Raw genomic sequence first — 56014 nt, forward strand, 5'->3', positions numbered from 1 at the left:
AAAACTCGAAAAGCCTATCGAGTACTTCCTTGAGTAGAAGTATATCAAAGAGGGTGTCCAATAAAACGGACTTCCGGGAGGTGAGATGTGAATTGAAGCGGACTTATTCAGAGATTATGAATGATGTTCAAAAAGCAGAATACGGAAAAGAGAGCCGGAAACTTCATAAAGAGCTCAAGAAATACTATCATGATGGGCTTCCGCTCTTTATGAGATATCCGTTTTTGCCTACAGTGCTTAGTGCTATTTCTATTGCTATATCAGTATTTACACTAATATTGCTGCCGCAGATATTATGAGCGCAAGGATGGAAATGATAACAGGTACCCACCATTTATAGAAAGTAGAGCGAAAAGCATAGAGCTGTGCTTTGCCGGTTTGGGTAAGCTCGATATCTGGAGGCAATGATCTTTGGACATGGATTCCGCCTTTAAAGTCTGGATGTGCAAATGTTCTGGCTTTAATACATTCGTGATCTACAAGATACTCACAAATTTCCAATTCTTCAGTAGACAAAGAAGATGATTGCAGTGTTGTAGCCTTGTTGATTTTTGAAAGCATTTTATATTGTTCTCTGCTTATATCAAGCATGTATATCATTCCTTTCATCATTTGATAGGGAGATTATACCAGATACTGGCAACACGGACAATTCGTAACGCATAAGATCCCCCCCCCCCCCCCAAGGGCAGAGGAGAAAGGAGGCAACCGGTATGAATACGGAAGAAGCTTTACAAGAATTACAGCGGATTCAGCAGATCCTTCCGGAATTGGTTGTAGTTCTGTCCCAAAGCAAAGAAGAAGATAGGAAAATCAGGAGATACGAGAAGGCCGGGTATTACAGGGAACTATACGGGATCAGCAGAACGACTTATCAAGATCGCAGGGATGGAATCCGGGAACAGATTAAAAAAGGGAGGTATCCGAAGACCGCAATTCAAGAGCGGCTTGTTGATAAGGCTGTCTTTTGGGACTACAACCGATATGGCTATTATCTGCGGAATTATCCCAGGCGGGCGCCGGCCTACGATGATCGTGCGTGTCTGGAAGCAGCGATCAGCATGGAAGGGTGAAAGGAGGGACAAGCGTGAAAAAGATGAAAGATGCACTGATCGGCACCGCGATCGTCTGGCTGCCGATCATGCTGATGGTGATCGCCGGCGGCCTGATGCAGGCGCTAGGGCTATAAAAGGAGGTGAGAAGGTGAAAGTAGCAAAGGTTATCCCGGAAAATGAGTTCCAGGAATTCCTGGGGCAGTTGTCTGAAGAAGTGGCCATGATGCGTACAGATGGTATGGGATATGTGTCCATCACCTGTCAGCTGGCAAAGAAACTGACAGTATCTGCAGATACAGACAGTGAGCTGTCATTTACAGCCAGCCAGATCAAGCGGATCCTGAATCTGGCCAAATAAATAGAGCGCCCACATGAGCCGGCAAGCTCGGGCACTCTGTAAATTATCCAATTACATAATAACAGAAAGAGGTAAGAAATGGAAGAGAAAAAGATTATTACGACCGAAAACGAACTTCGCATGCTGATCGGGCTGGCCGCAGAGCAGGTCTGTAACAGTCATGAAAAAGATAAGGAAGGTTTGATTCTGGATGTCGCAGCGGAGATCTGCATCAAAGTAAACGGCCATCTGACCGGGAGAAAGGAATTCGACTCAGATGATATAGAGCTGTATAAAGCTTTAATGTTGGGTGTGTTTGATTCCGCTAAAAAAATCGCCGGGGCGGTGATCATACGATGAAAAGCGCAGCATATGAGATCAAAGAAACGATCCTTGTTCTTCCAAAGGAAAAGGAGACGGATGTGTATCACAAAGAGCTGAACCTGGTCAGCTGGTATGGAAAACCGGAAAAGTATGATATCCGGGGATGGTCGGATGACCACGAAAAAATGACAAAGGGAATCATCTTATCAGAAGAGGAATTCATAAAGATTGCCCGGGCAGGGCTTGAAAGCATAGGAGGTAAATAAGTATGGATATTCAGGTAACGATCAAAATCAGTAAAGAAGCACTGGGTGAGGCGTGCAGCGTGCTACGGGAATCTCTGGCTCAGGCGCCGGAAGCAGGGGTCTCCTCTAAGCAGCCGGAGACCGCCGTGCCTTACGGGCAGCAGATCGCGGAGCATTTTCCACAGGCGAACACGGCAGATCTTGCAGCACAGGCTCCGGTCAGCCAGCCGGCTCCACAGCCGGCATCTGTCACGCCAAACGCACAGGCCCCGGCGCCGCAGCCGGCACCAGTTCCGACCGCAGAGCATACATATACGGCGGAAGAACTGCAGGTTGCTGCTGTGGCCTTGGTGGATAAGGGAATGATGGTACAGCTGCAGGGACTACTCCAGCAGTTCGGGGTGAACTCCCTTCCGGAACTTCCGGCAGAAAAATACGGCGCCTTTGCGACAGCATTACGGGGAATGGGGGCACAGATCTGATGGAACATGAAAAGAGAGACCATGCGCTTTTGAGCGCTTCCGGTGCACATCGGTGGCTTGTATGTACTCCTTCCGCAACATTAGAAATGCAGTTCCCGGACACTGCGTCAGAGGCGGCAGAGGAAGGAACGCTTGCACATGAACTGGCCGAGCTGAAAGTCCGGAATTATTTTTACACTACGGATTTTGGTAAAAGGAAACTAAACGCTGCAATTAAAAAACTGCAGAAGGAAGAACTCTGGCAGGATGAGATGATGGGATACACCGATCAGTATCTGGATTACATCAAGGTTGTCGCGATGGCGGACAGGATCCAGGGAAGGGCAGAGATCGAAAAGAGGGTGGACTATGGGAAATGGGCGCCCGGAGGTTTCGGGACTGCGGACTGTCTTCTCCTCAAGGGGAACCAGCTGCATGTATTTGATTTCAAATACGGAAAGGGCGTTCCGGTTTCCGCAGAGGAGAATCCCCAGATGATGCTGTATGCCCTGGGGGCCAGGGACATGTACAGCCTTCTGTATCACTTTGAGGAGTTCCATCTGCACATCATCCAGCCCCGAATCGATAACGTATCCGAGTGGTCATGCACAGAGGAAGAACTGCTCAAGTTCGGGTCATATGTGCAGGAACGCGCTGCCCTTGCCATTGAGGGAAAAGGAGAGTTCTGCCCGGGAGAGAGCCAGTGCCGGTTCTGCAGGGCAAGACAACAGTGCCGCGCCAGGGCAGAGGAGAATGTCCGTCTGGCTTTCAGTCCGGACATGGGGAAACTTCCGCCGCTGATCAGCAGCGAGGATGCAGGCAGATATCTTACTCTGGGAGAAGACGTAAAGAAATGGCTGGAAGACCTGAAGGAATGGGCGCTTGCTGAGTGTCTGGCCGGGAAACCGGTACCTGGATGGAAGGCTGTGGAAGGACGGGGGTCCCGGGATTGGACAAACATGGACGCCGCCTTTGAAAAGCTGACAAAATCAGGGATTGCAGAAGAGGCCATGCTGTATGAGCGAAAGCCTCTCACTCTTGCCCAGGTGGAAAAACTGCTGGGCAAAAAAGACTTCCAGGACGCGGTCGGGAAGTTCGTGGTGAAGAATCCCGGAAAGCCGGCCCTTGTGAAGGAGTCGGATAAGAGAGAAGCAATTACTAACAAAGTAACCGCCGCTGAGGCGTTTAAGGAGGAAAATTAACATGAGTTTTGGAGATATCACAAATGTAACTACTGGCGAGGCAAGGCTGTCTTATGTACATCTGTTTAAGCCTCATGCACAACAGCCGGGAGCAGAGGAGAAATACAGCTGTACAATCCTTGTACCCAAGTCCGATACAGCGACCAAAGCCCGGATCGATGCCGCTATCGAAGCGGCCAAGCAGAAAGGGATCAGCGGGAAATGGAACGGGGTATGCCCTCCGATCGTGCCGCATCCCGTGCATGATGGGGACGGCGTCCGGCCGTCTGACGGGATGCCCTTCGGCCCGGAGTGTAAAGGGCACTGGGTTTTTACAGCCAGCGCAAAGGCGGATTACCCGCCGGAGGTTGTGGATCAGAATGGCAATCCGATGATCAACCAGTCAGAAATGTATAGTGGCGTATACGCTATGGTGAACGTAGAGTTCTACCCGTACATGTTTGGAGGGAAAAAGGGAATCGGCTGCGGTCTTGGCCCGGTGAAAAAAGTCCGGGACGGAGAAGCGCTGGGAGGAAGTGCGCCAACAGCAGCACAGGCCTTCGGTGCGCCTCAACCGGCACCACAGCAGTCGGCGGCGATCAATCCGATCACAGGGCTGCCGATGTAATACAGGACCCCTGTCAGACGATGAGGTTGGAATGGCAGCAAGGAAAGCTCAATGGGGGCTGGAAGGGGATAAATCTGGGAAGCCCTTCCTGACAGACAGGAGAGACGGATGAAACATATCAACATTGACATAGAAACAAAAAGTTCTGCAAATATCGGAGAGACCGGGCTGTACCGGTACGCCCTGGATCCGGATTTTGACGTCCTGCTGTTTGCTTATAAGACAGCTGATACGGACGTTACGGTGGTGGATTTGGCAAACGGGGAAAAGATCCCGGAGAAAATCCTGCGTGTCCTGCAGGACCCTTCCTGGGTTAAGCACGCATATAACGCTGCCTTTGAATGGTTCTGCCTGAACCAGTACGGGATCCAGACTCCGCTCGATCAGTGGAAATGTACCATGATCCATTCCATGTACTGTGGGTATCCGGCCAGTCTGGAAGCTTCCGGGAAAGCCCTGGGGCTTCCACAGGATAAAAGAAAGCTGACAACCGGGAAGGCGCTGATCCGATATTTCTGCGTACCCTGCAAGCCGACAAAGGCTAATGGGGGCCGAAACTGGAATCTCCCAAAACATGACTTAGAAAAATGGAATCTGTTTAAGGAATACAATGGCCAGGATGTGGTGACAGAACAGGAAATCTCAAGACGATTGAACCAGTTCCCGGTGCCGGAAGAGGAATGGAAACAGTGGAGAATGGACGTCATGATGAACGCTTTTGGCGTAAAGGTAGATACGGATCTGGTGCAGGGAGCCCTGACGATCGATGCTGTCAGTACACAGGAGCTGACGGAAGAGGCTGTCCGGGTTACTGGATTGTCCAATCCAAACAGCCCTGTACAACTCCTTGGATGGCTGGAGCAGGAAGGGGTGACGTTGCCCAACCTGCAGAAAGCGACTGTTGCAGAGATGCTGGAAAAGGAAGATATCCCAAACAGGGTGCGGAGGGTACTGGAGATCCGCCAGCAGCTGGGAAAAACGTCTGTAAAGAAATATGCGGCTATGGCCGCCGCAAAGTGCGGGGATGACCGGATCCGGGGGCTGACCCAGTTTTACGGTGCCAACCGGACGGGAAGATGGGCCGGCAGGCTGGTACAGATGCAGAACCTTCCCCGGAACTACCTGAAGACATTGGACATTGCCAGGAATCTGGTGAAGCAGAAGAATTATGCGGCAGTGAAGGCGTTATATGGGAATGTCCCGGATACGCTCTCCCAGCTGATCCGGACAGCGTTTATCCCGTCGGAGGGACAGAAATTCGTAGTGGCAGACTTCTCGGCCATCGAAGCCCGGGTGATCGCCTGGCTGGCCGGGGAACAGTGGGTGAATGAAGTGTTTGCCACTCACGGAAAGATCTATGAAGCGACCGCTTCCCAGATGTTCCATGTGCCGATCGAGAAGATCGTGAAAGGAAATCCGGAGTACGCCCTACGCCAAAAAGGGAAGGTCGCCACGCTTGCGCTCGGGTACCAGGGGGGCACTCAAGCGCTGATTTCGATGGGAGCGCTGAACATGGGGCTTACAGAGGATGAACTTCCGGACATCGTGTCCAGATGGAGAGGGGCGAACCCGAGGATCCGGGATCTGTGGTATGCCGTGGAAGAGGCTGCACTGCAGACGATGCACACGGCGCAGCCCCAGGCGATCCGGGGTCTGATCTTCCGCCTGGAAGGGGATCTGATCTATGGGCAGTCTTTTTTGACCGTGCAGCTGCCAAGCGGCAGGAAGCTTTTTTGTCCCAAGCCCTTCCTGCAGGAAAACCAGTTCGGGAAGATGGCCATCCACTATTATACGGTAGGACAGCAGAGCCATAAGTGGGAAGTGACGTCCACATATGGCGGGAAGATGACAGAGAACATTGTCCAGGCTATTGCCCGGGACTGCCTGGCGGAAACACTATCCCGGATCCATGCCCTGGGGCTGCAGGTGGTATTCCACGTACACGATGAAGTGATCATTGATGCCCCGATGGATGTGACCGTGGATCAGATCTGTGAGCTGATGGCACAGCCTATTTCTTGGGCGCCGGGGCTTATCCTGAAAGGCGCGGGATTTGAGGGAAGTTACTACATGAAAGATTAGGAGGACTACAGATGCAGTACAACCGAAAACTAATGATCAGTACGGCAGGGAGCCGGAAAGCCATCTATTGGCCGAAAAGTGAAATGCTGTGGTCCGAGTTTACGGAAAAATTAAAAGTCCCGGTTCGCAGTACGGAAACATTGGAGGAATACCTGGCGCTGCCAAAGAACCGGCAGGCAGAACTTAAAGATGTAGGCGGCTTCGTAGGGGGCTATTTTGAGAATGACCGGAGAAAGAGCGCATATGTCCAGGGGAGAGATCTTCTGACCCTGGATCTGGATAACATCCCTGCCGGACAGACGGAAGACATTTTAAAACGTGTGTCGGGGCTGGGATGCGCCGCGGCTGTGTACAGCACGCGGAAACATGCCGGCTATGCACCCAGGCTCCGAGTGATCCTTCCGTTAGACCGTACAGCCACGGCAGACGAGTATGAGCCGGCTGCCCGGAAGGCAGCGTCCCTGATCGGGATGGAGTTCTGTGACCCGACTACTTTTGACCCCTGCCGGCTGATGTACTGGCCGAGCTGCTGTAAGGACGGGGAGTTCATATCCGAGGTCTATGACCGCCCTTTCTGCAGCCTGGACGGGCTCCTGGGGATGTACCAGGATTGGAAAGATATCTCCGAGTGGCCGCAGGTTCCGGGGAGCGATGCAATCCAGAAACGGCGGCTGGCCAGGCAGGAAGACCCGACTACGAAAAAGAACCTTGTGGGGGCGTTCTGCCGTACATACAGCATTACCGCGGCAATGGAGCATTTCATCCCAGGGATGTATGAACCGACAGATGTGCCTGGCAGGTACACCTATACCGGTGGATCCACTACAGGCGGAGCCATCGTCTATGACGGCGATCTGTTCCTGTACTCCCACCACGCTACAGACCCATGCTCCGGACAGCTGGTCAACGCCTTTGACCTGGTGCGGCTCCATAAGTTCAGCGACCTGGATCGGGAGGCCAAGGAAGACACGCCGACAAATCGGCTTCCGTCATTTGCAGCCATGTCGAAACTGGCCAAAGAGGATTATGGCGTATCCGGCCTGATGATCAAAGAGAGGTACGAGGAGGCAAAGGAAGTATTTAACACCCAGCAGCCGGCCGGGGATGCGCTTAAAACAGATGAGATCGACCTGGAGTGGATCCGGAACCTTACCAGGGACGGCGGCGGAAAGATTGAGAAGACGATCAGCAACGTGACCATGGTCCTGGAGAACGACCCCCTTTTAAAGGGAAAGATTGTGACGGACGAGTTCGCCAGTTGCGGGATGGTGCTGGGGGCAATGCCCTGGGATCAGCGGACAGAGAAGCGGCGCTGGACAGATGTGGACTATGCCGGGTTCTACCGGTACATGGAGACATTCTACGGCATTACCGGGCGTGAGAAGCTGGACAGTGGCCTTCTGATCGTCAGCAGCCAGAACCGGATCAATGATGTAAAAGAATATCTGACGGGGCTGAAATGGGACGGCGTGAAGCGCCTGGATACCCTTCTTATAGACTATCTGGGCGCGGATAATAACCTATACAGCCGGTCAGTGATCCGGAAGTCCTTGTGTGCCGCAGTAGCCCGTGCGGTAACAGGAGGAGTGAAGTATGATTATATGCCGATCTTTACCGGGCCGCAGGGCATCGGGAAAAGCACCTTCCTTGCCACACTGGGCAGGGACTGGTTTTCAGACTCAATGACGACGTTTGAAGGGAAGGAAGCGGCAGAGTTGATCCAGGGGACCTGGATCAACGAGGTCGGGGAGCTGACGGCCATGACGAAGCAGGAGACCAGTGCCGTAAAGCAGTTTTTAAGCAAGACGCACGACATTTACCGGGCGGCCTATGGGCGCCAGACGAATAAATATCCCCGGCGCTGCGTGTTCTTCGGGACATCCAACGACAGTGAATTTCTGAAGGACTCTACAGGGAACCGGCGGTTCTGGCCGGTAGATGTCGGGGTACATAAGCCTAAAAAGTCTATATGGAATGACCTTCCGGGAGAAGTAGACCAGATCTGGGCAGAGGCATACTGCTACTGGGTGCTGGGGGAGCCGCTGTATCTGTCAAAAGAAGCAGAAGCCCTGGCAGAGGAACAGCAGGAGATCCACAGGGAATCCCACGCAAAGGAAGGGATCATCCGGGAATTCCTGGAAAAAAGGATCCCTTCAGAGTGGGACAGCTATGACCTGATGCGGCGCCGGCAGTTCTGGAGCGGGACGCTGAAACTTCCGGCGGAGGAGGCGCTGGTAGACCGGGAAAAGGTCTGTGCCGTGGAGATATGGCAGGAGTGTTTTAATGGAGATCCCAAATTTATGAAGAGACAAGACAGCACGGAGATCAACAGTATTTTAGGGAACATTAAGGGATGGAAAAGAAACAAAAGTGTGAGGAGGTATGGGTTCTATGGGACACAGAAAGGATTTGAACGGGCGTAAACCAAAGCGTAAACTTACCCGTAAACTTTATAGGAAAAAGGTGTAAACTTGTAAACTTAGGCGAAAAATCGTGCTGGTTTACGTTTACGGGAAAGTTTACATAAAAGTTTACGGAAAAAAGCCCTAAAAATCAACGTTTACAAGTATATGTAAACCATGTAAACCAACTTTATATAGAGTACTAAAAAGTAATAGTTAGGGGTATATATATACGCCCTATACGCCCTAATTAGGAAGTCTATAACGCGCGTTACGCGCGCGAGAAAAGGAGGGCTGAAAAGTGAGAGAAAAAGAGATTGAAAAGCGGCTGGTTGCAGGTGTGAAAAATCTGGGAGGGAAAGCCTATAAGTGGGTAAGCCCGGGAAACAATGGGGTGCCTGACAGGATCGTGATCCTTCCAGGAAGGGCGCCGGTGTTCGTGGAACTGAAGACAGAGTCCGGAAGGCTGACGGCGCTGCAGCAAGTACAGATCAGCAGGCTCAAGGACCTGGGGCAGGATGTCCTGGTGCTGTACGGGTGGGAACAGGTAAAAGATTTTTTAGAGGAGTGTCAGAAAAATGGAGTTTAAACCGCATGCCTATCAGGCACACTGCATCCGGAAGATCGAAGAGATCCCAAAACTTGGATTATTCCTCGATATGGGCCTTGGCAAGACAGTGACGACGCTGACAGCCGTGAAGGACTTGAAGTATAACCGGTTTGAGGTGCGGAAAGTTTTGGTGATCGCCCCGAAGAAGGTGGCCGAGGGTACCTGGACGAAAGAAAAAGATAAATGGGATCATACTCGGATGCTGCGGGTTTCCCAGGTGCTTGGCAGCCAGGCGAAACGGATCCGGGCGCTGAACACGCCGGCGGATCTGTACATCATCAACCGAGAGAATGTGGTGTGGCTGGTGGATTACTATCGGAACGCCTGGCCGTTTGATATGGTGATCGTGGATGAAAGCAGCAGTTTTAAGAGCCATAAGGCAAAGCGCTTCAAGGCGCTGGCTAGTGTAGGCGGGCTGATCAGCCGGATGGTGGAGCTGACGGGTACCCCTTCCCCCAATGGCCTGGAAGATCTCTGGGCGCAGGTGTATCTCCTGGACGGAGGCGAACGCCTGGGGAAACGGTATACCCAGTTCCGGGAACGGTACTTCCAGCCGGACAGGAGAGGGCCTGACGGCATGGTGTACAGCTATGAGGCAAAGCCGGGGACACAGGAGAGCATCTTGCAGAAGATATCCGACATCTGCATCTCCATGAAGGCGGAGGATTACCTGCAGCTGCCGGACATCACTTATCATGAGATCCCGGTGGAACTGGATCCGAAAGCTAAGAAAGCATACCTGGAGCTGGAGAGAAAGATGGTGCTGGAGCTGCCGGAGGATGAGGAGGAGATCAGCGTAGCCAGCGCGGCAGCCTTAAGCAATAAACTCCTGCAGCTGGGCAACGGGGCCATCTATGATGAGGACCGGCAGTACCACGAGATCCACAACTGCAAGATCGAGGCGTTCCTGGAGCTGATCGAATCCCTGCAGGGAAAGCCGGCACTGGTGTTTTACAATTTCCAGCATGACCGGATCCGGATGCTGAAAGCTTTGGAGAAGATGAAACTTAGGGTAAGGGAGCTGAAAACGACACAGGATGAGGATGACTGGAACGCTGGGAAGATTGACGTCCTGTTGACCCATCCGGCCAGCAGTGCTTACGGATTGAACCTGCAGCAGGGCGGAAACCACGTGGTCTGGTTCGGCCTTACCTGGAACTATGAACTGTACACTCAGGCCAACAAACGTCTGCATCGGCAGGGCCAGCAGGAGAAGGTGATCGTCCACCATCTGATCTGCAGCGGCACCCGGGATGAAGATGTGATGGATGCCCTGCAACGGAAGGATGATGTGCAGGGTTGGGTAATGCAGAGCCTAAAGGCAAGGATTAAAGCAATCAAGGAGGGAAAATAAGTGTTAGTTGAGAAGTCGAGAGCGGAAGCAATCAAAGCTTTCCTGAGCGGAAGAAAGGTTAATGTGCTGACTGAATTTGAAGATGGGTCAATGGCAGTGGAATCCATTGAAGCGATCCTGTCAGAGGAGGATACCCGCTATCTAGTGGATGTTCCGGCCGTGGAAGATCCGGAGTTTCGGCAGGCTGTAGAGGATATGGTCCATGGATCTGATCAGGACGCCATGGATGAAAAAGATTCTATGAAGGGTGAACTTTTGCCCCCCCCTCACGAGGCCGGAGACAGAACAACCTCCGGCCGGAAAATCAAAAAAAGGAATTAGCCCTGGAGCTGTTTGATAAAGGGATATCGGTAAAAGAAATCGCAGATCGGATCGGGGCAAAATACAACACAGTGTACTACTGGATCCATGCAAAGACACAGAAAAAACCAGGATGGAATCAGGACCGGCATGCATGCCGGACTTGTGTGTACAGGGCGACCGGCACACTGAAAACGAATGGCGCCGGCTGCGACTATGCAGATATAACGCAGCATATCAGAGACTGCAGTGTGGAAGACTGCGACAAGTATATCAAGGGGGCACCCAAATCGAAAAAGAGGCAGGTAAAGAACAATGGGAAAGAAAATGAGTGAATATATGGCCGGCCGGGATGACGGGCTTCTCCTGGCGCTGAAAATTGTCAAAGAAGACGGAGTGGAAGCGCTGGAGAAGGAGATACATTTCCGGAACCTTACCGGGATACATACGGCGCTGGCGAAGAAAGAACTTGATCAGGCAAGTGTAAAGATTAAGGAAATGACGATCGATACGATCACCGTCTTAAGCGCGGCCACTCTCCGGGATGAGTTCGAGTTCGGAAAGAAACGGATCAGCCGGTTCATAAACCGGTTAAACCTGAAGGCAGAGTGCCTGATGGACGACTATGTAACATGGCAGGAGATCATTGATGACCTCAAAGAGGATATAGGGCTGGAGCTGACGATCAGGAGGAATGATTGATATGAGATACACAGAATATCATGCCGGGGTAGCGGTGATTAAGGATAAGTCGCTGCTTCCCGGAGCGATGGAGAAGTTGGCCAAGATCGAGGACATGGATGACATCCCACAGATCTGTTGTGATGAGTATTGCAAGTATCCCGGACGGTGCAGGTCGCAGACAGAAACAGATCAAATCTGTGATGAGTGTAAGCTGGCAGAGCTGTTTGACCTGCTGTTGAGTAGTGGTGAAGAAAATTAGGATTTAGTGGAGGGAGGATGCAAATGAAAGTATACGAGGATGAGAAAACGGATAGATACGGAAGCTACCCAATATGGATAAGCGGGAAAGACGCAAATCCACAAAAAATACAAGACGAATTATTCCGCCGATATGGAGGCGAGGGATACAAGTTTGCAATCGTATTTGATTGCTCCGGGGACGAATGGGAAGAGCCGGATAAAAAAACACCAGTGTATTTCCTGGACGACATATTTGAAGAAATGATCAATTACATTGGGATAGAAAAAGCAAGAGAATTGCTTGACAAGTATGCAGAAAGTTAAACTGACATTTACAGGAGGACGGAGATATGAGTAGCGCAATGAGAAGAATAAAAAGAGGATTAAAACGGCATCACAGATATAACACAGTGGAATATAACACTGAAATATTAGTACACGGGAGAATGGTGTATGGATGTGAACGGTGCGACAGAAGATGGAGTATGTATTTAGAAAAAGGGATTGAAGAGCCTGGAGAAAATCATAAACCATCACCATTTGTCATACAGTGCCCATTTTGCGGAGGTATGGCAAGAGACATATCTGGAATAATCGGTTTTGCTGGAGGGGGATATTATCCTCTGCCAGATGGGGCAAGTTATTTCGCAAACAGAAAGGATTCTGATTGTGGAGTACCGATTTTGAACTGACAGGTAGGGGGAAGATCAGAAATGAAAACGACTGAAGTAACTGAAATGTGTCCGCATTGTCAGAATGAGGTGACAGTGCAGTGGGATGTGGAAAATGATGGATATGAACTATATTGTCCGTATTGCGGATTCCCGATTATGTTATGCAGTATGTGTGATGCACGTGATGGAAAAGTATGCGACTGGGAGGAGATAAAGGGCTGTAAGCATAGTGACGAAAGATACAGAGATTATTTCTATAAGAACTTATCTTGTGAAAATGCTGCGGAAATCGCGAGATCATCACGAGATAATGACATCTGGATTCCGGTGGATGAGCGGCTGCCGGAAGAACTTGCGCCAGTATTGGTGACGGCCTGTGTGCCGGTAAGAAAACCAGGATGGGACAAAAGAAAAGAGTGTTGTGTTGTCGTTGACACAGATGTATATGACCCAGAAATAAAACATGGATGGGAATATTTTAAAGATAAAGTGACAGCTTGGATGCCGTTGCCGGAGCCGTATCAGAGAGAGGAGGCAATCAATGAAAAAGAATAACATGCACAAAGCATTTGCCGGCCTTCTGGCTATGATCGTGATCGTATGTGCCGTCATAATCGGATGGGCAGCTGCAGAGCCAGAACAAACAAAGCCAGCCGAGCCAGAGCCCCTGGTGATCAACACAGTGCAGAGACAGGATGACATGCTGCTGACCGTGATCCAGGAAGATGAAACGGTCTTTCAGTACGCCGGTGACATCGAATTGTGGAAATGTGCAGACGGTAAAGCATACGGCATCATATATCTTGACGAGGAGGTGCTGCAGTGAAGGAACGCAGAGACAGGAAGGAAATGAGAGCAGATCAGCAGAGACACTATGAAGGGCTGGAGGAACTGCCGGTCAGCAAGAAGGCAAAGGAGCGCTTCCGGCGGCCGGCATACCAGGCCAGGGGAATGATCCGGGAACAGGGACAGCAGATGGAGGGGCGGTCATGACAGTCCGGGATCTGATCGACAGGCTGATATCCGGGATCCAGTCCGGTGAGTTGCGCGGATCGGATCCGGTGCCGGCGGACATCCTGGAAGATGACAATAAATCCGTGCTGGAATACCTGGTCGGGAAATACGGAATAGGGGAGGATGATACCAATGGAATCAATGAAAACCGAGAATGAAAAGAAAAAAGAATATCTCCGGAGCTATCTGGTCCATGTGCGGCGCATCCGCCGGATTAACGCCGAGATAGAGGAGCTTCGCACGATGAAGATGAACCCATCGGCGAAGGATAATGACGGGATGCCGCACGGAAGTGGCGGGCAGGGGGACCTGTCTGAATACGCGGCAGACCTGGATCAGATGATTCAGGAGCTTATTGATGAACGATACCTGCGAATTAAGACCTATCAGCAGATTGCCGGGCAAATTAAAAAGCTTCGCAGTGAAAATGAGAAGGACGTGCTGTTCTACCGGTACATAAAAGGCCTTGACTGGTGGGAGATTGCGGAGAAGATGAAATATTCACAGAGACATATTACAAGGTTGCATGGCAAGGCCTTGGCTCATTTTGAGCTTCCAAAAGATGTCCTAGAATGTCCTATTGACGTGTGATAATATGGTATCATCGAAAAGAAAGACAAGAGGAGCACTTCACCAGACGGAGAGGTGCTCCTCTTTTGCAGATAACATACCAGAATGAAGGTGGTGACGATTGAATGATCAGAACTTAAAACCGGTGCGAACCAAGAGCGAAGCAAGAGAGCGCGGAAGAGCTGGAGGAAAAGCCAGCGGGGCAGCCAGGCGTCGGAAAGCGGACTTCCGGAAGACGCTGAACATGCTTCTGACGGTGGAAATAGACAGCCCGGAATGGAAGCCGATGCTGGAGACTCTGGGTGTTGACTGCACCCTTGAGTCTGCCATGCTCATGGCCCAGATCAAACAAGCTATGCTTGGCAGTACGAAAGCAGCCACTTTTGTAGCAAAGTATTCTGGCCAGTCTCCGGAACCGGAAGAGAACAGAAGGAACCGAGAGGCAGACACCGAACTGAAGAAAGCCAGGAAGCAGGCCGTCACAGGAGAAAATGAAACGGAAGAAGCCTTGGATAAACTGGACAGCATATTGAAGGAGATGCGTGATAGTGCAATTAAGCAGCAAGCAGAATGAGTATATCCTAAATGCAACGCATAGATGGAATATCAAGTCCGGGGCTGTCCGATCGGGGAAGTCGTTTGTAGATACAGCATATATGATTCCATTTCGGATCAGAGAGCGGGCTGGCAAGCCGGGGCTAAATGTTATCCTTGGCGTGTCAAAAGAATCCATTGAGAGAAATGTCCTGCAGCCAATGCGAGAGATCTATACGGATAAGCTGATCGGGACGATCAATAACCGGAATGTGGCGCGCATCTGTGGCGAAGATGTATACTGCCTTGGTGCTGAAAAGGTCAGCCAGGTGGCAAAGATTCAGGGATCATCGATCAAATACTGTTACGGTGATGAGATTGCGAAATGGAACAAGGAAGTATTCCAGATGCTTAAGTCTCGTATGGATAAGCCATACAGTTGTTTCGATGGATCCTGCAATCCAGAACACCCGACACATTGGCTGAAAGAGTTCCTGGATAATCCGGACCTGGATATTTATCTGCAGACATACACAATTTTTGATAACCCATATCTTGATCCGGAATTTGTAGAAAACCTTTGTAAAGAGTATGAGGGTACAATCTATTATGATCGCCTGATACTTGGACTATGGAAACGGGCCGAAGGAGCAATCTATAAGAGATTTGCAGATAATCCAGAGGGATTCCGGTGTGAGATTTTGGATAAGCTGGATCTTGCTGCAGAACGAAAACAGTTCCGGAAAGAGGATATCGTATCGATTGAGTTTTCAATCGACTTTGGAGGGAACAAGTCAGGTCATGCTTTCTGTGCCAGAGGATATACGGATGATTATAGGGATGTGATCGCACTGGCATCCAAGCGTATCATGGCAAAGGACGAGACAGAGGACATTGACAGCAACATGCTGGACAAGCTGTTTTGCGATTTTGTCCAGGAAGTTATCGATAAATATGGTGTGATAGTAAAACATGGGAGCTATGTGGAATATTGCAATGCCGAGTCGACGTTTTGGGATAATGCCGAGACGGTTCTTGGAAATTCCATTCGGAATGCTGTGGAGAAAAGGTTTCCCTGGATGTCTGTGAAACCGGCCAGGAAAAAGCCTATTAACGATCGGATACACTGTACGATCCGGCTTATGGGCGCTGGCCGTTTTTGGATGACAGAAGATTGCGGATCCCTGCAGGCAGCCTTTACAGATGCTGTTTGGAATCAAGAAAAAGACAAAGATGAGCGTCTGGACGATGGCAGCACTGACATCGATAGTCTGGACGCTTTTGAATATACCATCGAGCGTGACATGAAGTATCTGATCCAGGAGGTGGATGATGTTTGATGGATTTAGAAAAATATGGAGAGGGTTGATGCGGATGTTTGGATATACAACTCTGAAAAATATTGTAGGAAAAGATGTTACTCTATCAGAACAGATGATAGGAGCAATCAATGAATGGAAAGCAATGATGACCGGACAAGCGGACTGGATTACTGATTATGTCCGATCGTTGAAGATAGAGGATGGAATCTGCAGGGAATTTGCAGATGCTGTGCTGATCGAGATGGAGTCTAATGTCAGCATTGAGAAGCTGGACAAGATTTATCAAAAGTCCATAGCAGATCTGAATGAAAACCTTCAGGATGGTCTGGGCCTGGGATCCCTTGTGATAAAGCCGATCGGCGAAAACAAAGCAGAGTATATCACAGCCGATAAGTTTATCCCGATCACATTTGGAGACGATGGAAAACCAACAGATATCGGCTTTCTGACAATAAAAAGGATGGGGCAGAATGATTATTACACTCGGTTCGAGAGACATTATTTTGTGAATGGCAATCTGACAATCGAAAACAAATGCTATCATTCTCAGGACCCGTCTGATATCGGGCAGCAGTGCAGTTTGGAAAGCGTGGAAGAATGGGCAGATATCAATCCCGGCCCGGTTACTTATCCGGGAATGAACCAGATGGACTTTGGCTATTATAGAAACCCGATCAAGAACAAAGTTGATGGATCTGCATGCGGGGTATCTATTTTTGAATCCGCAAAAGAGTTGATCAAGAAAGCGGACATTCAGGGAGCCAGGCTCGACTGGGAATATGAATCCGGGGAGCGGGCGATCCATGTTGATGACAGGGCTCTGAAGGCTGACAAGAAGACGGGAAGGCTTGGTGTGGCGAAACTGAATCGCAGGTTGTACCGTGGCCTTAATTTGGAAGATGGAAAGGACAGGGAACTGTTTAAAGAATACTCTCCGTCAATGCGAGACGATGCATACAAGCGTGGTCTCGAGGAATATAAGAGGGAGATAGAGTTCAATGTCGGCCTTGCATATGGGGACCTGTCTGACGTGCAGGAAGTTGCGAAAACAGCCACAGAAGTCAAGACATCGAAGACCCGGAAGTTTAACCGGGTGACCTCAATTCAGAACAATCTTAAAGATTGCCTGACAGATTTGGTTGCTGGCCTTGCCTTTTACAATGGATTGTATAATTCCGGGTACGAGTTCAGCTGTGACTTTAAGGATTCTATTCTTGTCGATGAGGAGACGGAACGCCAGCAGGATCGAGCGGATGTGGCCGCTGGATTTATGCAGCCGTGGGAGTACCGTGCAAAATGGTACAACGAAGACGAGGCAACAGCCAAGAAGATGGTTGCACAGCAGGCAGATGTCATAGAGTAGGTGATATGAAATGATGACACAGGGCGATATCGAAAAGCTTACCATCACGATGGAAAAGGCTGCGGCAAAGCTGGAACAGGATATCATGCTTGATATCGTCCGCCGGATCAAGGCAAATGAAGGCATGACATCTACCGCAGAATACCAGATCCAAAGGCTTCGGCAGCTGGGGCTTGCCGATCAGTATATTCGGGAAGAGATACAGACCTATTTAAAGGCATCGGCAGAAGAGATGGATCGGATCTTTCGGGATGTTCCAGAAAGTGAGTATAACAAGTTTGGTTCATTGTATCAGCAGATGGGAATGGAGCAGACACCGTTTGGAAATCACACGGCAATTCAGGCAGTCATTGCAGCAACAATGACGCAGACAGACAGTACCTTCAAAAACATATCGCAGAGCTTGGGATTTACGGTTCAGAAAGGCGGAAAGACAGAGTTCCTACCCATAGCAGAATACTATCAGCAGACATTAGACAATGCAATCCTGGGCATTGCTACAGGTGCATTTGATTATACATCGGCATTGAACCGGGCTGTAAAAGAGATGACCAGGAGCGGCCTGCGGACAGTAGACTATGCATCTGGCAGATCATACCGGATAGAGTCGGCAACCAGAACAGCGCTTATGACCGGGTTTTCCCAAATCACCCGGTACATGAATGAACAGACTGCAGCAGAATTGGGGACTGATGATTATGAGGTCTCTTATCACATGGGCGCCAGGCCTACCCATCAATGGTGGCAGGGCAGGATATACAGTTACCAGGAACTGCTTTTTATATGTGGCTTGGGGACTGTGACGGGGCTGTGTGGTATTCACTGTTATCATTGGTATGAGCCATTTATCCGTGGCATATCCGTCCGGAACTATACGGATGAGCAGCTGGATGCAATGATTCAAGAAGAAAATATGCCGAGAAGTTATCGCGGAAAGGAATATACTGCGTATACTGCGCTGCAGAAGCAACGGAAGATGGAACTGACAATGCGGAAACAAAGGCAGGACATTGTGCTCTTGAAAGAGGGCGGCGGTAACTCCCTTGATATTCTGGCTGCACAGACAAGGTATCGCACCACCATGAATGAATATGTATCATTCTCAAAGGCGATGAATATGCCGCAACAGATAGACCGGGTGTATATGGATGGACTGGGAAAGGTCACGGGGAAATCCATTGAAAAAAGAGCCAGATCTGGAATAATGAATTTATCGGGTACGAAAGAGAATATCGAAGTGCATTCAGTGGGCAAAATAAACCGTGATATTTACAAATGTATCACGGAGGATATCGTAACGGATGAGGTTATCATTACGGATGAGAGGATAGAACATATTAAAGAAAGACATCCGAATGACTATGAGAGGTTTTATAGTTACATTCCAGATATTATCAATGATCCGGATTTTATTATTGAGGCTAATAAGCCCAATACTGCCGTTGTTTTGAAAGGAATCGAAGAGCGGGGAGAAAAGTTTAAACTGGTTCTTCGCATCAAAGTACAAGGCGATCCGGAAGAGTATAAAAATTCCATTATGACATTTTGGCGCATCGGGGATACAACATGGAGAAAGACTTTGAAAAATAAGACGGTTCTTTACAAAAAGGAATGATTTTGTTATAATTTGAGTACAATAAAAAGAGGTCTTCGAGGTGAAAAGTGCGTCGTCATGCGCCACATGCTTAATGCAATGGGCAAAAGAGATGCTGGGAGTGACGCTCCAGCCGGAGACTTCTTTTTTACTGAATAATATGAATTGTCAATACCACCAGCCAGGAAGGCCGGTGGTATTTTTATACTCATTTTTAGGAGATGATAGTTAATGCTTGAAAAAGAGTATCACGGAAAAGATGCGGAAATCATTATGACGAAAGCAGAATTGGAGTGTATGATCGCCGAATCGGAAGAACGTGGATATCAAAGAGGTGCAAAACAAAACGAAAAGCTAAAGGAGGTTTTAAGAGCTGTGGTTGATTTGATTAAAATTGTAAGTGATGAATAGAGAGGCGGTGATCCAGGTATCTCCCTTGAGGCGCAGGGTTATGCGTCTTATTTTTATGCCAGCAGATTAGGCGTAAAACAGTCTGGACTTACTTGAAATCAGAGGTGCGACCTCGTAAAAAGCGTAGATGAAAGGAAGGAATTGTAACATGAAAAGAAAAGATTTGGAAGACCTTGGGCTGGAAAAAGAAACCGTTGATAAGATTATGGACTGGAACGGTGCGGATATTGAGGCGGCTAATGCAAAGGTGAAGAAGGCAGAAGGCGAGAGGGACAATTACAAGGCCCAGCTTGACACGGCGACGGCGGAGCTGGACAAGTTTAAAGATGTTAAGCCGGAGGAAATGCAGGCTACAATCGAACAGCTTCGGAATGATCTGAAGGCAAAGGATGATGAGTATGCTGCAAAGGAAGCAGAGCGTCTTTTCAACGATACTCTCGATAAGGCAATCGTGGCTGCTGGCGGCCGTAACGCGAAGGCTATCCGTGGGCTGCTGGACATTGATGCATTAAAAGGGTCTAAGGACCAGACAGAGGATATCAAGAAGGCACTGGACGCGGCTAAAGAGTCTGACGCTTATCTGTTTGGTGCTGATGAACCATTCAGGAACCCGGTTGGTCCCACAAACAATCCGGAAGGGGACAAGGGCCTTGACGTGAGCACAGCAACGCTTCGCGCAGCAATGGGACTTCCCGCAGAAAAGAAAGGAGACTAATAAACAATGGCAAACAGTATTGCATTAAGAAAACAGTATTCTACACTGCTGGATGAGGTGTATAAATTATCATCTTTATCTTCCGTTCTGGACGGACCGAATGAACTTGTCCGGGAGGGAGCAAACGCTAATGAGATCCTGATTCCGAAGATGGATATGCAGGGACTTGCGGATTACAATAAGCAGACCGGATATGTGGCCGGCGATGTAACCCTGGAGTACGAGACCAAGAAATGCGGATATGACCGCGGCCGTATGTTCACGATTGACGCAATGGACAACATCGAATCTGCAGGCGTCGCTTTTGGACGGTTATCTGGGGAGTTTCTTCGGACAAAAGTTGTTCCTGAGATTGATGCGTGGAGATTTGCGACCTATGCACAGATTTCCGGCATTACAACTGCAAGTGCAAATCTGTCTGATGGAAAAGCAGCCCTGTCAGCTCTCCGGGCAGCGAGAGGACAGATCGAGAATGCAGAAGCCAACCTGGCAACGTGTTATCTGTTCATCAATCCGACAGTACTTGGTATGATCGAAGATCTGGATACTACGGCATCTAAAAAGGCTATGGAAGGATTTGCTGGCATTGTAAAGGTACCGAAGGGACGGTTTTTCAACAAAATCACACTGACAGGAAGCGGTGCTGGTGGATTTGCGAAGGCATCCGGAGGCCTTGATCTTAACTTCCTGATCGTAGATAAGCAGGCGGCTATTCAGTATCAGAAGCATACAGTATCCAAGATCATTACTCCTGATCAGAACCAGGATGCAGATGCCTGGAAGTTCGGCTATCGTACGGTCGGTATTACCGAGTGCTATGATAACAAGAAAGACGGTATCTATGCTCATACAGTAGCGGGGGAATAGAACCCGCTGACGATTTAGCCTTGATTGGCAGCGGGCAAATCGGCAAGGCGAAAATAGGGAAGGAGCAATAAAGAATGAGTTATGAACCGACAACTTGGAGCGACGGAGATGTTATTACTGCAGATAAGATGAACAAATTGGAGCAGGGTGTCAAAAATGAGCAGACAGGACCGGCAGGAGATCCCGGTGCTGCTGCTGGCTTTGGAACTCCGACGGCAACAGTAGATGCAAATACAGGAACGCCGGAAGTAACAGTTGAAGCGACTGGACCGGATACGGCAAAAGTCTTTTCCTTTGCATTTAAAAACCTAAAAGGCGAGCCAGGTGCAAAGGGAGATCCGGGCGAGAAGGGAGATCCGGGCGAGAAGGGAGATCCTGGAGCTGGACTTACAGGCAGCGCTTCAGCGCTTGCTGCTCTTGAGTCTCCGGAGTCAGCAGACGCCCCGTCCATTGCAGCAAAGGTAAATGAAGTGATCGCCCAGCTAAAGGCAAGAGGAGTTGTTTCTTAAATGGAACCATATGCAGATATTACATTTTACAAGGGAGATTTCCTAAACGGCAGAGATCCCAAAATACCAGATAAAGAATTTCCTTACTGGTCCATGATGGCAACCGGAACAATACGGGAACATACTTTTTCACGGACTGATACAATGGAAGAGCTTCCAGATGATGTGAAAATGTGTTGCTGTGAAATTGCAGAAAAGCTGTACCAGTGTAACCTTATAAAGGGTGATACTGGTATGGCGCTGCAAAGCTATAGCAATGACGGAGACAGTGGAACTTATAATACTGCTGATATGAGCCAGGAGGCCATAAATAACAGTATTACAGAAATGTTGAATCGGTGGCTCCTTCCTACCGGACTTTTATACTGTGGGGTGTGCGTATGAATCCAAATTATATCCATACCATCACGGTATATAACTGCTTGCGGGCAGAGGATAATTCGAGCAGTATGAAAGACATCTGGCAGAAAACAGTCCTGCATGACTGCTATTACAAGAATGTGATCGGGCGTGTGGACAGTGATAAGACGGCAAGGATGCAGAATGTCTACACTGCCCGCATCCCGCAGTCAGATAATTATATTCCGTACCGTGAATGGGCGCAGAAGCCGGATGCTGCAAGATCATCCTATTTTACATTCAGCCTGGGTGACATTGTTGTGAAGGGTGAGTGTGACGATTTGATCACAGGTGAGTCCCCAAATACAGCTACAGAGTTGCTGCAGAGATATAAGCCTGACGCATTCAAAGTGACAGCCTTTTCCGACAACACCTCTCACAAAATGTCAAAGCACTATAGGGTAGGTGGTTAAATGAGCACAGAAATGCACTGGAACAAACCGATCCCACAGATCGTCCGGGAAGCTACTGGAAATAAGCGGACATTACTTTTTATGGCCCAGGAGGCTAAGAGGCTGATGGATCCCTATGTTCCGGCACGGAACATGGTGCTTTCCCGGAACGTGCGAACCTACGTGGAAGATGACCACGGTGTGGTACATTATCTTTCTCCCTATGCAAGGTTTCAGCACGAAGGCTATCTGATGGTGTCCCGGATCACCGGAAGCCCCTGGGCGGAAAAAGGAGAGAGCAAGGTTGTCACCGGGACAAGGCTAAACTACAGCACTGCGCGTCATCCGCTTGCTACTTCCGAGTGGGAGAAGGCTATGAAGGCAGCCAGGATGGATGATTATGTGCAGGCTGTACAAAACTTTGTTGGAGGGCGATAATATGACGAAGCACGATGCAATGGTGGCTTATATGTCGCCGAAAGTAGAAGAGCTGGCTGGAAGGCTTCTGAATTTCAATGTGTCTCCAGGGAGCGCAGGAAATATTTCTTTCCTGACAAATTACTCCGGGAAGACCAGAAAGAAATATATCCGTGTCGGAGCAGAAAAGGAATATGCTTTTACAATCGTGATAAGCAAAAAGTTTTCAGATGACACGGATGACCTGAACCTGGAGGCAATGAACTTTTCCCAGGGATTTATGGACTGGGTAGATGAACAGGACAGAAAGAAAATCTATCCTGATTTTGGCGGCAAATGCCAGGTAAAGAAACTTGAAAACTTACAGAACATGCCAAACCTTGCCACAGTGGACTGGGAGAACATGATCGCCCAGTATATGCTGCAGTGCAGGGCTATTTATTTTGAAAAGGAGAGATAAGAATATGAAATTAAGTGAACTGATGGCGGGATATACGCCGGAGGCCGACTACGAAGGTTGGGTAACAAATGACGATTATGTGTTTGCTATCGATACGACACCTACAGCGGATTCTCCAACACAGGAAGCAGATTTTGAGGTTGTGGAGATGGGAATCGCCGGATTGGATGCCCAGTTAAATCCAGTTACACAGGATAAGCAGTATATCCGCGCTGGACAGAGCACAACCAAGACCGGTACACAGAGATCATTTGCAGTAACCGGTGACCGTTATGTTGGAGATCCGGCACAGGATTACTGCCTGTCCCATGCAATGAAGTATGGCACAGGAAATGCAGTGGTCACAAACTATGTATATTTCTGTCTGCTGACGGGAAAAGGTGAGAAGGGGCAGTGCTCCATTATCATCAATTCTGATGGTTCCGGTAACGCTGGAGAATCTTCTGCTGTGGATATTGAGTTCCGGAAGATCGGATCCAATCCGGCAGAGTATACTTACGCGGCGGGGGAATAGAACCCGCTGACGATTTAGCCTTAATTGGCAGCGGGCAAATCGGCAAGGCGAAAATAGGGAAGGAGCAATGATGTTATATGAAAATGATAACTGTAAAACTCCAGGGGGCGGAAGTGCAGGCTGCACTTCTTTCCCCTGCTGTCATGAAGAAAGTAGAAGAGGGATTTCTGAATGCTACACTGCAGATCGAAGCGATTGGCAGGAAAGATGAGCTGATGGGATCGGAAGGCATCCGGGCGCAGTGCCAGGTTGTCATCGATTATGTAAGAGACATTTTCGGCGCAGATGCTGCAAGAAAAGTGTTCGGCGAAGAGACGGATTATCTGACCTGTCTGGATGTCCTGGAAGAGATGCAGACCATGTATCCGGATCAGGTAGGCCCGATCATCCGGGAAAGAAACAAACGGATCCGGGAAAATGCAAAGAAAGCAAAAGGTGAGAAATAATGAATTTTGACCTGCTGACAGAAGATCTTCCTAAATCGGTACGGATTCATGGAAAGGAATATCCGATTCAGTGTGACTTCCGGATCGGGATTAAACTGGACGGGATTCTCCGATCAGAACTGGAAGACCAGGAGAAGATCAAGAGGATGCTGGTCCTTTATTTTAAGGACAACATTCCTCCAGATATTCCTGCGGCAATTGATAAGATCATCTGGTTTTACCGGTGCGGGGAGCTCCTGGATAATGAAGATGAAGAAAAGAAAAAGCGCCGATACATCCGGAGAAAGTCAAAGGATCCGGCCTGCGTGCTGACGCAGGATGCACCGTACGTGTATGCGGCGTTTATGGACCAGTACGGGATCGATCTGACCAGTGTTACGTTTATGCATTGGTGGAAATTTATGGCTCTGTTTGAATCTTTGGGCGATGAAACGAAGATGAGCAAGATCATGTATTATCGCCAGGCAAGCACGTCCGGGATGTCAAAAGAGCGCCGTGCTTTCATCAATGAGATGAAGAAGATCTACAAGATTAAAGGCACTAAGAAGATGACCCTCCAGCAGCGGAATCAGCGCTGGAAGGATTATGTAAAAGAAAGGTTTGAAAATAGAGGGTAAGGAATGACAGGGTAAAGCTCCTGTCACCCTCAAAATATGCAATTGAGACACAGTGAAAGGCTGTGTCTTTTTTGCGTCATGTTAGGAGCGTGACGTATGGCAAGTGATGGAACAATTAAGATAACAACAGAACTGGATAATTCGAAAGCCGAGCAGGCCATGTCGAAGCTGGGGAAGATCTTCAAGGCCGGTATTGCGACATTAGGTATTGCAAAGATTGGTTCGGAGATTATGCAGCTTGGCGGCTATGTCTTGCAGACGGGTATCCAGTTCGAGTCTGCATTTGCGGGTGTTGAAAAGACAGTAGACGCTACGGATGCAGAGATACAGCAGTTCCGGAGCGGGATCCGGGATATGGCAAAAGAGATTCCACAGACCGCGGCGGAAATATCTTCCGTGGCGGAGGCTGCCGGCCAGCTGGGGATCCAGAATGAATATATCCTTGGGTTCTCCCGGACGATGTCGGACCTTGGCGTTGCAACAAACATGTCAGCCACAGAGGCAGCAACATCCCTGGCAAGGTTGGCCAATATCACGCAGATGCCGCAGGAAAACTTTGACCGTCTTGGGTCTACGATCGTTGCCCTGGGCAACAACCTGGCCACGACGGAAGCAGAGATTACGGAAATGGCTCTTCGGCTTGCCGGTGCCGGCAACCAGGTGGGTATGACGGAAGCCGAGATCATGGGACTTGCGGGAGCAATCTCATCGGTCGGCATTGAAGCGGATGCCGGTGGATCGGCCGTATCTACAGTCATGACAAAGATGCAGCTTGCCGTTGAGCAGGGTGGAGAGTCGCTGGAACAGTTCGCAAACGTGGCCGGTATGTCGGCAACAGAATTTCAGCAGGCGTTCCGGGAAAATGCAGCGCAGGCGCTTGTTGCATTCGTGGAAGGTCTTGGGAACATGGAATCCCGCGGACAGAGTGCGATCGCTACGCTGGCAGACATGGAGATTACAGAGATCCGGCAGAGGGATGCTCTTCTGCGTCTGGCCGGAGCCGGTGATGTGTTGTCTGAATCTCTTGGTATCGCTACACAGGCATGGGATGAGAACAATGCGCTGACAAACGAGGCAGAGAAGAGATATCAGACGCTGGAAAGCCAGATACAGATCCTGAAGAATAACGTGGATGATTTTGCAATCAGTCTTTATGACGGGATTCGAGATCCCATGGCAGAGGTCGTGTCTGATTCTATCGGATATGTCCAGCGCCTGCAGTCTGCGTTTGAGACAGGTGGCATCAGCGCCACAGCTGCGGAACTGGGAGAAGTATTAGATGATGTGACGGACGACATTGCCGGAACAAGCAAGGCTGCAGCGGGATTAGTAACACCGCTGAAAAACGTGGCTACCACAGGGGCGAATCTTGCCGGCGGAATCCTGCCTGTCATCGGGGCGGGGGCAAAGCTTCTGGCCGAAAATTTTGATGCAGCCCTTCCGGTTGTTGTAGGCGTGACGGCCGGAATGAAAGCATATTCCGCGATCAGCAAAGCAACGGCAACGGCTACGAAAGCAAACGCAGCAGCTACGGCGGCCCTTACAACGATGGAAAAAGCCAATGCACTGCAGTTGGTGGCCACGAATGGCGGCCTGACATTGCGGCAGACGCTTCTGGCCGTATATAATGGTCAGATTACTGCGACAACGGCATTGACGGGACTGTGGACAAAGGCACAGACAGCCTTAAACACGGCGATGAACGCAAACCCGATCGGCGTCGCAGTGGCAGGAACAGCGGCTCTCCTGGCTGTTGGTACAGCTTTGAAAGCTGTGAAAAATCGGGAGACGGAGGCGGAGCGGGAACACTCGCAGGCTCTTCGGGATAACGTCGAGGCGGCAAAGGAAAACCTGGAAGCAGCGCAGGAACGCAAGAGATCCTATGAAGAATTTGTTCAGACGCAGAATGAGCAGGCTGCAGGTGATGTAGCCCAGATGGACAGGCTGCGTCAGCTGAACAATGAACTGAATACCATCGTGGATGCCAATGGCCGGGTGAAGGCTGGAGAAGAAGACCGGGCTGCGTTTATCACATCGCAGTTATCCAGCGCTCTGGGCCTGGAAATATCTATGACTGATGGTGTGATTGGGAATTATCAGGAACTGCAGGGGCAGATCCAAAATCTAATCGAACAGAAGCGGATCGAAGCAGTTATGACTGCCCAGCAGGCCAAGTATGAAGAGGCAGTTGCGAATCAGATGCAGGCGGCATCCGAGGCGTCAGCGGCTTATACGGCTATGAAGCAGGCCGAGAACGATGTCAAACGGGAAAGCGCCGAATTGGATTCACTGGAAAAAGAGCATCAGCAGGCGGTGATTGATGGGAACAAGGCGCTGGTAAGTACTCTTGAGGAAAAGATCAAGAGGCGGCAGGAAGACCTGGATTCCGCGCAGGAAGATTATGAGACACAAAAGGCCGCCTATGAGGAGAACACAGCACTCCTGGCGCAGTATGCAAATGACATTGACATGTACACTGCACTGGCAGAAGCAGCTGCATCCGGGAATGCGGAAGCAATAGAACAGGCAATCAGCCAGATTACAGCAGGTATCAAAACGGCCAGTTCTGCAACAGCGGAAGAACTGCAGCAGCAGGTAGTGGACGTGGCAAACATGGAGAACCTGATCCGCCAGGAGGTGGAAAAAGGTACTCCCGGATTTACCCAAGCCATGTTGACGCAGGCCCAGAGTGCTACAACATCCGCCCTGGAAGAGTTTGCAAAGGTGGCGCCACAGACGGCCGCTGAACTGGCGAAAGTACCGCCGGAAGCGGTGGCTGCGCTGGTGGCCGGAAATATGCGGGGACAGTTATCTGCAGAGGCAAGCGGGGCTGTCCAGGGAATGCTGGAGCAGTTTGACAGCCTGGATGATGAAACCAAGGAAGCATTTGCGATGGCAATCTATGGAGCGTTAGAAGGGCTGGAAGGGTTCGATCAGCTGGCCGATCCGGCAAAAGAAGGTGCAGATGCGTTTCTGGATTCTCTTCGTGAAGCCTTGCAGGAACACTCTCCGTCACGCGCGACAGAAGAAATATTCCGGCTGGCGATGGAGGGCGCTAAAAACGGTATCACAAATAACCAGGAAGGTGTATTGTCTGCAGCTGGAACATTCATTGCAAGTTTCCTGGCGAAATTCCAGGAATCTGGTCTCGGCGAAACGCTGATGGGGATCGGATCAACGGTTATGAGCTTTTTTGGTCTGGGTGTTAGTTCCCAGAGTGAGAACTCAAGGGCAGCTGGCCAGGCGAATGCTAACGCAGCAGATTCCGGCGCGGGAAGCGTGAACCCGTTCGGAACAGGTGGGATCTTCGGCGCACTGTTTGGATCCGGTGTGTCAGGTCAGTCTGGGACTGCGAGAGGGGCAGGATCCACTCTTGCAAGCAGCGCGGACTCCGGCGCGGGAAGTAAGGACCCATCTGGGACAGGCGGAAAGTTCGGTTCGCAGTATGCGTCCGGAGTTGGAAGCAAATCCGGTGAAGCTCGAAACCAAGGAGTTCTTTTAGGGGACAGCGCCGAAGGTGGTGCAAGTACAGCGGACGGAACCTCGTCTGGTTCTAATTTTGGAGCGGGTTTTGTAAGTGGGATTGGTAAATGGCTTGGTAGAGCAGCTTCGGCAGCTGCAGAGTTAGCTATGAGTGCTTATAACGCTTTGAGAAATGCACTGTCCGAGAAATCCCCATCTCGAAAAACAAAAAATTCTGGTAAGAACTTTGACTTAGGTCTTGGCATTGGAATTGATGAAAATGCGGATGTCCCTGTAAAAGCTGTGGAAGATATGGCTGCTCGAACGCTGGATGCGCTTGACCCAGATGCATTGCAGGCTAAGCTGCAGGAACTTGACATCCCGGAAACTATGTCAAAGGTATATTTTGCTGTGGATGATAAGAAATCGAGAGTGGCAGAGAATATGATAGCTACAGTGAAAGCACAAGAAGATCTGGCATGGAAGGAACGGGAGAGGAATCAAACTGTGCAGCTTGCTGATGCAGATATTGAAAAACTGGAAAAAGTACTGGAAAAGGCGACTAAGCGGCCGTTTGTTGTGCAGTCGCTTATCAATGGCAGACAGGCGGCAATTGCAATGGTGGATCCGATGCAGGATCAACTGAATCGTAAGAATAAGCTAAATAAAATGGTATGGAAGGGGGAGAAGTCATGACATATTCCGTGAAATTTAATGGCGTAGAATTGGGAGAGATTATAGATGTCCTGCAAGATTTCACGCCTTCGATAGGAGTTGACTGGTCCCCAGAACTTTTGGGGACTAGCGGAACACGAAAAGGGAGCGAGTTTGCTTATACTACTTATAAAAGCAAGGCGATCCCTATGCCATTTACCATGACAGATGATTTAGAGGAAAAGTATGATAAACTCATGGGAATTCTAAATGTCAGTGAGCCGAAACCGCTGGTTTTCGAAAGCATCCCTGACAGAGTGTTTTATGCTATTCCAAGCGGAGACCTCGACTTTTCGGAAGAAGGCCCATTAGGAGAAGGAACCATCACTTGGATCATCCCTGATGGCGTTGCACACGCTACGGTAGAGAAAAGCTTCCAGGCCGAGACTAATGATAACGGGGAACTGGAAGTTACGGTCGTGAATAATGGGACAGAGGCAGTCCCAGTCAGCTATGAGATAGTACACAACAATCATGATAATGGGTATGTTGGCATTGTATCAGAGTACGGAGCAATACAGATCGGCAAGATTGACGAAGTAGATGGGGAGACTTATAAGCAAAATGAGGTATTGGCAACATTTGAGGATCTGCTTGATCAGCAGGATGATCACGGGACAAACTATATGAACCCTGCCCACAACATGGCTGGCACGCTTGGCGCATCCGTAGAGGAAGGGGAGACCTATCTTGTGCTGACGTCCGAAGGATCTGCACCGCAGGCGGGGAAATGGAACGGCGGTATGCGTACTCTGACCCTGCCGGCGGATTCAGAGGGACATGTCGGCGCAAAAAATTTTTACAGTTATTTCCGGCACTGGTTCGAGTCCGACAAGGAAGGGCAGACTGGTGTCCAGGGCATCGTTTTCCTCGATGCGGACAACAGCGTGATCTGCGGCTATAAGATTTATAAGACGGATGTGGTGGGGAATACCGCTTTTGTGGAGTTTCTTGTGAACGGGAATGTCGTCCGCAAGGAACATTTTACATCAATCTATTATGATACGCTGAACCCATATGACAAGGAACGCGGGCATAACTGTGTCCGCAAAGAGGGCGATAAAATTACAATGTATTACGGTGGGATTTATCAGGTTGTAACTGCGCCGGAGCTGGCAGATGTGGAGTGTAAAAAAGTGCAGATATCAATCTCGCAATATGATGCGAGGGGGTTGTCAGATAAATATGTGAAAAGGAACTGTTTTCGCGCATTTACATTTGAAAAGGTCAATGTGGAGAAATGGCGGGATGTTCCGAACCGATATGTTGCCGGTGATGTGATATTTGTTGACGGGGCGGCTACAAAGATCTACCGGAACGGTATGAATATTACCGGGGATGAGATCACAGGAAGCACCTACTTCCACGCACCGCCTGGAAACACAAAGGTGCAGTTTTTTGTATCGGATTTCTGTGACCCCAAACCAACGATCACAGCAAGGATAAGGGAGGCGTATTTGTAAATGGAAAATGTAAGGATCGCAATTCTGGATCACGCAGATCAGGTGTTGACTTATATGGATAATACCGCGCCGGAAGCTTTGCATTATTACGATGATGAGCTGCATGAGTACCTGCAGGGCAGTGCGTATACATTTGCCTTTGCAACAAGTGCAAAGCATGATGACGGGCAGTATATTGTTGAGGGAAATAAGCTGGCGTTTAAGTGGGCCGGAAAAGACTACTATTTGAATATCGTACATGTGGAGAAGGATGAACAGGAGATCCGGGCAGAGTGTTACGGGCTCCTGTTTGAGCTGCTGAACGAGGAAAAGGAAGCGTACAAAGCATCAAAAGCAATGACATTTGCGGAATACTGGTCAGCATTGGATCCGGAAGGCAGCACGGTTCTTGGACTGAATGAAGTATCTGATAAAACTATCACGCATGAATGGACTGGCACGCAGACACTTCTTGCCAGGCTGTATTCTCTTGCGACAGTGTTTTCGGCGGAAATCGAGTTTGTGACGGAGCTTGCAGACAACTACTCCTTGAAGAGGGTTGTGGCGAATGTGTACCGGGAGCACTCGGACAATTATCAGGGAATCGGGCGGGAGCGGACAGACATTACGCTGCGGTATGGGAAAGAGATCAGCGGGATCACGAAGACATCTGACATCACAGATCTGTATACCGCCATCCGGCCAACCGGAAAAGACGGACTGCAGATCACGAGCCTGGTTAAAACGGAATATGATGAAAATGGCAATATCGAATTCAACAGCCCTTCCGGAGATAACTGCATCCGGGCGGTACAGGCCAGAAACCGCTTCCCGTCGAATTTGACGAAAAAAGAGGACGGGTATATCCTGCGGGTATGGTCCTATGATACTGACAACGCGGAGATGCTGTACGGGCAGGCGCTTGCGGAGCTGAAAAAGATCTGCGAGCCGCAGGTCAGTTATGATGTGGACGGGTATTTTGATACGGCAATCGGAGACACGGTGAATATCGTGGATGAAGAATATACGCCTGTTCTGTATCTGAATGCCAGGGTGTCGGAGCAGATCCGCAGCTTTACGGATCCAACACGAAACAAGACCACATTCAGCAACTTCCGGGAGCTTCAGAGCCAAATTGATCCGTCGCTACTTTCCAAGGTGCAAGCACTGGTTGATGCAAATAAGACTTATACCTGCTCAATTCTTACGGACAATGGCATTGTCTTTAAGAACGGGGAGGGGCAGACAACCTTGACGGCATCTGTGATGGATGCAGGGACAGACCTGACCGATTCCATGACGATTTCATGGAAAAAGGATGGTGTGCTGCAGGAAATGAGCAAATCCATCACTGTCAACGCATCGGATATCAGCGGCAAGGCAGTGTATCGCTTTGAGGCAGTGGACGCTGCGGGAATCCTGCGGGGCGTCTGCGAGGCTACCGTAAGCAATGTGTCTGACGGCGAGAAGGGCGAGAAGGGCGAGAAGGGCGAGAAGGGTGATAAAGGAGATCCCGGGGAGAGAGGGCTTCAGGGCCTGCAGGGAGAGAAAGGCGACCAGGGGATCCCTGGAAAAGATGGGACAGATGGGAAAACCAGCTACACACACATTGCCTACGCCAACAGTGCGGATGGGCAGACGGACTTCTCTGTATCTGACAGTGACCGGGAATATGTTGGAATGTATGTGGACTTCACCGAAACGGACAGCAAGGATCCGGGTGATTACGCCTGGAGCAAGATCAAAGGAGCAGACGGAAGCCAGGGCACGCCTGGGAAACCGGGAGCTGATGGGAAGACCCCATATCTGCATATTGCCTATGCCAACAGTGCAGATGGTTCCAGCGGCTTCTCTGTAACAGATAGCGCCAATAAGCTGTATATCGGGCAATATACTGATTATACTGCGGCAGACAGCAGTAATCCGTCGAAGTATGCCTGGTCTAAGATCAAAGGCGATAAAGGCGATACCGGAGCGAAGGGCGATACCGGCGCAACTGGCCTTCCGGGAGGCTATGGAAACATGCTCATTAAATCAAATGTGCAAGTTTCAAATTCCAATTATCGTGCTGCATTATATCAAACAGATACAGATATTAAGCCAAACACAAAGTATACGGTTGTGATGCGAGGAAGATTTGCAAATAGTGAAGCCAATGCTTATTTGGGAATGTGGTGGAATAACTCAAATGTCGCTGCTGGCAGCATTATAACAACAAAAGACCAGACTGTAACGGTAAGAAAGGTAGTGACATCGCCAAGCACAATTACTAACTCGAGGGATGTTAGATTCTACAATTATCCGTCCGATTCTAGAGTGTGGACAATAATTGAATGGTGTGCAATGTATGAAGGGGATGTAAATGTTCCGTTGTACTGGACCCCATCTTCTGTAGAGCTAAAAGGCGACAAAGGGGACAAAGGAGACAAAGGAGCAACGGGCCCACAAGGTCCTCAAGGACCTACCGGACCAACCGGGGCGGCAGGGAAAGATGGTCAGATGCTGTATGCCACTTGTGGCACCGGATCGGCAACAGTAGCAAAAGTGGCCACATTGGCGGCGGGCAAGCTTACCTTGAAGGCCGGGGCTACGGTGGCGGTGAGGTTTACTTATGCTAACAATGCGGCAAGCCCGACGCTGAATGTTGGAGGGACAGGAGCGAAGGCAATTTATACGCAAGGTGTCCGCTATGCTTACTGGGCGGCAGGAGCGACGGTGATATTTACATACGATGGCTCGTACTGGCGGGTCTGCTCGGAACCGGTGTATGCCAGCACGGCCACGATCGGGAATCCCGGCGGGTATCACGTATATATCGATGGTGATTCGCTGGATATTATGCAAGGGTCTAAGAAAGTCGCATCCTTTAGTGGAAATGGAGTGATGATAACAGGAAACTCTGGAGACCAGACGTTTGCTTTTGATGGAAAAAGCCTAAGTGTTTATCCAAACAATGACTTTGGAAATCTTGGACAGGTTTCATTTACCGTTGATGGAAACGGGATAATATCGTTTGAGCGGCAGCCAAAGGTTCAGAATTATCCAATACCATATTTCAAAGACTATGAGATTGCATTAACAACGGAAAGCGTATTGATCAATAGCGGGGCTAGGTCAGATCTTGTGGTTACGTTCGAAAAGAGTCATAGTTCAGCTCCAGATGTTGTTATTGCTACGCCATATACATCTACCGCCGGTGGCGTGGAATGTGCGGTCAAAAACTTCACAAAAACTGGCTTCACCGCGAACATGAAAAACGGCGGGGCTTCGGCTGCATACTTTAAAGTATGCTATTTAGCAGTATGGTTTTAAGCAGGAGGAATATATGGGGATCAGGGACAGACCGTAACAGGTCTTATTTTTATTGCATAAAAAATTAAGGAGAAGAATTTCGATGAAAGAACTGCTATTAGAGACGTATACCATTATACTTCCGATTCTTCTTGGATATATTGTCTGGTTGCTTAAGAGACAGAACAAAAAGCGTGATGCGAATAGTAAGGGGACTATGCTCCTATTGCGTGTACAGCTTATAGAGTATCATGAGGAATGGATGGCACGGGGGTATGTTACGAAACATGGGATCCAGAATTTTATTGAGATGTACGAAGCATATCATTCCCTGGGAGGAAACGGCATGGTCACACATCTCCTGGAAGAAGTAGAAGAGTTGCCGATTAAAAATTAAAAGAGAGGTAAAACAAATGGAACAGATTATGAATTATGTGAAACCGGAACTGATCGTTGTGGCGGTAGTCCTGTACTTTATCGGTATGGGGCTGAAACAGGCGCAGGCTGTGAAGGATAAGCATATCCCGATTATCTTGGGATGCGTTGGCATTGCGCTGTGCGCTATCTGGGTGCTGGGTAACAGTCCATTGGGAACCGGACAGGACATTGCAATGGCGGTATTCACAGCGATTGTCCAGGGAATCCTGGTGGCAGGATTGTCTACTTATATTAATCAGATTGTCAAACAGGCAAATAAAAATGAATGACAATGAGATTGATAGAATTATCCGGGAGCATAGTTATGTGCTCCCGGCATCTGTATATATTATGATCTGCCGCAGTGAGCAAGTGGATCATGTGCGCCGGGACGGTGACTGGATTGATGTCTGGACCAGAACCGCCGGGCACTGGCGGATAAGGATTGTATAGCGTTGCGACGCCGCAACAGAAAGGAGATATAATGAGTAAGATTGACATGTATTGTAATTGGATGATTGAGCTGGCTAATAATCCGCTGCACGGTTATGACCAGCAATATCGGTGGGGCGAGAAAGGGGATTATGATTGCTCCAGTGCGGTCATCAGTGCATTAGAACACGCCGGGATCCCGGCGAAGAGTAAAGGGGCGACCTACACGGGTAACATGTACTTTGTGCTGACAAAACTTGGATTTGTCGATGTGTCTGGAAGTGTGAACCGTGCCACAGGAAGCGGAATGAAAAAAGGCGACATCTTGTTAAACCACACTTATCACGTGGCGGTTCATCTTGGGAACGGCCAGTTAGTTCAGGCCAGCATCAATGAAAAAGGAACGGCCACTGGAGGGACCCCGGGCGATCAGACGGGGAACGAAACGAACATCCGGGCGTATTATAACTATCCTTGGGACTGTGTGCTCAGATATCAGGGGCAGGGGCTTGGAGCCCCGGTGTTCATCAAAAAGAAGGAGACACTGGACATCGGCTTTAACTTCTCGATGCCAGGGAACCTGGGACGGTTTAAGTGGCTGCTGTACGACGTGGCAAAGGGTACCTGGGAGACGCTGGTGGACTGGACAGCCAGCAACTGGATCTGCCTAAAAAAAAACAAGAGTGGATCCGGCTACCTGGTGCAGTGCCAGCTTTATGATCTTGATCAGAAAAATGCACATTTGATCGACACCAAGACCATCGGCACGGATGCCGGTACCGGTACTGTGATCAATGGCACATATGCTGCCTACCGGAGTGACGGCAGCATCCTGATCGGCTGCTCATCTAATAATGCGGATGCGTCGCTGAAGATGAAGGTCTACAACTGCACGATCCAGAAATGGTTCACGCAGTTCGATGGCCAGTGGGCGAGCTTTGTCCCGGATCCGGGGACGAACTACATCATCCAGTTCGAGGCCTATGCCCAGGACGGCACTCTGCTTGACTACAAAGCGGTCGGCGTATAATGAGATTCCCGGGGCCGCCAAAAGCTCCGGGGATATTTGGAATATTGTACCATCTTTTGTAAAAAAACAGTTTGCTCCATGTTTGCTCCATATTGTAATTTGAGAATCAAAAACCCCTTGAAAACGCTGTGTTTTCAAGGGGTTATAAAAAATAGAAAATGCGGAGAAAGGGACTTGAACCCTCACAGGATTGCTCCCACTAGAACCTGAATCTAGCGCGTCTGCCATTCCGCCATCTCCGCTCGACAAAAAGTATCATACCATAAAATAATCTGTTTGGCAAATACTTTTTGCATTTTTTTTGAAAAATTTTTTGCCGGCTTATGGATGGATTTCGATTCCGTTGACTTCCAGGTGGTCGTCAATGGCGATCACCAGACAGCGCCGGCCGTCGATCTCCCGGGTTTCCACCAGGTCGGAACGCTCCGGATTGACCTTGACGATCACGTCAGGCGTTTCAATCTGGAAGGTGCGGGTGCTGGCGATGTTGGAGGCAAGCACGGTTTTCTGTTCTCCCATGACATCCTCAAATTCCCGGTCAAAGGCCGACATCTGCTCCTCGGACGCGCCGCTTCTTTCCAGCAGCCGTTTGATGTCGGGACGGGATAATTCCAGCGGCTCCGGCGCCTCTTTGGCTTCCTCCAGCATTTCATTCAGATTGTCGTGGATATTACGGATGGTTTCATAATCGCAGGAAGTTCCCAGAGTATCGCTGACAATGGCCTGGAAGGAGGTTTTCTGGTCGCCTGCACTTAGTGGGATCTCGCTTCCCAGAACATTACTGATAAAGTCCGGGCTTAACTCTTCGGGCTTTTTGCTGTAGTAGAGAACCTGGTGGACGTTGGACGCCCGGTCAGTAAAGGCCGGGAAGAGGAATCCCTTCACGGGCATATCCACCACCCAGTCACGGATCCGGTCCTCGATATTGTTGGTGTGGGCGTTGTAGCTTAGGCCGGCTTTGCTTAAGTTCACCGGGCAGATGCTGCACATCAGATGTTCATAGACCGTATCCGAAGCGTCGAACATTTCCTCGCCGTCGGAAGCTTTTCCGGGCACATCGTAGACCGCGTGGATCAGGATAATGTAATAATTTTCCGGGTAATCGTAGGATTCGATGACCTTATCATAAAATTCTTCCACCAGCAGATCGTCTTCCAGTCTGCTTTCCCGCAGCTTCAGGAGAAATTCCTGGGTGCCGCCGGAGAGTTCCTGTTCCAGAGGAAACTCCATGTTGATCATATTTTTCCCCAGGGTGCCGGAAAGGGTATGGCGGAAGATGTCAAAATATTTGAAAGCTTCTTCTTCCGGAAGGGAAAGAAAGGCTTTTTTTAATTCGGATTTTTTCTCTTTTTCGTGATCCACATAACAGCCGCAGATCCGGGTGATGGCGCAGTTTTCCGGAGTAAACTGCCGGCGGATCTCGAGAATCTCTTTTTTGTTCATAACATGCACTTCCTTGTCTGTGAAACTGTTCCGCAGTTTGCGGACGTGAAAATAGAATACCACAATAATTATACATTGTAAACGAATTGTCATTCTATTATAATAGAGAGTAGATACATGTCAAAATAAAGAAAAGAGAGGAAAAACAGATGGGAAGTATATTTGACATTTTAGGACCGGTCATGGTAGGACCTTCCAGCTCCCACACGGCAGGAGCAGTACGTATCGGCCAGATTGCCAGACAGCTGTTTGGTGTGCAGCCGCAAAAAGCCACCGTATATCTTCACGGTTCCTTTGCGGCGACAGGCAAAGGGCATGGTACAGACAAAGCGCTGGTCGCAGGACTTCTGGGGATGAAGCCGGACGATATGCGGATCCCGCACAGCTTTGAGATCGCGAAGGAACAGGGGATGGACTTTGTGATTGAGAATAAGGATCTGAAAGGAGCGCACCCCAATACCGCACGGATCGTTATGGATGCGGAAGGGAAAAAGACGATGACGATCCAGGCTTATTCCATTGGCGGCGGACGGATCCGCGTCAGCAGCCTGGACGGGATCGATGTGAATTTCAGTGGCGAGAGCAACACGCTGATCGTGCGGAACGTGGACCAGCCCGGACGGATCGGAGAAGTTTCCGCGGCGCTTAGCAAGGAAAATGTAAATATTGCTACGATGACTGTTTTCCGCGATAAGAGAGGCGGATTTGCGGTGATGGTAGTGGAGACGGACCAGGTGGTTTCCGAAGAAGTGATCCACACGCTGGAGAGCAAGGAAGGCATCCTGAAGGTCATTTTCCTGAAGGCAAATGGAGCGTAGAGTCTAAGAAAGTGGAGGAGCAAGAAGCGTATGTCATATCAATCAGTAGAAGAAGCGTATGCAAGATGTAGAAAAGACGGGATCGAATTCTGGAAAGCCATCCAGCTGGAAGATATGGATGAGAACGGGATCACAGAGGAAGATTCCTGGAGAAGAATGAAAGGCATGTGGCAGGCGATGCTGGACGGGATCGCAGCCTATGAGCCGGACGAGATGTCTGCCAGCGGCCTGGTAGGAAAAGAAGGCGGGCTGATGGAAGCTTATCAGAAAAAGGGCGACACCCTCTGTGGTGATTTTATGGCCAAAGTGATGACCAACGCCCTGAAGATGGGCTGTAACAATGCCTGTATGAAGCGGATCGTGGCAGCGCCTACGGCGGGAGCCTGCGGCGTGCTGCCGGCGGTGCTGGTGACTTATTATCAGGAATATCAGGTTCCGGAAGAAAAGATGATCGAGGCTATGTATGTGGCAGCCGGCATCGGACAGATCATTGCCAATCGGGCATATCTGGCGGGTGCTTCCGGCGGATGCCAGGCGGAGATCGGTTCCGGATCCGGTATGGCGGCGGCGGCCATCTGCTATGTCAGAGGCGGCGCCCTGGAGCAGCTGGGAGACGCCTGCGCCATGGCATTAAAGAATCTGATGGGTCTGGTCTGCGACCCGGTAGGCGGCCTGGTGGAAGTCCCCTGTGTGAAGAGAAATGTAGGCGGCGCAGTCAATGCGCTGGCAGCCGCGGATATGGCGCTGGCAGGGATCGTCAGCCAGATCCCGGTGGATCAGACCATTGACGCGATGAAAGAAGTAGGAGACAAGATGGATGTAAGCCTTCGCGAGACCGGATACGGCGGTGTGGCCAATACGCCGGTAGCGGCAGAAGTCGTGAAAAGACTGGGGCTTACCCTGTAATTCTGGAACAGAGAAAGAAGTGGTCAGATTATGGAAACAGGTTCCAGACTGGAAGTGCGCGCCTTTCATGTGACGGACGCGGCATACGGAGAAGAAAATAAGATCACCATAGACGGACATCTGACGGTATGCCGGGAGACGGCAAAAGAGATTCTGGCAAAAGAGCCGCTGATCAAGAGCATCGATATACGGATCATTTTGCCGGATGAACATCAGCAGCATACGAATACCATTATGGACGTCATTCCTTTATCCACGAAGGTACTGGGAAAAGTGGGAGAAGGCGTGACTCACACGCTGACAGGGGTATACGTCCTCCTGACAGGTGTGGATGAAAGCGGCAGGCAGGTGTGCAACTTTGGCGCAAGCGACGGGATCCTGGCGGACAAGATCGCCTGGGGAAGAGCCGGGACGCCGCTGGAAACGGATCTGCTGATCTCTTTTGACGTGGTGTTAAAGGAAAATACCTGGGCGGACCGGCCGGGACCGGAGGCGGCGCACCGGGCCTGCGACACCTTCTGCCAGATCTTCCGTGACCAGATGAAGAAGTTCAACGGATATAAATGCACAGAAAAGCATGTATTTCAGGAAACCTATGAGCCGGACCGCAAAGATGTATATATCGTAAAGGAAGTGTCCGGCCAGGGCGCGGTATACGACACCCGCATGTTTGGCGACGAGCCCTGCGGTTTTGAGGGCGGCCACTCGGTGATCGATATGGGATGCATGCCGGCGCTGGTTACGCCCAACGAATTCCGGGACGGCGTGATGCGGGCCATGGATTAAGCGGAAGTTGCGATGGATCAGAGGAGGCGGAAGCGATGGGTATTGGAACAAGCATGAAAGAAACGTCTCTGCATTATTACAGAGATCCTCTGGTGGAGATGGTTTCTGAAGACCAGGATGTAAACTTAAGAGGGATCATCATTGTGGGATCGCCGGATAAAAATGAAGACAAGCTGCTGTCTTCCGAGCGGGTAGGCGTTACGCTGGAATGCGCCCGGGCGGATGGAGCCATTTTCTCCTGCAATGGGCTGGGAAATAATCACATTGATTATGCACATGCCATTGAAGCGGCGGAGAAACGGGGCGTCCCGGTGGTGGCTCTTAGCATGGTGCCGGCAAAGGATTTTGTGGTACAGAACGACTGCCTGGACGGCGTGCTCTGCTACTATAAAGCTTTTGAGAAAACGGGAGCTATGGGGGACGAGACCACTGTGCTGGCAGAAAATACAGTGAGCGAACTGGATGCAAGAAAGGCGCTGGCCATGCTGAAACTGAAAATGAGAAAAAAGGGGAACAGCTAAGGCTGTTCCCGCTCTGTGGTTGCCCGCCGGAATACTTTCGGGGTGATGACTTTGTGGACTGGTTCCCGTAAGGGAGCCGGTCTTCTTTTTTTGCGCTCATTCATCTGTTCCACCAGAAGGCTGACTGCTTCATAGGCCAGTTTGTCAATCTGCTGTCCGATCGTGCTGATCGGAACCACGGCTTCTCTGGAAACAGGAGAATTGTCAAAGCCGACCAGGAGATAGTCGTCCGGCAGGCACCCGTATGTCCGGAAGAGAAGATTTAAAAAGGTGTTGGCATGCGTATCATTGGAGACAAAGATGCCTTTTTTCTGCCCGTGATACTTTTGTTCCAGTTCTTCGATGATCTTCTGGAGAAGCGGCTGAACCGTCTCGTAACTGTGGCCGAACTCCCGGAAGATCATTTCGTGACGGAGGTTCTGCTCCCGGCAGCAGTCTAAAAATCCCTGGATCCGGCCGTAGCTTGGGAGCTTTGGGTCTGTGGGGGAGTTGATATGAAGCAGAATATCGCAATCGTGTTTTGCAAGAAGGCTTGCGGCCTGGTATCCGCCCATGTAGTTGTCTGTGTTGATGCTGCTGACAAACTGGTCCTCCCGTTCGATGGTCACAATAGGAATGGGAAGATCCGCCAGTTCCCGGGAAGGGATGGTGTGGCTTAAAATGATCATGCCCTCGATCTGATAGGCCAGAAGCTCCTGGATATACCGCCGCTCGATCTCTTCATTTTCATTGCCTGTAAAGACGAGAAATTTGTATCCGAAAGTTTCATAAGTATGTAAGATCTGATTCAGGACCTCCGCGTAATAGTGGTGATAGAGATCCGGGATCAGAAGCCCGATAAACTCCGTCTTGCCGCTGGCCAGGATCCGGGCTACTTTGTTTTCCTGATAGTTCAGTTTTTCCAGGGCATCGGAGATGATCTTCTGGTTTTCCAGAGTCAGGGAATCCGGATGGTTAAAATAACGGGAAATTGTTGTCTTTGAAAAATGAGTATATTTTGCAATGTCATCAAAGGTGACTTTCTTTTTCGGGCCCATGAGTTAAACTCCTTATTCTTCGTTGTTACTTATTTCCTAAATTATAGCAAAAGACAAACGATCCCGCAAGGAGGAAGCGGTTAAGTAACCGGTTTTGTAAAAAGTAGATAAAGAGAGAAGTCGGGTTTCGGTAACAATTTACAAAAATTGTATTTATCACTGCAAATGATTGACGGATTCCTGGAGGAGTGCTAAGATAAAACCATAAAGTAACCGGTTACTTTACCGGTTACAAAACGGAAAAAGCTTAAGGAGGAGAAACTATGAAGAAACGATTTGCATCAAGAGTGCTGACCCTGGGAATTGCGGCGACTCTGATGCTGACCATGCTGACGGGCTGCGGCGTCCGGTTTGGATTTGCAAGTGATCCGGATGACCCGAATGAAGAAGAAAAGACAGTTCCCATTGATACATCCATAGATACGTTTGAATATGATACGTCTCTTGAAGGAACCAGCATTACGCTTTTGAATTCCAAGGCAGAGATCCAGACGGCATTAGAAGAGATGGGAAAGGTGTTTGAAGAAAAATCCGGGGTGCATGTGGAGGTTATGCCTGTGACGGACGGCGATTCTCCCTACACAAAGGTGGTAAGCCTTTATAATTCCGGCACTCCGCCCACACTGATGATCCTGGATACTACGGACGTCATCGCTCTGGCCGAAGAAAAAGGCGAGGATCTGTCCGGCGAACCATGGACCGCGCAGGCAGAAGGTTATCTGACTACGGTAAATGGAAAGGTATACAGTTTCCCGCTCTGCATTGAGGGACGGGGCATCATCTATAACCAGAAAGTGATCGAGGATGCGCTGGGAGAGACCTTTGATCCGAAAACCATCCAGACGCAGGATGACTTTGTAGAACTTCTGGACCGGCTGGTGGATGCAGGGATTGAAAAACCCATTTCCCTTGCAAAGGACGACTGGTCTGTAGGAGCCCATCATCTCCAGTATATTTATGAGACCTTTGACGGGACTTCAGACGGAGCGGCGGAGGCGATCGAGGAGATCAAGGACGGAGACCTGGATCTGAACAAGTATGACCGGATGTCGGAATTCCTGGACATGTTTGATATCCTGAAAAAATACAACGTGGCAAAAGCAGATCCCTTGGGCGCTGACTATGATGAGATGGCCATCGACCTGGTAGACGGCAAGACGGCTTTCTGGTTTAACGGCAACTGGGCATGGCCCAACTTACAGGACGCAGGCGCAGAGGAAGACGAAGCATACGGATTCCTGCCATATTATATGAATAATGATCCGGATGATTTTGCCAATCAGAAGATCCAGGCGTCCCCGTCCAAGCAGGTGATGCTGGACGGACAGGTGGCAACCGAAGAAGAGAAGGCGGCCGCAAAGGAATTTTTAAACTGGATCGTCTTTAGCGAGATCGGCCAGCAGATGCTGGTAAAGACCTGCAATATCATTCCGCCTTTCCAGAATAATCCGTATGAACCTTCGGATCCGTTAAGCAAAAATATCTATGAACAGGTACACGCAGGAACGACCTTCAATGCCTCTGCCATCGTTCCCAACGACCACTGGTCCGTACTGGGCGCCGCGATGCAGAAATACATGGCAGACCGGTGCGACCGGAAGGAACTGATCAGGGATATTGAGGATTACTGGGCAGAGCAGGAGTAAAAGGGAGGAAGAGTTATGAGAACAAAACATGGAGGAAAAGAGTTCTGTATGTTCGCCCTGCCGGGACTGTTTTGTTTCCTGGCGGTCGTGATCGTCCCGTTCATTTACGGTGTCTATCTGACGCTGACAGACTGGGACGGCGTGGCTTCGGTGAAAAATTTTGTGGGTCTTGAGAACTTCGGGGGCGTCATGAGAGACAGCCAGTTCTGGACCTCGCTGTTATTAACATTTAAATACGTTGTGTTTGTTGTGGTAATTGTAAATGTGATCGCGTTTGCTATTGCGTATCTTTTAACCAGAGGGATCAAGGGCCAGAACTTCTTCCGGGCCGGATTCTTTACCCCGAACCTGATCGGAGGTATCGTCCTTGGATATATCTGGCAGTTCGTGTTCTCCCGCGTCTTTGTCAGCATCGGCGAGACCACAGGCTGGAAGCTTTTTGAAGCGTCCTGGCTTTCGGATCCCACGAACGCTTTTGTGGCGCTGGTGGTAGTCAGCGTATGGCAGCTCTCCGGTTACATGATCCTGATCTATGTGGCCGGCTTTATGGGGCTCAATGAAGACGTAATGGAAGCGGCCAGCATCGACGGCGCCACGGGATGGGTCAAACTGAAAAGTATCATCCTGCCGCTGATGATGTCGTCTATCACCATCTGCCTCTTCTTAACCCTGTCAAGAGCATTTATGGTATACGATGTGAACCTGTCACTGACCGGCGGCGCGCCTTATGGCACCACAGAAATGGCGGCAATGCATGTATATGAGAAAGCCTTTACATCCAGACAGTTTGGCGTAGGCCAGGCAGAGGCACTGATCCTGTTTATCATCGTGGCTGTGATCAGCGGTCTGCAGGTATATCTGACCAAGAAGCAGGAGGTGGAAGCATAATGAAGAAATCGACAATCGGAGGAAACAAAAGAAAACTGGCAAATGCGCTGGCAATGATCGGTCTGATCATCGTGTTTATTGCGTATATGTTCCCCTTCCTGATGGTAGTGATCAATTCTCTGAAGGAAAAAAGAGACATCATTAAGAGCCCATTCTCCTGGCTCTTTACCATCAAAGGACTGTCCTTTGATAACTTTGAGAAAGCATTTACCCAGATGGACTTCCTGAATGCTTTTAAAAACTCCCTGATCGTAACCGTGTCTGCAACGGTACTGGTAACGATCCTGGCGGCGATGCTGGCCTACTACATTGTCCGCCACAACAACGCAGTGTCCAAGCTGACATTCGCACTGATGGTGGCGTCCATGATCATTCCGTTCCAGGCCATCATGATCCCGCTGGTCAGCATTTACGGAGGAACCTTAAATATCCTGAACCACCGGCTGACGCTGATCTTTATGCATACCGGATTTTCCATGGCCATGTCGGTGTTCATGTTCCACGGATTCATCAAAGGAAATGTACCTATCGCGCTGGAAGAGGCGGCCTGTATCGACGGCTGTACCAGTTCCCAGACATTTTTTAAGATTGTGCTTCCGCTTCTGAAGCCTATCATCTCCACAATGGTGATCCTGAATTCCATGGCATTCTGGAACGACTTCCTTCTGCCGTCTCTGGTGCTGACGGACAAAGAACTTCTGACACTGCCGCTGTCCACTTATAGTTTCTATGGTACATACTCGGCAGATTATGGTACAATCATGGCAGGACTTCTGTTATGCGTGATCCCGATCATGATCCTGTATGTAGCTTTGCAGAAGCAGATCATCGGCGGAGTAGTTGCAGGAGCAGTGAAGTAGCGATTCCAGGTTCCAAAGGTCTAAGCCCACATGAGCTTGCTCATGAATGGGCGAAAGACATTGGGAACCGCCCCCGTATGAGCATAAAAGTGGGATGAATATCCCGCGATATGCGAATAGGGGGGACGGATTGTGAGAGTGCGGAGCACGGAACAATCCGTTGGAATCAAAAGAATCACAAAATCAAAAAATCACAGAGATTGCGAAACCAAGAAAAAGAAACGAGGCTTGAGACATCATGAAAGACAGCTTACATTTGAAGGCCCCGGGCGGCTGGATCAACGACCCCAACGGGTTTATCTACTATCAAGGAGAATATCATCTGTTTTACCAGTATTTCCCTTACGGGACCCGCTGGGGAACCATGCACTGGGGGCATGCGGTGAGCCAGGATCTGGTGCACTGGGAGCACCTGGGCGTGGCTTTGTTCCCCACCAAAGGGTACGACCGGAACGGCATATTTTCCGGAAGCGCGCTGGAAGTGGATGGAAAGCTGTACCTCTATTATACGGGAGTGAAATATCTGGAAACCAATGAAGAGGATATCCATTGCAGCATTCATGACAGCTTTGAGTCTTCCCAGGCCATGCTGATCTCAGAAGACGGGCGGCATTTCGATAACTGGGGACAGAAGCGCCTGCTGATCCCGGTGATCCGGGATGAGGAAAAAGGCGATCCTAAAGACACCAGAGATCCCAAGGTATGGAGAGAAGACGGAACGTGTTACATGATCCTGGGAAGCACTTATCGGAAAAAGGTCGGAAGAGCCCTGTTTTTCAAAAGTCCGGACGGCCTTAACTGGGAATTTGCCGGGGAATGCCGGGACGAGGCCTTTGGAGAGACCCTGGAGTGCCCGGACATTTTCCAGATCGGAGAACAGTATGTGATCCTGGGCTCCCCCATGAACGTGACTGAAGCCGGGATCGAACACCGCCACCATGCAAAATGCGGGCTGGCAGATTTCAAGCTTCCCCAGTGCGAGATGAAGCTTCGTGGCGACTTCCGGTTTGTAGATTACGGCCTGGACTTTTATGCGCCCCAGACCGCTCTGGACGAAGCTGGCCGCCGGGTGATCATTGGCTGGATCCGGATGCCGGAGCCGGTGAAGGATGATCCGGATGGACGGGGTCCGTGGATCGGCATGATGAGCATGCCCCGGGTGGTGGAGGTGGAGAACGGACATATTTCATTCCGTGTTCATCCAAATGTAGACGCACTTTACTCCAAAAGGTGCCTGTCCCCGGACGATGTCCCGGAAGGCCGTCCTTTCCGGATCCGCACATCCATGAGAGAAGGCGAGACCCTGAATGTCTGCGGTTACAGGATCAGCGTGGAAGACGGCCGCGTGACGACCGACCGCAGCGAAGTATTTCCGGATCTGAAAAATTACCGCACCCGGGCAGAAACGCCGGAGACGGGCCGCGCGGAAAACACACTGGATATCTTCGTGTCGCCTCACCTGGTGGAAGTGTTCGTCAACGACGGGCAGTATGTGATCACCCATGTGGTATACGGATTAAAGAAAAAACTGGCAGGGAAAGTGGAAGAACTGCTGGTGGAAAAAGAATACACAGAATGATCTTTTACCTGGATTTGATCTTGCCTTCATTCGTTTCTCACAATCCTGTGCTAAAATGTCAGCAATGAGACTTTTAGAGATTGTGAGGTAGACGAGTATGCAGAAAGAACGCAGGAACCGGAAAAGGATCAAGGCAGATATGATGAGATCTTACTACATCATGGAATCAAAAGTAGACGCGAAAGCAAGGGAGATTTTCAAGAGAAAGCCTTATGCTGTGGCGCAGTAAAAGTTTAAATGGGGACGGGGGATTTTCCAAAATCCCCCGTCCCCATTTGAATCTCTAAGTCTATACGGTTTCGGGTGCTGCAGCCTCTTCCGCCTCTGCTGCCATTTTCTTTTTGCCCAGGTCCATCAGAGTGTTCATTGCCTTCAGGATGCAGAAAAGCACGAACGCCATGATCAGGAAGTTTACAACGGAAGAAATGAATGCAGATGCGAATCCTGCGATATCCTCAAAGGAATACATTTTTCCGCCGGTTACAAAGTTCAGGATCGGATTGATAAAGTTATCGGTGAGAGAGGTAACGATACTGGTAAAAGCGCCACCAATGATTACACCGACTGCCATGTCCAGCGCATTTCCGCGCAGGGCAAACGCCTTAAATTCTTCGACAAATTTTGTCATTTTCTCTTTCATTGCAGAGAACCCTTTCTTTTTCAAATCAGTAAATGTCTAACAGTTTCTCTTTGGTGATTTTAAGCACACTTTTCTTATTATAAATTTGATAATCAAAGTACTTGACAAACAGGTAGGAATATCATATACTTTGAAAGTCAAAATAATTGAAATTCAAATCATTATAGGGGAATGACTATGGCAGTGATCATATGCGGAACAGGGTCTTATATACCGCCTTGTTCCATGGATAACAATGATATTGCAAAACTGGTGGAAACCAGTGACGAGTGGATCCGGGAGCGGACCGGCGTGGTAAGACGCCACGTCATTCGGGAAGAGACAACGGTGTCTATGGCGGCCAGGGCCGGACGCCGTGCGCTGGAGCAGGCGGGTATTGAAGCCGGGGAGGTAGATCTGATCCTGGTGTCTACCATTTCTTCCAACGTGATCCTTCCCTGCGCCGCCTGTGAAGTGCAGCGGGAGCTGGGGGCGGTAAACGCCACCTGTTTTGATCTGAACGCCGCATGCACTGGGTTTTTGCTGGGATACAATACGGCGGCGGCCTATCTGGAGTCTGGTGTATACAACACAGCCCTGGTGATCGGAAGTGAAAGCCTTTCCAATCTGACTAACTGGAGCGACCGCACCACCTGTATCTTATTTGGAGACGGAGCAGGCGCGGCAGTGATGCAAAAAGGCGGGGGAAGACATTACCTGCCGGTGACCCATTCCAATGGAGCCAAAGGCGGGGCGCTGACATTAAAGAGCCGTCATGACCAAAGCGTCCTGACGGGAGAGCGGGATCCGGAAGAGCTGCTGGGGCCAGAATATTTTATGCAGATGGACGGACAGGCAGTGTTTAAGTTTGCGGTAAGGAGTGTTCCCCAGGCTGTGGAAGAGGTGCTGGAAGCCAACCAGGTAAAAAAGGAAGAGATTTCCTGTTACATCCTCCATCAGGCAAACAGAAGGATCGTGGAGGCTGTGGCAAAGAGACTGGAAGAACCACTGGAGAAATTTCCGATGAACCTGCAGGAATATGGCAACACCTCCTCTGCCAGCATCCCCATTTTGCTGGATGAGCTTGTGCAGCAGGGGAAGGTAAAACGAGGAGCGAAGATTGTGCTGGCCGGTTTTGGAGCCGGTCTAAGCTGGGGGGCTTCTATCCTGGACTGGGCGTAAACTGTCGGGAAGGGATCCGCCCTTCGGACAGTTTTAGCAATCCTGCGCCGGAAAGGATGTGCAGACAGGGCAAACGCCGGATCTGACAGCCTGGCGCGGAAAATAAATATAAAGAAAAAGAAAGAAAAAGGAGAACAGACATGTTAGAGAGAATCAAAGAATTAGTTGCAGAGAATTTAGGCGTAGACGCAGGAACGATTACAGAGACGTCTTCTTTTAAGGAAGATCTGGAGGCAGATTCCCTGGATCTTTTTGAGCTGGTAATGTCACTGGAAGAAGAGTATGGGATTGAAATCCCCACAGAGGATCTGGAAAATATCGCGACCGTTGGCGACATTATTTCTTATGTAGAGTCTCACAAAGAGTAGCTGGAAAACACAGAGCAACAAACAAAGAAGGAAAAGCGGGGGTTGAATGATGCAGACAGAAGTAACCAAATTATTAGGAATCGAATATCCAATCATCCAGGGCGGTATGGCCTGGGTTGCAGAATACCATCTGGCAGCAGCCGTGTCCGAGGCCGGCGGCCTGGGACTGATCGGAGCTGCAAGCGCTCCGGCTGAGTGGGTCAGAGATCAGATCCGCGAAGCAAAGAAGCTGACAGACAAGCCGTTCGGGGTCAATATCATGCTGATGAGCCCTTATGCGGATGAAGTGGCAAAGGTGGTTGCAGAAGAAGGCGTAAAAGTCGTAACGACCGGCGCGGGAAATCCGGAGAAATATATGGCTATGTGGAAAGAAGCAGGCGTAAAGGTGATTCCGGTAGTTGCTTCTGTCGCCCTGGCAAAGAGAATGGAGCGCTGCGGTGCAGACGCACTGGTGGCTGAAGGCTGCGAGGCCGGCGGACACATTGGTGAAAATACGACCATGGTACTGGTTCCGCAGGTGGCAGACGCAGTTAATATCCCGGTTATCGCAGCAGGCGGTATCGCAGACGGACGTGGCATCGCGGCGGCATTTATGCTGGGAGCAAAAGGGGTACAGATGGGAACACATTTTGTAGTTACCGATGAGTCCCAGGTACACGAAAATTACAAAGAGAGGATCATTAAGGCGAAGGATATTGATTCCCGTGTAACAGGAAGAACAACCGGCCATCCGGTCAGAGCCCTTCGCAATGACATGACCAGAAAATATCTGGAATTGGAAAATAACGGTGCCAGCTTTGAGGAACTGGAGCAGCTGACCCTGGGCGGCTTAAGAAGAGCTGTTGTGGACGGCGATGTGAAGAACGGAAGCGTGATGGCAGGGCAGATCGCAGGCATGGTAAAAGAAAGAATGTCCTGTAAGGATCTGATCCAGAAGCTGGTAAAAGAAACCGATGCATTGATAAAAGGAGCAGGCTTTTATGAGTAAGATTGCATTTATTTATCCGGGGCAGGGCGCTCAGAAAGCCGGTATGGGGGCGGATTTTTATGAAAACTGCCCGGAGGCAAGAGAATTGTTTGATCAGGCCGGCGAGGCGCTGGGGCTTGACATGGCTGCCCTTTGTTTTGAGGAAAATGATCAGCTGGATCTGACAGAATATACGCAGGCGGCGCTGGTGACTACCACCCTTGCCATGACAAGAGTGGTAGAAAAACACGGCATTCACGCGGATATGACCGCGGGATTAAGCCTGGGAGAGTATTCTGCGATCGCGGCGGCCGGCGGCATGAGCGAACTGGACGCCATCCGTCTGGTAAGAAAAAGAGGGATCCTGATGCAGAATACCGTTCCGGCAGGCGAAGGCGCCATGTGCGCGGTAATGGCCATGGATGCCGGAAAGATTGAAGAAGTGATCGCGCCCATTGACGGTGTGTCCATTGCAAATTATAACTGTCCGGGGCAGATCGTGATCACAGGTGAAAAACATGGCGTAGAGCAGGCGGCGGAAGCGTTGAAGGAAGCGGGAGCCAAAAGAACGGTGATGTTAAATGTCAGCGGCCCCTTTCATTCTCCCATGCTGATCCCTGCAGGAGAACAACTTGCAGGAGAACTGGCAGACGTCCAGATGTCTCCGCTGAAGATCCCGTATGTGACCAATGTGACCACAGAGATCATTTCTGATATCAGCAGAACTAAAGAACTGTTGAAGGAACAGGTAAGTTCTCCGGTGCGCTGGATGCAGAGCATGGAAGTGATGATCGAAAACGGTGTGGATACCTTCATCGAGATCGGACCGGGACGCACACTGGCCGGATTCATGAAGAAGATCAACCGGGATGTGAAAGTATATAACATTGCAGCGTTAGAAGATATCGAGAAAGTGGCTGCAGAAATGGAGGCCTCATGCTAGAAGGAAAAGTGGCGGTAGTGACAGGCGCTTCCCGGGGGATCGGGAAAGCGATCGCGAAAAAACTTGCATTGCAGGGCGCGAAAGTCATCATCAATTATAACGGATCAGAAGAAAAGGCGCTGGCCGTAAAAGCAGAGATTGAAGAAGCGGGCGGGCAGGCAGTTGTATACCAGTGTAACGTAGCGGATTACACAGCCTGTGAGACCTTTATCCAGACCGTGATCAAGGAGCAGGGAAGCCTTGATATCCTGGTAAATAACGCCGGGATCACCCGGGACGGACTGCTGATGAAAATGTCGGAGGAAGATTTCGATCAGGTGGTGAATACCAACCTGAAAGGCGCGTTTCATACCATGCGTTTTGCCGTAAGACAGATGTTAAAACAAAGAAGCGGCCGGATCATTAATATGTCTTCGGTTGTGGGTGTCAGCGGAAATGCAGGACAGGTCAATTACGCAGCCTCCAAAGCGGGCGTGATCGGCATGACCAAGTCAGCGGCGAGAGAACTGGCAAGCCGTGGAGTGACGGTCAATGCTGTGGCGCCGGGATTCATTTCTACAGATATGACAGACGTGCTTTCAGACAAAGTCAAAGAAGCGGCGGAAGGACAGATCCCGCTTGGCAGATTCGGGAAGCCGGAAGACGTGGCCGCGGCCGTGGCATTTCTGGCCTCCGAAGAAGCAGGATACATCACCGGCCAGGTGCTGCACATAGACGGCGGGATGTGCATGTAATGAGACCTGCATCGGCAGAGGAAACTGCATTTGCAGATTTATCTGCAGATATGCAGTTTTCGATGTCGATATTGGGCGAATGCCCACAGCGAGATGGAGCGTCAGCGGAATCGAGCTGGGCAGGTCGAATGGTTGTCGGGCAGTATTGGGCGAATGCCCACAGCGAGATGGAGCGTCAGCGGAATCGAGCTGGGCAGGTCGAATGGTTGTCGGGCAGTATTGGGCGAATGCCCACAGCGAGATTTATATTTTATGAAAGGACAGGTTCTATGAAAAGAAGAGTCGTAGTGACAGGACTTGGGGCAGTCACCCCCATCGGAAATACAGTGGAAGAGTTCTGGAATAATATTAAAAAGGGAACCGTGGGAATCGGAGAGATCACCAAATTCGACACCACAGACTACAAAGTAAAGATTGCCGCAGAAGTCAAAGATTTTGTGGCTAAGGAGAGAATGGATTTCAAATCAGCCAGGCGAATGGAACCATTTTCCCAGTATGCGGTAGCGGCGGCAAAAGAAGCCTATGAAGACGCAGGACTTGACATTTCAAAAGAAGATCCTTACCGCGCCGGCGTCATCATCGGCTCCGGGATCGGAAGCCTTCAGGAAGTGGAGAAGGACTATGAGAAGATCCTGACCAAAGGACCGTCCAAGGTAAATCCGCTGATGGTTCCTCTGATGATCTCCAACATGGCTGCCGGAAATGTATCTATCCAGCTGGGATTTAAAGGGAAATGCACCAATGTGGTGACAGCCTGCGCCACCGGCACCAATTGCATCGGAGACGGTCTGCGGGCCATCCAGTATGGAGATGCGGATATTATAGCCGCAGGGGGAACAGAGAGCTGTATCTGCCCGACCGGTGTGGCGGGATTTACCAGCCTGACAGCCCTTACCACATCAGATGATCCGCTGCGGGCATCCATTCCATTTGACAAGGACAGAAGCGGATTTGTCCTGGGAGAAGGCGCAGGCGTTGTGATCCTGGAAGAGCTGGAGCACGCAAAGAAGCGGGGCGCGAAGATTTATGCGGAAGTGACAGGATACGGAGCGACCGGGGACGCTTACCACATTACCTCTCCGGCCGAGGACGGAAGCGGCGCTGCAAAAGCGATGGAACTTGCCATAGAAGAAGGCGGGATCCAGCCTTCCCAGGTGGACTACATCAATGCCCACGGCACCAGCACTCATCACAACGATCTGTTTGAGACCAGAGCCATCAAGCTGGCGCTTGGCGATGCCGCAAAGGATGTGGTGGTCAATTCCACAAAATCCATGATCGGTCACCTTCTGGGAGCGGCCGGCGGTGTGGAATTTATCGTCTGCGTCAAGAGTATTCAGGACGGATTCATCCATCAGACCATGGGAACCAGGGAAGCAGATGAAGAATGCGATCTGAATTATGCCATCGGCGCTCCGGTGGAGAAAGATGTCAATTACGTGCTGACCAATTCCCTGGGCTTTGGCGGCCACAACGCAACACTTCTTCTGAAAAAATATGAAGGATAGAAAGGACGGCTGTATCATGGAATTTGAAAATCTATTAAAGCTGATCCAGGCAGTTTCCGATTCAGAACTGACCGGACTGAAATACGAAGAAAAAGGTGTGAAACTTCACCTGACCAAAGAAAAAGAAACGGTAATGACTGCAGTACAGACTGTTCCGGCCTGTGAAACACAGCAGGCAGCATCCTTCGCGCCGGCAACATCCTTTGCACCGACATCCGATGCCTCTGAGACAGCAGGGACAGAAGAACCGAAAATGGAAGGGAACATCGTGACCTCTCCGCTGGTGGGCACATTCTACGCAGCGCCGGCCGAGGATGCAGAGCCATTCGTCACCGTGGGAAGCCAGGTGAAAAAAGGCCAGACACTGGCCATCGTAGAAGCCATGAAACTCATGAACGAAATCGAAAGCGATTTTGACGGGAAAGTCGCGGAAGTGCTGGTAGAGAACGGGCAGCCGGTAGAATACGGACAGCCGCTGTTTCGCATTTGTTAGTTAGGGTACACCCTGAAAGTCGATTAGGTACAGGGTAAAAGTCAATTTGGGACGTAGACCTTTTGCATTTTACTACGTCCCCAGGAGGTCTATCATGAACCATTTAGATATTAATCAGATCAAGGAAATTATCCCCCACAGGCATCCGTTCCTGCTCATTGATTATATTGAGGATTATGAGCCGGGGCAGTATGCAGTGGGATATAAATGTGTGTCCTACAGGGAGGAGTTTTTTGCCGGGCATTTTCCGCAGGAGCCGGTGATGCCGGGTGTCCTGACTGTGGAAGCACTGGCCCAGGCAGGCGCCGTGGCGATTCTTTCCAAGGAGGAAAACCGGGGAAAGATCGCTTATTTCGGCGGCATTAATAAGTGTAAATTTAAAGGGAAGATCGTGCCGGGGGACAAGGTCCGCCTGGAGACAAGGATCATCAGGCAGAAAGGGCCTGTCGGTGTGGGCGAGGCTGTTGCCAGTGTGGATGGTAAAACGGTTGTCAGCGCGGAACTGACATTTATGATCGGATAGGGGAATCGTTATATGATTAAGAAAGTATTGATCGCAAACCGCGGCGAGATCGCGGTCCGGATTATCCGGGCGTGCCGGGAAATGGGAATTGAAACGGTTGCTGTTTATTCGGAGGCGGATAAAGAGGCGTTGCACACGAAACTTGCGGATGAGGCGATCTGCATCGGTCCGGCGCCTTCGCAGGAGAGTTACTTAAGTATGGACCGCATTTTGAGCGCCACGATCATCAGCGGCGCGGACGCGATCCATCCGGGCTTTGGTTTTTTGTCTGAGAACAGTAAATTTGCGGAGCTCTGTGAGCAGTGCAATATTACGTTTATTGGTCCGGATTCGAAAGTGATCGCAAGTCTTGGGAATAAGCAGGAAGCCAGAAATACCATGGTGGCGGCGGGTGTGCCGGTGATCCCTGGCAGCAAAGACGCCATTTATGATGTGGAGACTGGAAAGAAAACCGCGAAAGAGATCGGCTATCCGGTGATTATCAAGGCGGCTCTTGGCGGCGGCGGCAAAGGTATGCGTGTGGCGCAGACAGCGGAGGAGTTTGAGAAAAGCTTCCAGACCGCCCAGAAGGAGAGCCAGATGGCATTTGGCGACGGCACCATGTATATCGAGCATTTCGTACAGCATCCGCGGCACATTGAATTTCAGATCCTGGCGGATAAATATGGAAATGTGATCCATCTGGGAGAGAGGGACTGCTCTGTACAGAGGAATCACCAGAAGATGATCGAAGAATCTCCGTCGCCGGCTCTTGACGAGAGCTTAAGACAGAAAATGGGAGAGGCTGCCGTCAGGGCGGCGAAGGCCGCGCACTATGAAAATGCGGGCACCATCGAATTTCTTCTGGAGAAAAATGGAAACTTTTATTTTATGGAAATGAATACCCGGATCCAGGTAGAGCATCCGGTGACCGAATGGGTGACCGGGATTGATCTGGTAAAAGAGCAGATCCGGATCGCTTCCGGGGAGGCGCTTTCCTACACCCAGGACGAGGTGCGGCTTACCGGCCACGCCATTGAGTGCCGGATCAATGCGGAGAATCCGGAGAAAGGCTTCCGCCCGTCTCCGGGAACTATTACGGACATGTACCTGCCTGGAGGAAAGGGGATCCGGATCGATTCCGCGATCTACAGCGGCTATACCATTCCTCCGTATTATGATTCCATGGTGGCGAAGCTGATCGTCTGGGCCAAAAACAGAAAAGAGGCCATCCGCAAGATGCAGAGCGCCCTTGGAGAGGTTATTATCGAAGGCATTGATACCAACGTAGATTACCAGTACGAGATCCTGAACCACCCGGATTATCGCTCTGGAAATATCGATATTGAGTTTATCGAAAGATTGTAGAAGGTGAAGTTCTATGAAATTAGACAATGTATTTAAAAAGACCAGATTATCTTCCGCCAGAAAAGCTTACATTGCCCTTGGCCACAACCGGCCGGAAGTGCCGGAAGGCCTGCTTCGCAAATGTAACAAATGCGGCGGAGCCATTATTGCGGAAGATGTGAAAAACGGATATTATATCTGCCCCAAGTGCGGCGGATATTTCCGGGTTCATGCCTACCGCCGGATCGAGATGGTGGGAGATGAAGGAACCTTTGAGGAATGGGATCAGGATCTGGCTTCTGTTAACCCGCTGCATTACAAGGGGTATGAAGAGAAGCTGGCAGGACTTAGGGAAAAGACCGGCCTGAAGGAAGCGGTGGTGACTGGCAAGGTGAAGATCCAGGGGCAGGAAACGGTGATCGGCGTCTGCGACGGACGGTTCATGATGTCCAGTATGGGTCATGTCGTGGGTGAAAAGATCACCAGAGCCGTAGAGCGGGCCACCGAAGAAAAGCTGCCGGTCATCTTATTTACCTGTTCCGGCGGAGCCAGGATGCAGGAGGGAATCGTCTCTCTGATGCAGATGGCAAAAACCAGCGCGGCCTTAAAACGCCACAGCGATGCAGGGCTTCTCTATGTAACGGTGCTGACTGACCCCACGACAGGAGGAGTGACCGCAAGTTTTGCCATGCTGGGAGATATTATCCTGGCAGAGCCCGGCGCGCTGATTGGCTTTGCGGGTCCAAGAGTCATTGAGCAGACCATCGGACAGAAACTTCCCAAAGGATTCCAGAGGGCAGAATTCCTGGTGGAGCACGGATTTGTAGATGCGATCGTGGAGCGTCCAAAGCTTCGGGAAACGCTGGGAGAGATCCTGCGGATGCACGGGAACGGCGCGGGGATTTCCGAAGAAGAGGAAGGGGAAGAAGCGGAAACGGTCGGGACAGATGCGGCGGCAGCAAGATCTGCTGTGGATGCCGGAGACGCAGGAAGGGGTCAGACTCCGCTTCACCTTCACAACCATGTGGCAGACGCCTGGGACCGGGTGCAGATTTCCCGTATGAAGGACCGCCCGGTGGGCACAGATTATATCCGTGCTTTATTTACGGATTTCATAGAATTTCACGGGGATCGTTATTACAAGGATGACAAGGCTATCGTGGGAGGCATCGCGTATTTTCATGGCATGCCGGTTACCGTGATCGCCCAGGAAAAGGGAACCAATACCAAAGAAAATATTGAGCATAATTTCGGGATGCCGTCTCCGGACGGATACCGCAAGGCTCTCCGCCTGATGAAGCAGGCGGAAAAATTCGGCCGGCCGGTAATCTGCTTTGTCGATACGCCGGGCGCGTTCT

Annotated in this window: 67 protein-coding genes and 1 tRNA gene (2 of these 68 only partly in view); 63 read left to right on the forward strand and 5 right to left on the reverse strand. The window is 50.1% G+C overall.

Going from position 1 to position 56014, the window contains the following annotated elements:
* Window positions 1-37, forward strand: the 3' end of a protein-coding gene (locus ABGT54_RS05805; RefSeq protein ID WP_346663219.1) for an XRE family transcriptional regulator. Its footprint begins 149 nt before the window's first position; only the last 37 of its 186 coding nucleotides appear in the window; its start codon lies beyond the left edge, outside the window; its stop codon occupies window positions 35-37.
* 230 nt (window positions 38-267) lie between these two features.
* On the opposite strand, the gene ABGT54_RS05810 is transcribed toward ABGT54_RS05805, so the two are convergent.
* A complete protein-coding gene (locus tag ABGT54_RS05810; RefSeq protein WP_346663220.1) occupies window positions 268-591 on the reverse strand; it encodes a hypothetical protein in 324 nt (107 codons plus the stop codon).
* A 122-nt stretch (window positions 592-713) separates the two neighbouring features.
* On the opposite strand from ABGT54_RS05810, the gene ABGT54_RS05815 reads away from it, so the two are divergent.
* From ABGT54_RS05815 to ABGT54_RS06025, 43 genes are all read left to right on the forward strand, one after another.
* On the forward strand, window positions 714-1073 hold the full coding sequence (locus ABGT54_RS05815) for a hypothetical protein (protein WP_346663221.1): 360 nt from the start codon (window positions 714-716) through the stop codon (window positions 1071-1073).
* 130 nt (window positions 1074-1203) lie between these two features.
* Window positions 1204-1413 (forward strand): hypothetical protein, encoded by a 210-nt coding sequence (locus tag ABGT54_RS05820; protein WP_346663222.1) that lies wholly within the window; start codon window positions 1204-1206, stop codon window positions 1411-1413.
* Between the two features lie 78 nt (window positions 1414-1491).
* The gene (locus ABGT54_RS05825) at window positions 1492-1752 is read left to right on the forward strand and encodes a hypothetical protein (RefSeq protein ID WP_346663223.1); all 261 of its coding nucleotides are present in this window, start codon (window positions 1492-1494) and stop codon (window positions 1750-1752) included.
* Window positions 1749-1982 (forward strand): PC4/YdbC family ssDNA-binding protein, encoded by a 234-nt coding sequence (locus tag ABGT54_RS05830; RefSeq protein WP_346663224.1) that lies wholly within the window; start codon window positions 1749-1751, stop codon window positions 1980-1982. The genes ABGT54_RS05825 and ABGT54_RS05830 overlap by 4 nt, the downstream gene beginning before the upstream one ends.
* Window positions 1983-1984: 2 nt before the next feature.
* The gene (locus ABGT54_RS05835; RefSeq protein ID WP_346663225.1) at window positions 1985-2443 is read left to right on the forward strand and encodes a hypothetical protein; all 459 of its coding nucleotides are present in this window, start codon (window positions 1985-1987) and stop codon (window positions 2441-2443) included.
* Window positions 2443-3624, forward strand: a complete 1182-nt coding sequence (locus ABGT54_RS05840; protein ID WP_346663226.1) for a DUF2800 domain-containing protein — start codon at window positions 2443-2445, stop codon at window positions 3622-3624. Before ABGT54_RS05835 ends, ABGT54_RS05840 begins: the two co-directional genes overlap by 1 nt.
* 1 nt (window position 3625) lies before the next feature.
* Window positions 3626-4231: a DUF2815 family protein gene (locus ABGT54_RS05845; protein WP_346663227.1), complete on the forward strand. Its 606-nt coding sequence runs from the start codon at window positions 3626-3628 to the stop codon at window positions 4229-4231.
* A gap of 108 nt (window positions 4232-4339) precedes the next feature.
* Window positions 4340-6313 carry a DNA polymerase gene (locus ABGT54_RS05850; RefSeq protein WP_346663228.1) on the forward strand — a complete coding sequence of 658 codons (1974 nt, stop codon included), beginning with the start codon at window positions 4340-4342 and terminating at the stop codon, window positions 6311-6313.
* 11 nt (window positions 6314-6324) lie between these two features.
* Window positions 6325-8736, forward strand: coding sequence for a virulence-associated E family protein (locus ABGT54_RS05855; RefSeq protein ID WP_346663229.1), 2412 nt, complete (start codon window positions 6325-6327; stop codon window positions 8734-8736).
* 280 nt (window positions 8737-9016) lie between these two features.
* Window positions 9017-9304, forward strand: a complete 288-nt coding sequence (locus ABGT54_RS05860; protein WP_346663230.1) for a VRR-NUC domain-containing protein — start codon at window positions 9017-9019, stop codon at window positions 9302-9304.
* Window positions 9294-10679 (forward strand): DEAD/DEAH box helicase, encoded by a 1386-nt coding sequence (locus ABGT54_RS05865; protein WP_346663231.1) that lies wholly within the window; start codon window positions 9294-9296, stop codon window positions 10677-10679. Before ABGT54_RS05860 ends, ABGT54_RS05865 begins: the two co-directional genes overlap by 11 nt.
* Window positions 10680-11000 (forward strand): hypothetical protein, encoded by a 321-nt coding sequence (locus tag ABGT54_RS05870; RefSeq protein ID WP_346663232.1) that lies wholly within the window; start codon window positions 10680-10682, stop codon window positions 10998-11000. It begins immediately after the preceding gene.
* Between the two features lie 294 nt (window positions 11001-11294).
* A complete protein-coding gene (locus ABGT54_RS05875) occupies window positions 11295-11681 on the forward strand; it encodes a hypothetical protein (RefSeq protein ID WP_346663233.1) in 387 nt (128 codons plus the stop codon).
* A 1-nt stretch (window position 11682) separates the two neighbouring features.
* Window positions 11683-11922 carry a hypothetical protein gene (locus tag ABGT54_RS05880; RefSeq protein ID WP_346663234.1) on the forward strand — a complete coding sequence of 80 codons (240 nt, stop codon included), beginning with the start codon at window positions 11683-11685 and terminating at the stop codon, window positions 11920-11922.
* 23 nt (window positions 11923-11945) lie between these two features.
* The gene (locus tag ABGT54_RS05885) at window positions 11946-12227 is read left to right on the forward strand and encodes a hypothetical protein (protein ID WP_346663235.1); all 282 of its coding nucleotides are present in this window, start codon (window positions 11946-11948) and stop codon (window positions 12225-12227) included.
* Window positions 12228-12253: 26 nt separating this feature from the next.
* Window positions 12254-12595: a hypothetical protein gene (locus tag ABGT54_RS05890; protein ID WP_346663236.1), complete on the forward strand. Its 342-nt coding sequence runs from the start codon at window positions 12254-12256 to the stop codon at window positions 12593-12595.
* Window positions 12596-12616: 21 nt separating this feature from the next.
* Window positions 12617-13132, forward strand: a complete 516-nt coding sequence (locus tag ABGT54_RS05895) for a DUF551 domain-containing protein (protein ID WP_346663237.1) — start codon at window positions 12617-12619, stop codon at window positions 13130-13132.
* A complete protein-coding gene (locus ABGT54_RS05900) occupies window positions 13119-13403 on the forward strand; it encodes a hypothetical protein (protein WP_346663238.1) in 285 nt (94 codons plus the stop codon). The genes ABGT54_RS05895 and ABGT54_RS05900 overlap by 14 nt, the downstream gene beginning before the upstream one ends.
* Entirely contained in the window at window positions 13400-13570 is a 171-nt protein-coding gene (locus tag ABGT54_RS05905) for a hypothetical protein (protein ID WP_346663239.1), read from the forward strand. Before ABGT54_RS05900 ends, ABGT54_RS05905 begins: the two co-directional genes overlap by 4 nt.
* The gene (locus ABGT54_RS05910; protein WP_346663240.1) at window positions 13567-13749 is read left to right on the forward strand and encodes a hypothetical protein; all 183 of its coding nucleotides are present in this window, start codon (window positions 13567-13569) and stop codon (window positions 13747-13749) included. Before ABGT54_RS05905 ends, ABGT54_RS05910 begins: the two co-directional genes overlap by 4 nt.
* The gene (locus tag ABGT54_RS05915) at window positions 13724-14182 is read left to right on the forward strand and encodes a hypothetical protein (protein ID WP_346663241.1); all 459 of its coding nucleotides are present in this window, start codon (window positions 13724-13726) and stop codon (window positions 14180-14182) included. Before ABGT54_RS05910 ends, ABGT54_RS05915 begins: the two co-directional genes overlap by 26 nt.
* A gap of 100 nt (window positions 14183-14282) precedes the next feature.
* Entirely contained in the window at window positions 14283-14735 is a 453-nt protein-coding gene (locus ABGT54_RS05920) for a hypothetical protein (protein ID WP_346663242.1), read from the forward strand.
* On the forward strand, window positions 14710-16035 hold the full coding sequence (locus ABGT54_RS05925; protein ID WP_346663243.1) for a terminase family protein: 1326 nt from the start codon (window positions 14710-14712) through the stop codon (window positions 16033-16035). Before ABGT54_RS05920 ends, ABGT54_RS05925 begins: the two co-directional genes overlap by 26 nt.
* The gene (locus ABGT54_RS05930; RefSeq protein ID WP_346663244.1) at window positions 16028-17380 is read left to right on the forward strand and encodes a phage capsid protein; all 1353 of its coding nucleotides are present in this window, start codon (window positions 16028-16030) and stop codon (window positions 17378-17380) included. The genes ABGT54_RS05925 and ABGT54_RS05930 overlap by 8 nt, the downstream gene beginning before the upstream one ends.
* A 10-nt stretch (window positions 17381-17390) precedes the next feature.
* Window positions 17391-18995, forward strand: coding sequence for a phage minor capsid protein (locus tag ABGT54_RS05935; protein WP_346663245.1), 1605 nt, complete (start codon window positions 17391-17393; stop codon window positions 18993-18995).
* A 210-nt stretch (window positions 18996-19205) separates the two neighbouring features.
* Entirely contained in the window at window positions 19206-19385 is a 180-nt protein-coding gene (locus tag ABGT54_RS05940) for a hypothetical protein (RefSeq protein WP_346663246.1), read from the forward strand.
* Between the two features lie 148 nt (window positions 19386-19533).
* Window positions 19534-20100, forward strand: coding sequence for a phage scaffolding protein (locus ABGT54_RS05945; RefSeq protein WP_346663247.1), 567 nt, complete (start codon window positions 19534-19536; stop codon window positions 20098-20100).
* A gap of 6 nt (window positions 20101-20106) precedes the next feature.
* Window positions 20107-20967: a hypothetical protein gene (locus ABGT54_RS05950; protein ID WP_346663248.1), complete on the forward strand. Its 861-nt coding sequence runs from the start codon at window positions 20107-20109 to the stop codon at window positions 20965-20967.
* A gap of 74 nt (window positions 20968-21041) precedes the next feature.
* Window positions 21042-21476 (forward strand): hypothetical protein, encoded by a 435-nt coding sequence (locus ABGT54_RS05955; protein ID WP_346663249.1) that lies wholly within the window; start codon window positions 21042-21044, stop codon window positions 21474-21476.
* Window positions 21477-21860 (forward strand): hypothetical protein, encoded by a 384-nt coding sequence (locus tag ABGT54_RS05960; protein WP_346663250.1) that lies wholly within the window; start codon window positions 21477-21479, stop codon window positions 21858-21860.
* Complete coding sequence (locus tag ABGT54_RS05965; protein WP_346663251.1) at window positions 21857-22288, forward strand: DUF6751 family protein; 432 nt, start codon at window positions 21857-21859, stop codon at window positions 22286-22288. Before ABGT54_RS05960 ends, ABGT54_RS05965 begins: the two co-directional genes overlap by 4 nt.
* Window positions 22289-22705 carry a minor capsid protein gene (locus ABGT54_RS05970; RefSeq protein WP_346663252.1) on the forward strand — a complete coding sequence of 139 codons (417 nt, stop codon included), beginning with the start codon at window positions 22289-22291 and terminating at the stop codon, window positions 22703-22705.
* A 1-nt stretch (window position 22706) separates the two neighbouring features.
* The gene (locus tag ABGT54_RS05975; RefSeq protein ID WP_346663253.1) at window positions 22707-23144 is read left to right on the forward strand and encodes a hypothetical protein; all 438 of its coding nucleotides are present in this window, start codon (window positions 22707-22709) and stop codon (window positions 23142-23144) included.
* 4 nt (window positions 23145-23148) lie between these two features.
* Window positions 23149-23658 (forward strand): hypothetical protein, encoded by a 510-nt coding sequence (locus tag ABGT54_RS05980; protein ID WP_346663254.1) that lies wholly within the window; start codon window positions 23149-23151, stop codon window positions 23656-23658.
* Window positions 23659-23735: 77 nt separating this feature from the next.
* Entirely contained in the window at window positions 23736-24104 is a 369-nt protein-coding gene (locus tag ABGT54_RS05985; protein WP_346663255.1) for a DUF6673 family protein, read from the forward strand.
* Entirely contained in the window at window positions 24104-24721 is a 618-nt protein-coding gene (locus tag ABGT54_RS05990) for a bacteriophage Gp15 family protein (RefSeq protein ID WP_346663256.1), read from the forward strand. Before ABGT54_RS05985 ends, ABGT54_RS05990 begins: the two co-directional genes overlap by 1 nt.
* Window positions 24722-24817: 96 nt before the next feature.
* Window positions 24818-28879 (forward strand): phage tail tape measure protein, encoded by a 4062-nt coding sequence (locus ABGT54_RS05995; protein ID WP_346663257.1) that lies wholly within the window; start codon window positions 24818-24820, stop codon window positions 28877-28879.
* The gene (locus tag ABGT54_RS06000; protein ID WP_346663258.1) at window positions 28876-30360 is read left to right on the forward strand and encodes a distal tail protein Dit; all 1485 of its coding nucleotides are present in this window, start codon (window positions 28876-28878) and stop codon (window positions 30358-30360) included. The genes ABGT54_RS05995 and ABGT54_RS06000 overlap by 4 nt, the downstream gene beginning before the upstream one ends.
* Window positions 30361-33651 (forward strand): phage tail spike protein, encoded by a 3291-nt coding sequence (locus ABGT54_RS06005; protein ID WP_346663259.1) that lies wholly within the window; start codon window positions 30361-30363, stop codon window positions 33649-33651.
* A gap of 82 nt (window positions 33652-33733) precedes the next feature.
* Entirely contained in the window at window positions 33734-34027 is a 294-nt protein-coding gene (locus ABGT54_RS06010) for a hypothetical protein (RefSeq protein ID WP_346663260.1), read from the forward strand.
* Between the two features lie 16 nt (window positions 34028-34043).
* On the forward strand, window positions 34044-34337 hold the full coding sequence (locus ABGT54_RS06015) for a phage holin family protein (RefSeq protein ID WP_346663261.1): 294 nt from the start codon (window positions 34044-34046) through the stop codon (window positions 34335-34337).
* Window positions 34330-34500, forward strand: a complete 171-nt coding sequence (locus ABGT54_RS06020; protein ID WP_346663262.1) for a hypothetical protein — start codon at window positions 34330-34332, stop codon at window positions 34498-34500. Before ABGT54_RS06015 ends, ABGT54_RS06020 begins: the two co-directional genes overlap by 8 nt.
* A 31-nt stretch (window positions 34501-34531) precedes the next feature.
* On the forward strand, window positions 34532-35509 hold the full coding sequence (locus ABGT54_RS06025; RefSeq protein WP_346663263.1) for an NlpC/P60 family protein: 978 nt from the start codon (window positions 34532-34534) through the stop codon (window positions 35507-35509).
* 159 nt (window positions 35510-35668) lie between these two features.
* On the opposite strand, the gene ABGT54_RS06030 is transcribed toward ABGT54_RS06025, so the two are convergent.
* Window positions 35669-35751, reverse strand: a tRNA-Leu gene (locus ABGT54_RS06030).
* A gap of 79 nt (window positions 35752-35830) precedes the next feature.
* Window positions 35831-36952 (reverse strand): DUF4317 domain-containing protein, encoded by a 1122-nt coding sequence (locus tag ABGT54_RS06035; protein ID WP_346663264.1) that lies wholly within the window; start codon window positions 36950-36952, stop codon window positions 35831-35833.
* A gap of 149 nt (window positions 36953-37101) precedes the next feature.
* On the opposite strand from ABGT54_RS06035, the gene sdaAB reads away from it, so the two are divergent.
* The 4 genes from sdaAB to ABGT54_RS06055 are packed head-to-tail and all read left to right on the forward strand — an operon-like array spanning window position 37102 to window position 39983.
* Window positions 37102-37770 (forward strand): L-serine ammonia-lyase, iron-sulfur-dependent subunit beta, encoded by a 669-nt coding sequence (gene sdaAB, locus ABGT54_RS06040; RefSeq protein WP_346663265.1) that lies wholly within the window; start codon window positions 37102-37104, stop codon window positions 37768-37770.
* 30 nt (window positions 37771-37800) lie between these two features.
* Window positions 37801-38676 (forward strand): L-serine ammonia-lyase, iron-sulfur-dependent, subunit alpha, encoded by an 876-nt coding sequence (sdaAA, locus tag ABGT54_RS06045; protein WP_204908980.1) that lies wholly within the window; start codon window positions 37801-37803, stop codon window positions 38674-38676.
* Window positions 38677-38706: 30 nt separating this feature from the next.
* Window positions 38707-39462 carry a proline reductase cluster protein PrdD gene (prdD, locus tag ABGT54_RS06050; protein WP_346663266.1) on the forward strand — a complete coding sequence of 252 codons (756 nt, stop codon included), beginning with the start codon at window positions 38707-38709 and terminating at the stop codon, window positions 39460-39462.
* Between the two features lie 35 nt (window positions 39463-39497).
* Complete coding sequence (locus ABGT54_RS06055) at window positions 39498-39983, forward strand: glycine/sarcosine/betaine reductase component B subunit (RefSeq protein ID WP_204908978.1); 486 nt, start codon at window positions 39498-39500, stop codon at window positions 39981-39983.
* Here the strand turns inward: ABGT54_RS06055 and ABGT54_RS06060 are convergent.
* The gene (locus ABGT54_RS06060; protein WP_346663267.1) at window positions 39980-41020 is read right to left on the reverse strand and encodes a substrate-binding domain-containing protein; all 1041 of its coding nucleotides are present in this window, start codon (window positions 41018-41020) and stop codon (window positions 39980-39982) included. The two genes, ABGT54_RS06055 and ABGT54_RS06060, sit on opposite strands and share 4 nt — an antisense overlap.
* A 263-nt stretch (window positions 41021-41283) precedes the next feature.
* Here ABGT54_RS06060 and ABGT54_RS06065 point away from each other — a divergent pair, with 263 nt between their 5' ends.
* The 5 genes from ABGT54_RS06065 (at window position 41284) to ABGT54_RS06085 (ending at window position 46222) form a co-directional block, all read left to right on the forward strand.
* Window positions 41284-42666 (forward strand): ABC transporter substrate-binding protein, encoded by a 1383-nt coding sequence (locus tag ABGT54_RS06065; RefSeq protein ID WP_346663268.1) that lies wholly within the window; start codon window positions 41284-41286, stop codon window positions 42664-42666.
* A gap of 15 nt (window positions 42667-42681) precedes the next feature.
* Window positions 42682-43554 (forward strand): sugar ABC transporter permease, encoded by an 873-nt coding sequence (locus tag ABGT54_RS06070; RefSeq protein ID WP_204908975.1) that lies wholly within the window; start codon window positions 42682-42684, stop codon window positions 43552-43554.
* The gene (locus ABGT54_RS06075) at window positions 43554-44414 is read left to right on the forward strand and encodes a carbohydrate ABC transporter permease (protein WP_346663269.1); all 861 of its coding nucleotides are present in this window, start codon (window positions 43554-43556) and stop codon (window positions 44412-44414) included. Before ABGT54_RS06070 ends, ABGT54_RS06075 begins: the two co-directional genes overlap by 1 nt.
* Window positions 44415-44652: 238 nt before the next feature.
* Entirely contained in the window at window positions 44653-45993 is a 1341-nt protein-coding gene (locus ABGT54_RS06080) for a glycoside hydrolase family 32 protein (protein WP_346663270.1), read from the forward strand.
* A gap of 97 nt (window positions 45994-46090) precedes the next feature.
* Complete coding sequence (locus tag ABGT54_RS06085) at window positions 46091-46222, forward strand: hypothetical protein (protein ID WP_275553046.1); 132 nt, start codon at window positions 46091-46093, stop codon at window positions 46220-46222.
* Window positions 46223-46282: 60 nt separating this feature from the next.
* Here ABGT54_RS06085 and mscL read toward each other — a convergent pair whose 3' ends face one another.
* Window positions 46283-46633, reverse strand: coding sequence for a large conductance mechanosensitive channel protein MscL (mscL, locus tag ABGT54_RS06090; RefSeq protein WP_346663271.1), 351 nt, complete (start codon window positions 46631-46633; stop codon window positions 46283-46285).
* Window positions 46634-46810: 177 nt separating this feature from the next.
* Between mscL and ABGT54_RS06095 the strand changes: the two genes are divergently transcribed.
* The 10 genes from ABGT54_RS06095 to ABGT54_RS06140 all read left to right on the forward strand — a co-directional run.
* Complete coding sequence (locus tag ABGT54_RS06095) at window positions 46811-47794, forward strand: beta-ketoacyl-ACP synthase III (protein ID WP_346663272.1); 984 nt, start codon at window positions 46811-46813, stop codon at window positions 47792-47794.
* Between the two features lie 140 nt (window positions 47795-47934).
* Window positions 47935-48162 carry an acyl carrier protein gene (gene acpP / locus ABGT54_RS06100; RefSeq protein WP_346663273.1) on the forward strand — a complete coding sequence of 76 codons (228 nt, stop codon included), beginning with the start codon at window positions 47935-47937 and terminating at the stop codon, window positions 48160-48162.
* A gap of 49 nt (window positions 48163-48211) precedes the next feature.
* Window positions 48212-49150 carry an enoyl-[acyl-carrier-protein] reductase FabK gene (gene fabK, locus ABGT54_RS06105; protein ID WP_346663294.1) on the forward strand — a complete coding sequence of 313 codons (939 nt, stop codon included), beginning with the start codon at window positions 48212-48214 and terminating at the stop codon, window positions 49148-49150.
* Window positions 49143-50072 (forward strand): ACP S-malonyltransferase, encoded by a 930-nt coding sequence (gene fabD, locus ABGT54_RS06110; protein ID WP_346663274.1) that lies wholly within the window; start codon window positions 49143-49145, stop codon window positions 50070-50072. The genes fabK and fabD overlap by 8 nt, the downstream gene beginning before the upstream one ends.
* Window positions 50066-50806, forward strand: coding sequence for a 3-oxoacyl-[acyl-carrier-protein] reductase (gene fabG, locus ABGT54_RS06115; protein WP_346663275.1), 741 nt, complete (start codon window positions 50066-50068; stop codon window positions 50804-50806). Before fabD ends, fabG begins: the two co-directional genes overlap by 7 nt.
* A gap of 269 nt (window positions 50807-51075) precedes the next feature.
* Window positions 51076-52314, forward strand: coding sequence for a beta-ketoacyl-ACP synthase II (fabF, locus tag ABGT54_RS06120; RefSeq protein ID WP_346663276.1), 1239 nt, complete (start codon window positions 51076-51078; stop codon window positions 52312-52314).
* 16 nt (window positions 52315-52330) lie between these two features.
* Window positions 52331-52807: an acetyl-CoA carboxylase biotin carboxyl carrier protein gene (gene accB, locus ABGT54_RS06125; RefSeq protein WP_346663277.1), complete on the forward strand. Its 477-nt coding sequence runs from the start codon at window positions 52331-52333 to the stop codon at window positions 52805-52807.
* 94 nt (window positions 52808-52901) lie between these two features.
* Window positions 52902-53330, forward strand: coding sequence for a 3-hydroxyacyl-ACP dehydratase FabZ (fabZ, locus tag ABGT54_RS06130; RefSeq protein ID WP_204909081.1), 429 nt, complete (start codon window positions 52902-52904; stop codon window positions 53328-53330).
* A gap of 12 nt (window positions 53331-53342) precedes the next feature.
* On the forward strand, window positions 53343-54677 hold the full coding sequence (locus ABGT54_RS06135) for an acetyl-CoA carboxylase biotin carboxylase subunit (protein WP_346663278.1): 1335 nt from the start codon (window positions 53343-53345) through the stop codon (window positions 54675-54677).
* A 13-nt stretch (window positions 54678-54690) separates the two neighbouring features.
* Window positions 54691-56014: the 5' portion of an acetyl-CoA carboxylase carboxyltransferase subunit alpha gene (locus ABGT54_RS06140; RefSeq protein WP_346663279.1), read on the forward strand. Its footprint extends 449 nt past the window's final position; the window shows 1324 of its 1773 coding nt (coding positions 1-1324); it begins with the start codon at window positions 54691-54693; its stop codon lies off the right edge, out of view.

It is taken from the genome of uncultured Merdimonas sp. (genome assembly GCF_963929015.1).
In the GTDB taxonomy this organism is placed as follows: domain Bacteria; phylum Bacillota; class Clostridia; order Lachnospirales; family Lachnospiraceae; genus Merdimonas.

Coding starts and splice junctions, on each gene's coding strand:
- ABGT54_RS05975 (WP_346663253.1), top strand. CDS start 22,707: ATGACGAAGCACGATGCAATGGTGGCTTATATGTCGCCGAAAGTAGAA.
- ABGT54_RS05900 (WP_346663238.1), top strand. CDS start 13,119: ATGAAAAAGAATAACATGCACAAAGCATTTGCCGGCCTTCTGGCTATG.
- ABGT54_RS05890 (WP_346663236.1), top strand. CDS start 12,254: ATGAGTAGCGCAATGAGAAGAATAAAAAGAGGATTAAAACGGCATCAC.
- ABGT54_RS05830 (WP_346663224.1), top strand. CDS start 1,749: ATGAAAAGCGCAGCATATGAGATCAAAGAAACGATCCTTGTTCTTCCA.
- ABGT54_RS05980 (WP_346663254.1), top strand. CDS start 23,149: ATGAAATTAAGTGAACTGATGGCGGGATATACGCCGGAGGCCGACTAC.
- ABGT54_RS05970 (WP_346663252.1), top strand. CDS start 22,289: ATGAGCACAGAAATGCACTGGAACAAACCGATCCCACAGATCGTCCGG.
- ABGT54_RS05875 (WP_346663233.1), top strand. CDS start 11,295: ATGGGAAAGAAAATGAGTGAATATATGGCCGGCCGGGATGACGGGCTT.
- ABGT54_RS05955 (WP_346663249.1), top strand. CDS start 21,042: ATGAGTTATGAACCGACAACTTGGAGCGACGGAGATGTTATTACTGCA.
- fabG (WP_346663275.1), top strand. CDS start 50,066: ATGCTAGAAGGAAAAGTGGCGGTAGTGACAGGCGCTTCCCGGGGGATC.
- ABGT54_RS06010 (WP_346663260.1), top strand. CDS start 33,734: ATGAAAGAACTGCTATTAGAGACGTATACCATTATACTTCCGATTCTT.
- ABGT54_RS05985 (WP_346663255.1), top strand. CDS start 23,736: ATGAAAATGATAACTGTAAAACTCCAGGGGGCGGAAGTGCAGGCTGCA.
- fabD (WP_346663274.1), top strand. CDS start 49,143: ATGAGTAAGATTGCATTTATTTATCCGGGGCAGGGCGCTCAGAAAGCC.
- fabZ (WP_204909081.1), top strand. CDS start 52,902: ATGAACCATTTAGATATTAATCAGATCAAGGAAATTATCCCCCACAGG.
- ABGT54_RS05815 (WP_346663221.1), top strand. CDS start 714: ATGAATACGGAAGAAGCTTTACAAGAATTACAGCGGATTCAGCAGATC.
- accB (WP_346663277.1), top strand. CDS start 52,331: ATGGAATTTGAAAATCTATTAAAGCTGATCCAGGCAGTTTCCGATTCA.
- ABGT54_RS06025 (WP_346663263.1), top strand. CDS start 34,532: ATGAGTAAGATTGACATGTATTGTAATTGGATGATTGAGCTGGCTAAT.
- ABGT54_RS05825 (WP_346663223.1), top strand. CDS start 1,492: ATGGAAGAGAAAAAGATTATTACGACCGAAAACGAACTTCGCATGCTG.
- ABGT54_RS06020 (WP_346663262.1), top strand. CDS start 34,330: ATGAATGACAATGAGATTGATAGAATTATCCGGGAGCATAGTTATGTG.
- ABGT54_RS05910 (WP_346663240.1), top strand. CDS start 13,567: ATGACAGTCCGGGATCTGATCGACAGGCTGATATCCGGGATCCAGTCC.
- fabK (WP_346663294.1), top strand. CDS start 48,212: ATGCAGACAGAAGTAACCAAATTATTAGGAATCGAATATCCAATCATC.
- ABGT54_RS05945 (WP_346663247.1), top strand. CDS start 19,534: ATGAAAAGAAAAGATTTGGAAGACCTTGGGCTGGAAAAAGAAACCGTT.
- ABGT54_RS06060 (WP_346663267.1), bottom strand. CDS start 41,020: ATGGGCCCGAAAAAGAAAGTCACCTTTGATGACATTGCAAAATATACT.
- ABGT54_RS05915 (WP_346663241.1), top strand. CDS start 13,724: ATGGAATCAATGAAAACCGAGAATGAAAAGAAAAAAGAATATCTCCGG.
- ABGT54_RS05965 (WP_346663251.1), top strand. CDS start 21,857: ATGAATCCAAATTATATCCATACCATCACGGTATATAACTGCTTGCGG.
- sdaAB (WP_346663265.1), top strand. CDS start 37,102: ATGGGAAGTATATTTGACATTTTAGGACCGGTCATGGTAGGACCTTCC.
- ABGT54_RS06015 (WP_346663261.1), top strand. CDS start 34,044: ATGGAACAGATTATGAATTATGTGAAACCGGAACTGATCGTTGTGGCG.
- ABGT54_RS06070 (WP_204908975.1), top strand. CDS start 42,682: ATGAGAACAAAACATGGAGGAAAAGAGTTCTGTATGTTCGCCCTGCCG.
- ABGT54_RS05950 (WP_346663248.1), top strand. CDS start 20,107: ATGGCAAACAGTATTGCATTAAGAAAACAGTATTCTACACTGCTGGAT.
- ABGT54_RS05810 (WP_346663220.1), bottom strand. CDS start 591: ATGCTTGATATAAGCAGAGAACAATATAAAATGCTTTCAAAAATCAAC.
- ABGT54_RS05845 (WP_346663227.1), top strand. CDS start 3,626: ATGAGTTTTGGAGATATCACAAATGTAACTACTGGCGAGGCAAGGCTG.
- ABGT54_RS06075 (WP_346663269.1), top strand. CDS start 43,554: ATGAAGAAATCGACAATCGGAGGAAACAAAAGAAAACTGGCAAATGCG.
- ABGT54_RS05930 (WP_346663244.1), top strand. CDS start 16,028: ATGTTTGATGGATTTAGAAAAATATGGAGAGGGTTGATGCGGATGTTT.
- ABGT54_RS06080 (WP_346663270.1), top strand. CDS start 44,653: ATGAAAGACAGCTTACATTTGAAGGCCCCGGGCGGCTGGATCAACGAC.
- ABGT54_RS05995 (WP_346663257.1), top strand. CDS start 24,818: ATGGCAAGTGATGGAACAATTAAGATAACAACAGAACTGGATAATTCG.
- ABGT54_RS05850 (WP_346663228.1), top strand. CDS start 4,340: ATGAAACATATCAACATTGACATAGAAACAAAAAGTTCTGCAAATATC.
- ABGT54_RS05840 (WP_346663226.1), top strand. CDS start 2,443: ATGGAACATGAAAAGAGAGACCATGCGCTTTTGAGCGCTTCCGGTGCA.
- ABGT54_RS06000 (WP_346663258.1), top strand. CDS start 28,876: ATGACATATTCCGTGAAATTTAATGGCGTAGAATTGGGAGAGATTATA.
- mscL (WP_346663271.1), bottom strand. CDS start 46,633: ATGAAAGAGAAAATGACAAAATTTGTCGAAGAATTTAAGGCGTTTGCC.
- ABGT54_RS06035 (WP_346663264.1), bottom strand. CDS start 36,952: ATGAACAAAAAAGAGATTCTCGAGATCCGCCGGCAGTTTACTCCGGAA.
- ABGT54_RS06135 (WP_346663278.1), top strand. CDS start 53,343: ATGATTAAGAAAGTATTGATCGCAAACCGCGGCGAGATCGCGGTCCGG.
- ABGT54_RS05835 (WP_346663225.1), top strand. CDS start 1,985: ATGGATATTCAGGTAACGATCAAAATCAGTAAAGAAGCACTGGGTGAG.
- ABGT54_RS06055 (WP_204908978.1), top strand. CDS start 39,498: ATGGGTATTGGAACAAGCATGAAAGAAACGTCTCTGCATTATTACAGA.
- ABGT54_RS06065 (WP_346663268.1), top strand. CDS start 41,284: ATGAAGAAACGATTTGCATCAAGAGTGCTGACCCTGGGAATTGCGGCG.
- ABGT54_RS05935 (WP_346663245.1), top strand. CDS start 17,391: ATGATGACACAGGGCGATATCGAAAAGCTTACCATCACGATGGAAAAG.
- ABGT54_RS06085 (WP_275553046.1), top strand. CDS start 46,091: ATGCAGAAAGAACGCAGGAACCGGAAAAGGATCAAGGCAGATATGATG.
- fabF (WP_346663276.1), top strand. CDS start 51,076: ATGAAAAGAAGAGTCGTAGTGACAGGACTTGGGGCAGTCACCCCCATC.
- ABGT54_RS05895 (WP_346663237.1), top strand. CDS start 12,617: ATGAAAACGACTGAAGTAACTGAAATGTGTCCGCATTGTCAGAATGAG.
- ABGT54_RS05855 (WP_346663229.1), top strand. CDS start 6,325: ATGCAGTACAACCGAAAACTAATGATCAGTACGGCAGGGAGCCGGAAA.
- ABGT54_RS05940 (WP_346663246.1), top strand. CDS start 19,206: ATGCTTGAAAAAGAGTATCACGGAAAAGATGCGGAAATCATTATGACG.
- ABGT54_RS05865 (WP_346663231.1), top strand. CDS start 9,294: ATGGAGTTTAAACCGCATGCCTATCAGGCACACTGCATCCGGAAGATC.
- ABGT54_RS05885 (WP_346663235.1), top strand. CDS start 11,946: ATGAAAGTATACGAGGATGAGAAAACGGATAGATACGGAAGCTACCCA.
- ABGT54_RS06005 (WP_346663259.1), top strand. CDS start 30,361: ATGGAAAATGTAAGGATCGCAATTCTGGATCACGCAGATCAGGTGTTG.
- ABGT54_RS05960 (WP_346663250.1), top strand. CDS start 21,477: ATGGAACCATATGCAGATATTACATTTTACAAGGGAGATTTCCTAAAC.
- ABGT54_RS05880 (WP_346663234.1), top strand. CDS start 11,683: ATGAGATACACAGAATATCATGCCGGGGTAGCGGTGATTAAGGATAAG.
- ABGT54_RS06095 (WP_346663272.1), top strand. CDS start 46,811: ATGGCAGTGATCATATGCGGAACAGGGTCTTATATACCGCCTTGTTCC.
- ABGT54_RS05990 (WP_346663256.1), top strand. CDS start 24,104: ATGAATTTTGACCTGCTGACAGAAGATCTTCCTAAATCGGTACGGATT.
- prdD (WP_346663266.1), top strand. CDS start 38,707: ATGGAAACAGGTTCCAGACTGGAAGTGCGCGCCTTTCATGTGACGGAC.
- acpP (WP_346663273.1), top strand. CDS start 47,935: ATGTTAGAGAGAATCAAAGAATTAGTTGCAGAGAATTTAGGCGTAGAC.
- sdaAA (WP_204908980.1), top strand. CDS start 37,801: ATGTCATATCAATCAGTAGAAGAAGCGTATGCAAGATGTAGAAAAGAC.